This window comes from Xanthobacter sp. ZOL 2024, assembly GCF_052932325.1.
Map to the genome: position 1 here is coordinate 3,797,401 of NZ_CM128808.1, position 53,396 is coordinate 3,850,796.

The 53,396-nt window shown below is 67.5% G+C and carries 58 protein-coding genes (1 of these 58 running past the window's edge); 29 read left to right on the forward strand and 29 right to left on the reverse strand.

The genetic code is table 11. The annotated features are described in order from the left end of the window. From ACU4E7_RS17345 to ACU4E7_RS17355, 3 genes are all read right to left on the reverse strand, one after another. Positions 1-319, reverse strand: the 5' portion of a protein-coding gene (locus tag ACU4E7_RS17345; protein WP_447019620.1) for an ethanolamine utilization protein. Its footprint begins 32 nt before the window's first position; 319 of the gene's 351 nt are visible here — the first part of the coding sequence; the start codon lies at positions 317-319; the stop codon falls past the left edge of the window. 135 nt (positions 320-454) lie between these two features. Beyond that, positions 455-1,390 carry a pirin family protein gene (locus tag ACU4E7_RS17350; protein ID WP_447019621.1) on the reverse strand — a complete coding sequence of 312 codons (936 nt, stop codon included), beginning with the start codon at positions 1,388-1,390 and terminating at the stop codon, positions 455-457. Positions 1,391-1,588: 198 nt separating this feature from the next. Continuing rightward, positions 1,589-2,482, reverse strand: coding sequence for a LysR family transcriptional regulator (locus ACU4E7_RS17355; protein WP_447019622.1), 894 nt, complete (start codon positions 2,480-2,482; stop codon positions 1,589-1,591). Positions 2,483-2,588: 106 nt separating this feature from the next. On the opposite strand from ACU4E7_RS17355, the gene ACU4E7_RS17360 reads away from it, so the two are divergent. Beyond that, the gene (locus ACU4E7_RS17360; protein WP_447019623.1) at positions 2,589-3,425 is read left to right on the forward strand and encodes an alpha/beta fold hydrolase; all 837 of its coding nucleotides are present in this window, start codon (positions 2,589-2,591) and stop codon (positions 3,423-3,425) included. 329 nt (positions 3,426-3,754) lie between these two features. Here ACU4E7_RS17360 and guaA read toward each other — a convergent pair whose 3' ends face one another. The 5 genes from guaA to ACU4E7_RS17385 form a co-directional block, all read right to left on the reverse strand. Further along, entirely contained in the window at positions 3,755-5,314 is a 1,560-nt protein-coding gene (gene guaA, locus ACU4E7_RS17365) for a glutamine-hydrolyzing GMP synthase (protein WP_447019624.1), read from the reverse strand. 99 nt (positions 5,315-5,413) lie between these two features. Then, complete coding sequence (locus tag ACU4E7_RS17370) at positions 5,414-6,055, reverse strand: hypothetical protein (RefSeq protein WP_447019625.1); 642 nt, start codon at positions 6,053-6,055, stop codon at positions 5,414-5,416. A gap of 74 nt (positions 6,056-6,129) precedes the next feature. Then, positions 6,130-7,428, reverse strand: coding sequence for an RsmB/NOP family class I SAM-dependent RNA methyltransferase (locus ACU4E7_RS17375; protein WP_447019626.1), 1,299 nt, complete (start codon positions 7,426-7,428; stop codon positions 6,130-6,132). Beyond that, complete coding sequence (locus ACU4E7_RS17380; RefSeq protein WP_447019627.1) at positions 7,425-8,090, reverse strand: 5'-methylthioadenosine/S-adenosylhomocysteine nucleosidase; 666 nt, start codon at positions 8,088-8,090, stop codon at positions 7,425-7,427. Before ACU4E7_RS17380 ends, ACU4E7_RS17375 begins: the two co-directional genes overlap by 4 nt. A 67-nt stretch (positions 8,091-8,157) precedes the next feature. Continuing rightward, complete coding sequence (locus tag ACU4E7_RS17385) at positions 8,158-8,508, reverse strand: hypothetical protein (protein WP_447019628.1); 351 nt, start codon at positions 8,506-8,508, stop codon at positions 8,158-8,160. A 151-nt stretch (positions 8,509-8,659) separates the two neighbouring features. On the opposite strand from ACU4E7_RS17385, the gene ACU4E7_RS17390 reads away from it, so the two are divergent. Further along, positions 8,660-9,190, forward strand: a complete 531-nt coding sequence (locus tag ACU4E7_RS17390; RefSeq protein WP_238122728.1) for a gamma carbonic anhydrase family protein — start codon at positions 8,660-8,662, stop codon at positions 9,188-9,190. Positions 9,191-9,219: 29 nt separating this feature from the next. Here the strand turns inward: ACU4E7_RS17390 and ACU4E7_RS17395 are convergent, their stop codons facing one another. Continuing rightward, positions 9,220-9,873: a transglutaminase-like cysteine peptidase gene (locus tag ACU4E7_RS17395; RefSeq protein WP_238122727.1), complete on the reverse strand. Its 654-nt coding sequence runs from the start codon at positions 9,871-9,873 to the stop codon at positions 9,220-9,222. Between the two features lie 255 nt (positions 9,874-10,128). Here ACU4E7_RS17395 and ACU4E7_RS17400 point away from each other — a divergent pair, with 255 nt between their 5' ends. Together ACU4E7_RS17400 and ACU4E7_RS17405 are read left to right on the forward strand one after the other, a co-directional pair. Then, complete coding sequence (locus tag ACU4E7_RS17400) at positions 10,129-10,821, forward strand: rhomboid family intramembrane serine protease (protein ID WP_447019629.1); 693 nt, start codon at positions 10,129-10,131, stop codon at positions 10,819-10,821. A 230-nt stretch (positions 10,822-11,051) separates the two neighbouring features. Further along, a complete protein-coding gene (locus ACU4E7_RS17405) occupies positions 11,052-11,483 on the forward strand; it encodes a CBS domain-containing protein (protein ID WP_238122725.1) in 432 nt (143 codons plus the stop codon). A gap of 90 nt (positions 11,484-11,573) precedes the next feature. Here the strand turns inward: ACU4E7_RS17405 and ACU4E7_RS17410 are convergent, their stop codons facing one another. Then, positions 11,574-12,209: a peroxiredoxin gene (locus ACU4E7_RS17410; RefSeq protein ID WP_447019630.1), complete on the reverse strand. Its 636-nt coding sequence runs from the start codon at positions 12,207-12,209 to the stop codon at positions 11,574-11,576. Positions 12,210-12,434: 225 nt separating this feature from the next. Here ACU4E7_RS17410 and ACU4E7_RS17415 point away from each other — a divergent pair, with 225 nt between their 5' ends. Next, a complete protein-coding gene (locus tag ACU4E7_RS17415; protein ID WP_447019631.1) occupies positions 12,435-13,865 on the forward strand; it encodes a diguanylate cyclase in 1,431 nt (476 codons plus the stop codon). Positions 13,866-13,966: 101 nt separating this feature from the next. On the opposite strand, the gene ACU4E7_RS17420 is transcribed toward ACU4E7_RS17415, so the two are convergent. Together ACU4E7_RS17420 and ACU4E7_RS17425 are read right to left on the reverse strand one after the other, a co-directional pair. Continuing rightward, positions 13,967-15,640, reverse strand: coding sequence for a lysine--tRNA ligase (locus ACU4E7_RS17420; protein ID WP_447019632.1), 1,674 nt, complete (start codon positions 15,638-15,640; stop codon positions 13,967-13,969). Between the two features lie 50 nt (positions 15,641-15,690). Continuing rightward, positions 15,691-15,909, reverse strand: coding sequence for a hypothetical protein (locus ACU4E7_RS17425; protein WP_238122721.1), 219 nt, complete (start codon positions 15,907-15,909; stop codon positions 15,691-15,693). A 104-nt stretch (positions 15,910-16,013) separates the two neighbouring features. Between ACU4E7_RS17425 and ACU4E7_RS17430 the strand changes: the two genes are divergently transcribed. Beyond that, positions 16,014-16,613 carry a TetR/AcrR family transcriptional regulator gene (locus ACU4E7_RS17430; RefSeq protein WP_238122720.1) on the forward strand — a complete coding sequence of 200 codons (600 nt, stop codon included), beginning with the start codon at positions 16,014-16,016 and terminating at the stop codon, positions 16,611-16,613. Here the strand turns inward: ACU4E7_RS17430 and ACU4E7_RS17435 are convergent. After that, on the reverse strand, positions 16,607-17,515 hold the full coding sequence (locus tag ACU4E7_RS17435; RefSeq protein ID WP_238122719.1) for a transporter substrate-binding domain-containing protein: 909 nt from the start codon (positions 17,513-17,515) through the stop codon (positions 16,607-16,609). The two genes, ACU4E7_RS17430 and ACU4E7_RS17435, sit on opposite strands and share 7 nt — an antisense overlap. Positions 17,516-17,621: 106 nt before the next feature. Between ACU4E7_RS17435 and ACU4E7_RS17440 the strand changes: the two genes are divergently transcribed. Further along, positions 17,622-19,649: a glycosyltransferase gene (locus ACU4E7_RS17440; RefSeq protein ID WP_447019633.1), complete on the forward strand. Its 2,028-nt coding sequence runs from the start codon at positions 17,622-17,624 to the stop codon at positions 19,647-19,649. Here ACU4E7_RS17440 and ACU4E7_RS17445 read toward each other — a convergent pair. Both ACU4E7_RS17445 and ACU4E7_RS17450 read right to left on the reverse strand, forming a co-directional pair. Further along, positions 19,594-20,190: an SCO family protein gene (locus ACU4E7_RS17445; RefSeq protein WP_447019634.1), complete on the reverse strand. Its 597-nt coding sequence runs from the start codon at positions 20,188-20,190 to the stop codon at positions 19,594-19,596. The genes ACU4E7_RS17440 and ACU4E7_RS17445 overlap by 56 nt on opposite strands. Positions 20,191-20,236: 46 nt before the next feature. After that, on the reverse strand, positions 20,237-20,362 hold the full coding sequence (locus ACU4E7_RS17450) for a hypothetical protein (RefSeq protein WP_273546339.1): 126 nt from the start codon (positions 20,360-20,362) through the stop codon (positions 20,237-20,239). Between the two features lie 464 nt (positions 20,363-20,826). On the opposite strand from ACU4E7_RS17450, the gene ACU4E7_RS17455 reads away from it, so the two are divergent. Together ACU4E7_RS17455 and ACU4E7_RS17460 are read left to right on the forward strand one after the other, a co-directional pair. Further along, positions 20,827-21,114, forward strand: coding sequence for a hypothetical protein (locus tag ACU4E7_RS17455; protein WP_447019635.1), 288 nt, complete (start codon positions 20,827-20,829; stop codon positions 21,112-21,114). 14 nt (positions 21,115-21,128) lie between these two features. Further along, on the forward strand, positions 21,129-22,067 hold the full coding sequence (locus tag ACU4E7_RS17460) for an AEC family transporter (RefSeq protein ID WP_238122715.1): 939 nt from the start codon (positions 21,129-21,131) through the stop codon (positions 22,065-22,067). Positions 22,068-22,073: 6 nt separating this feature from the next. On the opposite strand, the gene gluQRS is transcribed toward ACU4E7_RS17460, so the two are convergent. Beyond that, on the reverse strand, positions 22,074-22,970 hold the full coding sequence (gluQRS, locus tag ACU4E7_RS17465; RefSeq protein ID WP_447019636.1) for a tRNA glutamyl-Q(34) synthetase GluQRS: 897 nt from the start codon (positions 22,968-22,970) through the stop codon (positions 22,074-22,076). Between the two features lie 78 nt (positions 22,971-23,048). On the opposite strand from gluQRS, the gene ACU4E7_RS17470 reads away from it, so the two are divergent. The 3 genes from ACU4E7_RS17470 to ACU4E7_RS17480 all read left to right on the forward strand — a co-directional run bounded on the left by ACU4E7_RS17470 (position 23,049) and on the right by ACU4E7_RS17480 (position 25,108). Further along, positions 23,049-23,705: a DNA-3-methyladenine glycosylase family protein gene (locus tag ACU4E7_RS17470; RefSeq protein WP_447019637.1), complete on the forward strand. Its 657-nt coding sequence runs from the start codon at positions 23,049-23,051 to the stop codon at positions 23,703-23,705. Positions 23,706-23,745: 40 nt separating this feature from the next. After that, positions 23,746-24,444: an alpha/beta hydrolase gene (locus tag ACU4E7_RS17475; protein ID WP_238122712.1), complete on the forward strand. Its 699-nt coding sequence runs from the start codon at positions 23,746-23,748 to the stop codon at positions 24,442-24,444. A gap of 106 nt (positions 24,445-24,550) precedes the next feature. Then, on the forward strand, positions 24,551-25,108 hold the full coding sequence (locus tag ACU4E7_RS17480) for an HNH endonuclease (protein ID WP_238122711.1): 558 nt from the start codon (positions 24,551-24,553) through the stop codon (positions 25,106-25,108). Between the two features lie 20 nt (positions 25,109-25,128). On the opposite strand, the gene ACU4E7_RS17485 is transcribed toward ACU4E7_RS17480, so the two are convergent. Beyond that, entirely contained in the window at positions 25,129-25,665 is a 537-nt protein-coding gene (locus ACU4E7_RS17485; protein ID WP_447019638.1) for a disulfide bond formation protein B, read from the reverse strand. A 342-nt stretch (positions 25,666-26,007) separates the two neighbouring features. On the opposite strand from ACU4E7_RS17485, the gene irrA reads away from it, so the two are divergent. Then, positions 26,008-26,478, forward strand: coding sequence for an iron response transcriptional regulator IrrA (gene irrA / locus ACU4E7_RS17490; RefSeq protein ID WP_273546327.1), 471 nt, complete (start codon positions 26,008-26,010; stop codon positions 26,476-26,478). 239 nt (positions 26,479-26,717) lie between these two features. Here the strand turns inward: irrA and ACU4E7_RS17495 are convergent, their stop codons facing one another. The 3 genes from ACU4E7_RS17495 to acnA all read right to left on the reverse strand — a co-directional run bounded on the left by ACU4E7_RS17495 (position 26,718) and on the right by acnA (position 31,138). After that, on the reverse strand, positions 26,718-27,056 hold the full coding sequence (locus tag ACU4E7_RS17495) for a DUF2794 domain-containing protein (protein ID WP_447019639.1): 339 nt from the start codon (positions 27,054-27,056) through the stop codon (positions 26,718-26,720). A gap of 494 nt (positions 27,057-27,550) precedes the next feature. Continuing rightward, complete coding sequence (locus ACU4E7_RS17500; RefSeq protein ID WP_238122708.1) at positions 27,551-28,285, reverse strand: DUF1223 domain-containing protein; 735 nt, start codon at positions 28,283-28,285, stop codon at positions 27,551-27,553. A gap of 156 nt (positions 28,286-28,441) precedes the next feature. Next, a complete protein-coding gene (acnA, locus tag ACU4E7_RS17505) occupies positions 28,442-31,138 on the reverse strand; it encodes an aconitate hydratase AcnA (RefSeq protein ID WP_447019640.1) in 2,697 nt (898 codons plus the stop codon). Positions 31,139-31,300: 162 nt separating this feature from the next. On the opposite strand from acnA, the gene ccmA reads away from it, so the two are divergent. Together ccmA and ccmB are read left to right on the forward strand one after the other, a co-directional pair. Beyond that, the gene (gene ccmA / locus ACU4E7_RS17510; RefSeq protein ID WP_447019641.1) at positions 31,301-31,963 is read left to right on the forward strand and encodes a heme ABC exporter ATP-binding protein CcmA; all 663 of its coding nucleotides are present in this window, start codon (positions 31,301-31,303) and stop codon (positions 31,961-31,963) included. Next, positions 31,963-32,631: a heme exporter protein CcmB gene (ccmB, locus tag ACU4E7_RS17515; protein ID WP_447021660.1), complete on the forward strand. Its 669-nt coding sequence runs from the start codon at positions 31,963-31,965 to the stop codon at positions 32,629-32,631. Before ccmA ends, ccmB begins: the two co-directional genes overlap by 1 nt. 1 nt (position 32,632) lies before the next feature. Here ccmB and ACU4E7_RS17520 read toward each other — a convergent pair whose 3' ends face one another. Further along, positions 32,633-32,998, reverse strand: coding sequence for a winged helix-turn-helix domain-containing protein (locus ACU4E7_RS17520; RefSeq protein ID WP_238122705.1), 366 nt, complete (start codon positions 32,996-32,998; stop codon positions 32,633-32,635). 179 nt (positions 32,999-33,177) lie between these two features. On the opposite strand from ACU4E7_RS17520, the gene ACU4E7_RS17525 reads away from it, so the two are divergent. The 5 genes from ACU4E7_RS17525 (at position 33,178) to moeB (ending at position 36,817) form a co-directional block, all read left to right on the forward strand. Next, positions 33,178-34,107: a LysR family transcriptional regulator gene (locus tag ACU4E7_RS17525; RefSeq protein ID WP_447019642.1), complete on the forward strand. Its 930-nt coding sequence runs from the start codon at positions 33,178-33,180 to the stop codon at positions 34,105-34,107. A 319-nt stretch (positions 34,108-34,426) separates the two neighbouring features. Next, positions 34,427-35,158 carry a heme ABC transporter permease gene (locus ACU4E7_RS17530; RefSeq protein ID WP_447019643.1) on the forward strand — a complete coding sequence of 244 codons (732 nt, stop codon included), beginning with the start codon at positions 34,427-34,429 and terminating at the stop codon, positions 35,156-35,158. Positions 35,159-35,165: 7 nt separating this feature from the next. After that, positions 35,166-35,345, forward strand: coding sequence for a heme exporter protein CcmD (gene ccmD, locus ACU4E7_RS17535; protein WP_447019644.1), 180 nt, complete (start codon positions 35,166-35,168; stop codon positions 35,343-35,345). Then, entirely contained in the window at positions 35,342-35,962 is a 621-nt protein-coding gene (locus ACU4E7_RS17540; RefSeq protein ID WP_447019645.1) for a DsbE family thiol:disulfide interchange protein, read from the forward strand. Before ccmD ends, ACU4E7_RS17540 begins: the two co-directional genes overlap by 4 nt. A gap of 48 nt (positions 35,963-36,010) precedes the next feature. Then, positions 36,011-36,817: a molybdopterin-synthase adenylyltransferase MoeB gene (gene moeB / locus ACU4E7_RS17545; RefSeq protein ID WP_447019646.1), complete on the forward strand. Its 807-nt coding sequence runs from the start codon at positions 36,011-36,013 to the stop codon at positions 36,815-36,817. A 93-nt stretch (positions 36,818-36,910) separates the two neighbouring features. Here the strand turns inward: moeB and ACU4E7_RS17550 are convergent, their stop codons facing one another. Continuing rightward, a complete protein-coding gene (locus tag ACU4E7_RS17550) occupies positions 36,911-37,912 on the reverse strand; it encodes a 2-hydroxyacid dehydrogenase (protein WP_238122699.1) in 1,002 nt (333 codons plus the stop codon). A gap of 153 nt (positions 37,913-38,065) precedes the next feature. Between ACU4E7_RS17550 and ACU4E7_RS17555 the strand changes: the two genes are divergently transcribed. From ACU4E7_RS17555 to kdsA, 5 genes are all read left to right on the forward strand, one after another. Continuing rightward, complete coding sequence (locus ACU4E7_RS17555; protein WP_447019647.1) at positions 38,066-38,611, forward strand: SH3 domain-containing protein; 546 nt, start codon at positions 38,066-38,068, stop codon at positions 38,609-38,611. Positions 38,612-38,729: 118 nt separating this feature from the next. Further along, a complete protein-coding gene (secG, locus tag ACU4E7_RS17560) occupies positions 38,730-39,143 on the forward strand; it encodes a preprotein translocase subunit SecG (protein ID WP_238122697.1) in 414 nt (137 codons plus the stop codon). A 152-nt stretch (positions 39,144-39,295) separates the two neighbouring features. Continuing rightward, on the forward strand, positions 39,296-40,924 hold the full coding sequence (locus ACU4E7_RS17565) for a CTP synthase (RefSeq protein WP_238122696.1): 1,629 nt from the start codon (positions 39,296-39,298) through the stop codon (positions 40,922-40,924). A 316-nt stretch (positions 40,925-41,240) separates the two neighbouring features. Continuing rightward, positions 41,241-42,113 (forward strand): VOC family protein, encoded by an 873-nt coding sequence (locus ACU4E7_RS17570; protein WP_447019648.1) that lies wholly within the window; start codon positions 41,241-41,243, stop codon positions 42,111-42,113. A gap of 87 nt (positions 42,114-42,200) precedes the next feature. Then, positions 42,201-43,103 (forward strand): 3-deoxy-8-phosphooctulonate synthase, encoded by a 903-nt coding sequence (kdsA, locus tag ACU4E7_RS17575; protein ID WP_238122694.1) that lies wholly within the window; start codon positions 42,201-42,203, stop codon positions 43,101-43,103. A 45-nt stretch (positions 43,104-43,148) separates the two neighbouring features. Here the strand turns inward: kdsA and ACU4E7_RS17580 are convergent, their stop codons facing one another. Both ACU4E7_RS17580 and queF read right to left on the reverse strand, forming a co-directional pair. Continuing rightward, on the reverse strand, positions 43,149-44,159 hold the full coding sequence (locus ACU4E7_RS17580) for a hypothetical protein (RefSeq protein WP_238122693.1): 1,011 nt from the start codon (positions 44,157-44,159) through the stop codon (positions 43,149-43,151). A gap of 29 nt (positions 44,160-44,188) precedes the next feature. Next, positions 44,189-44,641 carry a preQ(1) synthase gene (gene queF, locus ACU4E7_RS17585; RefSeq protein ID WP_238122692.1) on the reverse strand — a complete coding sequence of 151 codons (453 nt, stop codon included), beginning with the start codon at positions 44,639-44,641 and terminating at the stop codon, positions 44,189-44,191. A 277-nt stretch (positions 44,642-44,918) separates the two neighbouring features. Between queF and eno the strand changes: the two genes are divergently transcribed. Beyond that, positions 44,919-46,202 carry a phosphopyruvate hydratase gene (gene eno / locus ACU4E7_RS17590; protein WP_447019649.1) on the forward strand — a complete coding sequence of 428 codons (1,284 nt, stop codon included), beginning with the start codon at positions 44,919-44,921 and terminating at the stop codon, positions 46,200-46,202. Between the two features lie 110 nt (positions 46,203-46,312). On the opposite strand, the gene ACU4E7_RS17595 is transcribed toward eno, so the two are convergent. The 5 genes from ACU4E7_RS17595 to hemB form a co-directional block, all read right to left on the reverse strand. Beyond that, the gene (locus ACU4E7_RS17595) at positions 46,313-46,987 is read right to left on the reverse strand and encodes a MarC family protein (protein WP_238122690.1); all 675 of its coding nucleotides are present in this window, start codon (positions 46,985-46,987) and stop codon (positions 46,313-46,315) included. Between the two features lie 18 nt (positions 46,988-47,005). After that, positions 47,006-47,755, reverse strand: a complete 750-nt coding sequence (locus ACU4E7_RS17600) for an arginyltransferase (protein ID WP_447019650.1) — start codon at positions 47,753-47,755, stop codon at positions 47,006-47,008. 79 nt (positions 47,756-47,834) lie between these two features. Then, the gene (locus tag ACU4E7_RS17605) at positions 47,835-48,398 is read right to left on the reverse strand and encodes an RDD family protein (RefSeq protein ID WP_447019651.1); all 564 of its coding nucleotides are present in this window, start codon (positions 48,396-48,398) and stop codon (positions 47,835-47,837) included. 121 nt (positions 48,399-48,519) lie between these two features. Next, on the reverse strand, positions 48,520-49,806 hold the full coding sequence (locus ACU4E7_RS17610; protein WP_447019652.1) for a threonine ammonia-lyase: 1,287 nt from the start codon (positions 49,804-49,806) through the stop codon (positions 48,520-48,522). 126 nt (positions 49,807-49,932) lie between these two features. After that, a complete protein-coding gene (gene hemB / locus ACU4E7_RS17615) occupies positions 49,933-50,973 on the reverse strand; it encodes a porphobilinogen synthase (RefSeq protein WP_238122687.1) in 1,041 nt (346 codons plus the stop codon). Between the two features lie 206 nt (positions 50,974-51,179). Here hemB and ACU4E7_RS17620 point away from each other — a divergent pair, with 206 nt between their 5' ends. Genes ACU4E7_RS17620 through ACU4E7_RS17630 form a run of 3 tightly spaced genes read left to right on the forward strand, consistent with a single transcriptional unit; the run spans position 51,180 to position 53,369 of the window. Next, positions 51,180-52,244 carry an enoyl-CoA hydratase/isomerase family protein gene (locus tag ACU4E7_RS17620; RefSeq protein WP_238122686.1) on the forward strand — a complete coding sequence of 355 codons (1,065 nt, stop codon included), beginning with the start codon at positions 51,180-51,182 and terminating at the stop codon, positions 52,242-52,244. Then, positions 52,241-52,672 carry a DUF6163 family protein gene (locus tag ACU4E7_RS17625; RefSeq protein WP_238122685.1) on the forward strand — a complete coding sequence of 144 codons (432 nt, stop codon included), beginning with the start codon at positions 52,241-52,243 and terminating at the stop codon, positions 52,670-52,672. Before ACU4E7_RS17620 ends, ACU4E7_RS17625 begins: the two co-directional genes overlap by 4 nt. A 16-nt stretch (positions 52,673-52,688) precedes the next feature. Then, positions 52,689-53,369, forward strand: a complete 681-nt coding sequence (locus tag ACU4E7_RS17630; RefSeq protein ID WP_447019653.1) for an O-methyltransferase — start codon at positions 52,689-52,691, stop codon at positions 53,367-53,369. Positions 53,370-53,396: the final 27 nt, after the last annotated feature.

Genomic DNA, 53,396 nt, shown 5'->3' on the forward strand with positions numbered 1-53,396 from the left:
TGACGTAGGCGGTGAGCGCGCCCTCTTCGTGTGAGCGGATCGTGACCGTCTCGCCCCTGGGCATATGGACGATCTCGCCGGGACCTGCGGTGACGATGCCGGATCGGCCCGACACCGAGAGCCGTCCCTCGAGGACGACCATCACATCATCGACGGCCATCGTCTCCGCGAGCGTCTGGTCCGGCCCATAGCGCCCATAGCCGATGGTGACCGGGGAGCCGTGGCGCTGGTCGAGCAGATTGCCGACAAACACCTCCCCGTCCTGTCCCGGGCTGCGCTCCAGCGCCGCGTCGGTGACGGTGAACTTGCGGACTTCCATGGGGCATTCCCCCTTTTTGCGGTTTGGTCGAGCCTCGGCCTGAATTCCGCCGAGCGCCGGCGCGACGCGCCCACCCGGCCTTCTTCGTGGCTTTGCCGGCCGGGTCGCGTCCGGCGATCGCGCCGTCTGTGCCGGTCAGTCCGGAAGGGGAATGTGCTCGGCCCGGTCGTCGGCCGGCAGGTCGAAGCGGCCATGGCCCCAGTCCTGCGCGCGCCATTCGGCCTTGGCCTGTTCGATGCGCTCCTGTGACGACGCGACGAAATTCCACCAGATGTAGCGGGGGCCCGGCAGCGTGGCGCCGCCGAGGATCATCAGGCGCGCACCCCGGTCGCCGGCCCTGACCGCGATGCCGTCCCCGGGACGGAAGACCATCATCCGGCCGGCCTCGAAATCCTGGCCGGCGATCGAGATCGAGCCCTCGACGATGTAGAGGCCGCGGTCCTCGTGATCCTGCGGCATCGGCAGCCGGCTTCCGGCGGCGAGCGTCACGTCGGCGTAGAAGGTCTCCGAATACAGGGTCGCGGGGGCCGTCTGACCATAGGCGGTCCCGAGGATGAGGCGGACCGAGACACCGCCGTCCTCGATCACCGGCAGGGCCGGCGCACCATGATGCTCGAAGAGCGGCGCCATATCCTCGTTGCGCTCGGGCAGCGCCAGCCAGGTCTGGATGCCGAACAGGCCGTTCGGCCCGCTTCGGGCGGCGGCGGACGTGCGCTCGGAATGGGTCACCCCGCGCCCGGCGACCATCCAGTTCAATTCGCCCGGACGGATGATCTGGTCGGCCCCGGTGCTGTCCCGGTGATGGAAGTCGCCGCGAAACAGGTAGGTGACGGTGGCGAGGCCGATATGAGGGTGCGGCCGGACGTCGACGCCCTGTCCGGTCAGAAGTTCGGCCGGCCCGGCCTGGTCGAAGAAGATGAACGGTCCGACCATCTGCCGCTGCGGCGCGGGCAGGGCGCGCCGGACCTCGAAGCCGCCGAGGTCGCGTGTTCGCGGAACGATGAGGGTCTCGATCGCGTCGAGGCCTGCTCCATCGGAGGAGCCGGGTTCGATCGCTGGGTTCCAGCTCATGCGTCTTGTCCTCTCCGGGGCTGCAGGCGGCATCGCCTATTGCAGATACCAGCACGAAGAGTGGCGAGCGGCTGCGTTCCGGACTAGGTCCTCAATGCGCCACGCTGTGTTGCGGCAAGTGGAACGCACCGGTCGCCTTCGTCCGGCTGGATCAACGCCGCCGCGCCGTTCTCGACAGGGTCTCGCCCGGTCGTGGACTTAGGCGTCCAGCCCCCAGACGTCCGGATTGCGCGCGAAGTAGTCGATCAGCATCTCCGTGAGCACGCGCACCTTCAGCGTCGGATGCGGGCTCGGCGGGCGGACGACATAGGCGGCTCCCGGAGGCGCCGGATAGCGCGTCATGATCGGGACCAGCGCGCCCGAGGCCGTATAGTCGTGGATGATGCAGATGGGTAGCCAGGCAATGCCGAGGCCGGCCGCCGCCGCGGAGGCGAGCGCCGTGGCGCTGTCGGCCTTGAACCTGCCCTGCGGCTGGACCGTGACGATCCTGTCGCCGTCCATGAACTGCCAGGGTTCCGTTCCCTGCATGAGCGCCTCGTGCCCGGCGATCTCGTCCGGCATCTCGGGCGATCCGTGCGCCTCGATATAGTCCGGGCTCGCGACCAGCTTGCCATGGATCGGCCCGACCCGCCGGGCGATCAGGTTGGAGTCCTGCAGGTAGGCGCCCCGGATCGCGCAGTCGAAGCCCTCGGCGACGAGATCGACGTAGCGATCGCTGTAGGAGGCATGGATGTGGAGCTGCGGGTGCAGGCGGGCCATGTCCGCGAGCACCGAGGCGAAGTGGGTCGGCCCGAAGGTCAGCGGCATGGCGACCCGCAGCCGGCCGCGGAGGTCTCCGGTCGGCAGGATCGTTTCCCGGGCGGCGTCGATCTCGGCGCTGGCTCTGGCGGCATGGTCGCGGAACATCACGCCCGCTTCCGTGAGCGCGGCGCCGCGCGTCGTGCGTGCCAGAAGCTGCACCCCGAGTTCTGCCTCGATGCGCAGAAGCCGCCGGCTGACGATCGACTTGGAGACGCCGAGCCGGCGCGCCGCGGCCGATACGCCACCCGCATCCGCGACCGCGACGAATGTCTGCAGCGCCTCGATGTCCATTTCGGCGTTCCTCGTTCGGCGACACAGCTAGCCGGACTATGGCACTAGCCCGGCGCCGAGGGGAATGCCGAAATGCGTCGACGATGTTCAATCAGGAAGGCACCCCATGGGCTTTGTCACGACCGACGACGACGTGCAGATCTTCTACAAGGACTGGGGCCCGAGTGACGCCCGGCCGATCGTCTTCCACCATGGCTGGCCGCTCAGTTCCGACGACTGGGACGCGCAGATGCTCTTCTTCCTGTCGAAGGGCTATCGCGTGGTGGCGCATGACCGGCGTGGCCATGGTCGCTCCGCCCAGGTCTCCGAGGGTCACGACATCGATCATTACGCGGCCGACGCCTTTGCCGTCGTCAGGGCGCTGGACCTGAAGGGCGCGGTTCACATCGGCCATTCCACCGGCGGCGGCGAGGTGGCGCGCTATGTGGCCAGGTTCGGCGAGCCGGCGGGCCGGGTGGCCAAGGCCGTCCTCGTCGCCGCCATTCCGCCGCTCATGCTGAAGACCGGCGACAACCCCGAAGGAACGCCGAAGGCGGTCTTCGACGGCTTTCGGAGCGCGCTGGCCGGCAACCGCGCGCAGTTCTTCCGCGATGTCCCTGCGGGGCCGTTCTACGGCTTCAATCGGGATGGCGCGACGGTGCACGAGGGCGTGATCCAGAACTGGTGGCGCCAGGGCATGATGGGGAGTGCCAAGGCGCATTACGACGGCATCAAGGCCTTCTCGGAGACCGACCAGACCGAGGACCTCAAGGCGATCACCGTTCCGACCTTGGTGCTGCATGGCGAGGACGACCAGGTCGTCCCGATCGCCGCCTCGGCCCTGAAAGCGGTCAAGCTGCTTACGAACGGCTCGCTGAAGACGTATCCCGGTCTCTCGCACGGAATGCTGACGGTGAACGCTGATGTGCTGAACGCCGACATCCTGGCGTTCGTCGGGAGCTGAAGTGGCTGTCGGCGCCGTCCCTTCAAGCGAAGGACGGCACCGTAAAGAAGCATAAGCGACCTTCAACGAAAGACCCTCAGCGCGCGCTCAGCTATTGGACATCGCTCAACGCCTTAAACACGGGAGCAAGAGCTTGAAACGCCGAGTGTGGGCCTGATACGATCAGCTTTTGAAGGACTTTACATAATCCTGAAAGGAAGGGCAGACTGCTCCCGCGAGGTAGAAATTGAGTAGGCCAGCACAATGGGAGTGAAAGACGAACGAGAGCAACAATTAAGCAACGGCGAAAACCGCCGCCAAAACTACGCTATCGCCGCCGTGTATAGCCGTCATTCCCACTCGATTGTTCCCGGGGGCTTCGAGGTCACGTCGTAGACGACGCGGTTCACGCCGCGGACCTCGTTGATGATGCGGGTGGCGGTGCGGCCCAGGAAGGCCATGTCGAAGGGGTAGAAGTCGGCCGTCATGCCGTCCACCGAGGTCACCGCGCGCAGGGCCAGCACGTGGTCGTAGGTGCGGCCGTCGCCCATCACGCCAACGGTGCGCACCGGCAGGATCACCGCGAAGGCCTGCCAGATCACGTCATAGAGGCCGGCGAAGCGGATTTCTTCCAGATAGATGGCGTCGGCCTGGCGCAGGATGTCGAGCTTCTCACGGGTGATGCCGCCCGGGCAGCGGATGGCAAGGCCGGGGCCGGGGAAGGGGTGGCGACCCACGAACGTCTCCGGCAGGCCGAGCTCGCGGCCCAGCAGGCGCACCTCATCCTTGAACAGCTCGCGCAGGGGCTCCACCAGCTTCATGTTCATGCGCGCCGGCAGGCCGCCCACATTGTGGTGGCTCTTGATGGTAACCGAGGGGCCACCGGTGAAGGACACGCTCTCGATCACGTCGGGATAAAGCGTGCCCTGGGCGAGGAAATCAGCGCCGCCCACCTTCTTGGCCTCGGCTTCGAATACGTCGATGAACAGCTTGCCGATGATCTTGCGCTTCTGTTCGGGATCTTCGACGCCATCGAGCTCCTTCAGGAACAGGTCGGATGCATCCACGTGCACGAGGGGAATGTTATAGTGGCCTCGGAACAGGGAGACCACTTCGTCGGCCTCGCCCTTGCGCATCAGGCCGTGGTCGACGAACACGCAGGTCAGCTGGTCGCCGATGGCCTCGTGAATGAGCACGGCAGCGACCGAGGAATCCACGCCGCCGGACAGACCGCAGATGACGCGGCCGGCGCCCACCTGCGCGCGGATCTGGGCGATGGCCCGCTCGCGGAACGCGCCCATGGTCCAGGTGCCTTCCAGCCCCGCCACCTTGCGCACGAAATTGGAGAGCAGGCGGGCGCCATCGGGGGTATGCACCACCTCGGGATGGAACTGCACGCCGTAATACTTGCGGGCCACGTCGGCGATGGCGGCGAAGGGGGCGTTCTCCGAGGTGGCGACCACCTCGAAGCCGGCCGGCAGGGCGGTCACGCGGTCGCCGTGGCTCATCCACACGGTGTGGCGCTCGCCCGGCTGCCAGACGCCGTCGAACAGGGGCACCTGCGTCTTCACGGTGAGCTCGGCGCGGCCGAATTCGCGATGGTGGCCGGCCTCCACGGTGCCGCCGAGCTGGGCCGCCATGCACTGTTCGCCATAGCAGATGCCGAGCACCGGCACGCCGGCCGTGAAGGCTTCCTGCGGCGCCTTGGGGCTTTCGCCCTCTATGACCGAGGCCGGGCCGCCGGAGAGGATGATGGCCTTGGGCCGCAGCCGGGCGATGGCCTCCGCGCCCTTCTGGAATGGAACCACCTCCGAATAGACGCCTTCCTCACGCACCCGGCGGGCGATGAGCTGCGTCACCTGGCTGCCGAAATCGATGATGAGGACGGTGTCTTGAGCGGGAACGGTCATGGGGCGGCGGCTTTCCGACTGCAGGGAGTTGGCGCCTCCTTTAGCCGGAAAGAGCGGTTTGCAAAAGCGAGGCGAAGGCGGGGCTGGGTTGTGCCGCCGCTATTTCTGCGCCGGGCAGGGCACCGGCACGCCGCGCGCCCAGGTCTGCTGGCGGCTGCCCGCCGCCAGCTCGCGGGTGGCCTGCACCTGGAAGCACTGGCCAAGCTCAAGCACGCGCAGCACCTGGCTCCAATCCGCCGGGCCGGGCCGAACATTGACCTGCCATTTCGTGCGCAGCACGGTGCCCGCTGGTGGCGCCGCGCTAAGAGCCGCCCCGCCTGCGCCCACGAAATTCACATCGACGTTCGTGGCATCAGGGCCGAGGAAGCCCAGCGCCACCCACATGGCGCTGTCGGCGGTTGACGGACGATCCGTGGGGGTGGCGGCGCTGGAGGTGTCGTTGGCCTGGACCACGGCCACGGCCCGGATCGCGTCGAGAATAGCCCGTCGCCGGCTTTGGCATTCCATCGGCAGCAGGTTTACCCGAACGTCAATGTCCTGGATCTGGACCGTTTGGCCCGCATAGCGGTCCACAAGGCGCTCCGTCATGGTGAGGCAGGAGGCCGCCAGATTGAACTGCTGCTGCGTCTCCTCGCGTTGCGCGGCCCAGAGGGCGACGAGGGCGCCCACAATTGCGCCGATCAGCACTTGAAGCACGGGAACGAAGCGAATCAGAAAGTCCATGAGCGCCACCGCCAGCATCACCCTCCGCCGGGAGGGTCCCTCACGGACGGTGATGCTATGCGAGTGTCGATCAGATTTACAACTAAAACGTGCTACACGCGCTTCAGCACGCTGACGAAGAAGCCGTCGGTGCCGGTTCGGCGCGGCGTCATCAGCAGGCCCTCGCGGCTGGTGAGCGCGGCGTCGCGCAGGGCAAGGCCCCGTTCGCCGAGGGCCAACACGTTCTCGGTGGGCAGAATGACCGAGAAGTCTGGCCGCTTGGTGAGAAACGCGCGGATCTGGGCGCCGTTCTCCTCATCCAGAAGCGAGCAGGTGACATAAGCGAGCCGCCCGCCCGGCCGCACATATTGGGCGGCATCCTCCAGAATACGGGCCTGGTCGGCGGTGCGCTGGGCCAGGGCGCCGGGGCGCACGCGCCACTTGGCATCGGGGTTGCGTCGCCAGGTGCCGGTGCCGGTGCAGGGGGCGTCCACCAGCACCAGATCCATGCGGGCCTCGAGATCAGCCAGAACCTTCTCCGCGCCGCGCGGCGCGCGGACCTGCACATTGCGCACGCCGGCGCGGGTCAGCCGCTCATGCATGGGCTTCAGCCGGCGAATATCGGCATCGTGGGCATAGAGCTGGCCGCTGTTGTCCATGAGCGCGGCGAACTCCAGCGTCTTGCCGCCGGCCCCCGCGCACAGATCGAGCACCTGGCTGCCGGGCAGGGGCTGGGCCAGGATGGCGGCAAGCTGCGAGCCTTCGTCCTGAACCTCCACCTCGCCCTTGAGGAAGGCGGGTTCCGCCGTCACCGGCGGCGCCTTGCCGTCGGCGCCGAGGGCGATGCGCAAGGCAAGGGGTGAAAAGCGCCCCGGCTGGGGGTTGAGATGGGCCAGCGCCGCGGCGGCCGCCTCGGGTGTCCCCTTGAGGGTGTTGATGCGCAGGTCGAGGGGGGCGCGGGTGGCCAGGGCCTGGCCCTCGTCCACCACCTCGTCGCCGAACACGTGTCGCAGGGAGGCGTGGAGCCATTGAGGATAATCGCCGCGCACGAACGGCGGGGCGCCGGCCAGGCTGGGCTCGGTGAGCTGCTCGCGCTCCCGGTCGGTCAAGGCCGCCGGCGCATAGCGGGACCCGTCCGCCAGGGCGGCGATGGCCGTCACGTCGAGACCGCGCATCACGCTCAACATGCCCAGTACCAGGGCGCGGGGCGCCTCGGAGCCCATGACGGCGGCGGATGAGGCGCGCCGGCGCAGGGTGTCATAGACCAGTCCGGCAATGGCGGCGCGGTCACCCGAGCCGGCGAAGCGGTGCGAGAGGCCCCAGTCCTTGAGGGCATCGGGCGCGGGCCGTCGGCGCGCGGAGATGTCGGCCATGACCTCGATGGCGGCGGCGATGCGGGCGGCTGGGGTCACGGCTGGCGCTCCCCGGCCGCAACCAGGCCGCGGGCGGCGGTTTGCGCCATGAACAGGTCGAGGGCGTGGGCCAGCTTCTCGTCGATGATGTGCAAGTATTCGGTCCAGTCTTCATAGCGGGAGAGCGTGCTCTTCCCGTCGCTGATGCCTCGCAGGCCAATGATGGGCAGATGGAAGCGGCGCGCCGCGCGCAGCACGGCGAAGCTCTCCATGTCCACCATGTCCTCGGCGATCGCATCGTAAGCGGCGCCTGAGATGATGGCGCCGCCGGTGGAAAGGGACGCGGCAGGAATGCCTTCGATATGGTGTTCAAGGGTGATCACCGCCGGCTCGTCGAGAAACGGGGTGCGCCCCTTCTCGACGCCGAGGGGCGAGGCATCCATGTCGCGATAGGCGAGGTGGGAGACCTGGTAGACCTCCGCATGGGCGAGCCGCCGCGATCCGGCCGAGCCCAGGGTGAACACCACATCCGGCAGCTGACCCGCGTGATCAAGGCGGGCCAGGGCGCGGGCGGTCTCCACCGCAGCCTCCACCGGCCCGACGCCGGTGATGAGCGGGGCGATGCGGGCCTGAAGATGTGGTCCATACTCCTGGCTCGTGGCCATCACGAACAGCACGCGATGGCCGCCAATGCTCAGGAGATGGCGGGTGGGGTCGTCCATCGGCTCACCTGAAGGGGCAAAGTGCGACTCCTCCGCCGCGCGGCGGCGTCTGTCAATCGGCACAGCTTCAGATGTTGAGGAGAATGGAAAGCGCGAACGCCGCCCAGGCGAGGGCGAGCACCACCAGCGCCACCAGCTCGGGGCCGCGGTGACCGCGCCCCGCCGGCGCCAGCCCGCGCACCGCATCGGCCAGCACGAACAGCCAGGCCAGGACCAGAAAGATGATGTCCGCCTTGTGGGTGACGAGGGTCAGCACCGTGAGGGTGGCGAACAGCAGAGACGACAGGGTGCGCCCCTGCGGATGCCCCGGCGGGTCCATGGCCGGCTGCTGGCGCTGGCCCACCAGGGCGGCCAAGAGCAGCCCCAGCAACAGGGCCACATGAACGAACAGCGGCAGCAGGATCATGGCGACGGACATGGACGCTCCCATGGGGTTGGCCTTGGAGATGCAACCCCGCACGGTGCCGCTTCGTTCCCTGCCCGGGCCGAGCGAAGGCCTAGCGGGGGCGCGCCAATGGCGGTAGGGGAGGCAAGTGCGCCCATCGCGCCACATTCGGAGGAACACGCCCATGCCGCTCTATGCCCTCGATGGTATCGCTCCCGAGCTTCCGGCTTCCGGCAATTTCTGGATCGCGCCGACGGCGGTGCTGATCGGCAAGGTGATCGTCAAGGAGGGTGCCAGCATCTGGTTCGGCTCCGTGCTGCGCGGCGACAATGAGCCGATCGTGGTGGGGGAGGGGAGCAACATTCAGGAAAACTCCGTGCTCCACACCGATATGGGGTGCCCGCTGACCATCGGCCGCAATGTGACCGTCGGGCACAATGTGATCCTGCATGGCTGCATCATCGGCGACAACAGCCTGATCGGCATGGGGGCCACCGTGCTCAACCGCGCCACCATTCCTGCCAACAGCCTGGTGGGCGCCGGCGCCCTGGTGACCGAGGGCAAGACCTTCCCTGAGCGCTCGCTGATCGTCGGTTCGCCGGCGAAGGCCGTGCGCAGCCTTGATGATGCCGCCGTGGCGGGGCTGGAGAAGAGCGCTCTCAGCTATCAGAACAACGGCCGGCGCTATACCGCCGGCCTCGTCCGCATCGATTGATGTCTGGCGACTGAGGGGAGGGGGCCGCCTCAGCGGCGGCTGCCCACCGCGATCGGCACCTGGGTTTCGCCGAGCGACACCCAACGGGTGGGATCGAACTGGGACTGCCGCTTCACATAGCGGTATCCCGTGTCCTTCCAGGAGAGAATGTCGTCCTCCTGGTTGTCGAGGATCAGGTCGCCGCGGTCGGTCACCACGGTGAGCACGGCGTGGCCGTTGCCCTCGCGGTCGCGCACCACGGTGATGAGCATGGCCGAGCTCGGCCAGCCGAGGTTGAGCAGCGTGCGGCGCTTCTCAAGAACATAGTCCTCGCAATCGCCTTTGCCGTCGTCCGGATAGTCCCAGCGCTCGGTCTCGCCGAAATGGTCGAGGTCGGTGACCGGCTCGATACGCGCGTTGACGCCGCGATTGACCCGATCGAGCTCGGCCGCGCGCTCGTCGTCGAGGCGGATGATGGAGGTCTGGCTGCCGCTGCTGCCGCAATCGCCGCGATGCTGCGCACAGAACCGCACATAGCCGCTCGGCGCGCTGGTCGCGCCGCGGTCGGCGAGGTGGCGGGGGGCGAACCCGGGCGCCAGGTTGGCGAACTGGATATCCTGTGCCTGGGCCATGGCGATGCCCGCCGTCATCACGGCGACAGCCGGCAAAATCCGCAGGAAAAGGTCGAGCAGGCGCTGGGGCATCGCGGGCATCCGCAAGGGGTTAACAAAATCATAATGCCCCATGTCGGCCGCAATTGCGGCGTCAACCTTCTATTAACCTTAACCGGTCGGCGTTCGCGGGCCATAGCCTCGCCCCTCGGGCCCGGCACCTCGGGCCCACCAGTGCGCCGGGGCCGGCGAGCGGGGATTTCCCTTGCCGGCGGCCACGGGCCTGCCTATGTCGAAGGGGTGTCGCACCTGCCTCCCTTCCGGCCTCGCCCGCCCGCCCGACAGCCCATGTTCAACGTCCCCGGCAGCATTGCCGGCGTGGCGCTGGTGCTGGTGGCTATTCACGCCATCCGCACGCTGCTTCTGAGCGAGGCGGCGGACGTGGAGGTGCTGACCTATTTCGCCTTCATCCCCGCCCGCTACACCCTGCCGGATACCATGTTCTATCTGCCGGGGGGCTGGGGGCCGAAGGTATGGACCGTGGTCACCTACGCCATGCTGCATGCCAATTGGATGCATCTGGGCGTGAACCTCGTCTGGTTCTTCGCATTCGGCACGCCCGTGGCGCGGCGGTTCGGGGCGCTGCGTTTCATCGTGTTCTGCACCGTCACCGCGGCGGCCGGCGCGGCGGCGCACTACCTGACCCATCCTGATGCGCTGGTGCCCCTGGTGGGGGCGTCCGCCACCGTTTCCGGCGTCATGGCGGCGGCCATCCGTTTCGCCTTCTCCCCCGGCGGGGTGCTCAGCGGTGGCGCCGGCGGCGATCACCACCCGGCGGATTCGCTGCTGAGCAGCTTCCGCAACGGCCAGATGCTCATCTTCATCGCCATCTGGTTCGGCCTGAACCTATTGTTCGGGATCGGCGTTTCCATGCCCGGGAGTGATGGCGCGGAAGTGGCCTGGCAGGCGCACGTGGGCGGCTTCGCGGCAGGCCTGGTGCTGTTCGGCCTGTTCGACCCCATCCCGCGACGGCGGGCGTGACCGCGGGCCGCGCCCGCTGCCGGTGCCTCGGTATGGTGGAACCCGAGCGGCTCCTCATCGCTTGATGTTCGCGGGAGACCCGCCGCTCGGCCGCGCCATGCGGCAGCTGCGCAATGCACTTGCGTTGCGGCAGATTGCGATGGATCATTTTCCCCTTCGGAAGGCGACGGCCGAGAAAAAGAGCATGAAGCTCGTCCGGTTGGGCGCTGTGTTGATGGGAGCAGACGCCAATGACCGTGAACACGATCTTGAAGCAGAAGAGTGGGGACATCGTCACCATCGGGCCCCAGGCCACGCTGGGCGATGCGGTGGCCCGGCTGGCCCAGCACCACATCGGCGCGATCGTGGTGGTGGACGATCACATGGTGGTGGAAGGCATCATCTCGGAACGCGACGTGGTGCGCCTGATGGGCGAACGGGGCACACAGGCCCTCTCGGCGCCGCTGGAAAAGGTGATGACCCGCGCCGTGGTGACCTGCACCGCCGAGGAGACCATTCCGGTGATCATGGAGCGCATGACGCGCGGTCGTTTCCGCCACGTGCCGGTGGTGGATGGTGACCGGCTGGTGGGCATCATCTCCATCGGCGACGTGGTGAAGTTCCGCGTCCAGGAGATGGAGCGCGAGCACGCCGCGCTGCGCGATTACATCATGTCGGCCTGACATGGGCTCCGGTCGGCCTGGGGGCCGACCGGAGAAGGGACGCGGGGCATCGCCGGCGCTGCGACAGCGACGCGCTTTCGCCCCGACCGCTCACTGGCCCGGCTGCGGCACCACGCGCAGATAGGGCTTCACTGTCTTCCAGCCGTTCGGGAACCGTTCCTTCGCCGCCTCGTCGTTCAGCGAGGGAACGATGATCACGTCATCGCCGCTCTTCCAGTCCACCGGGGTGGCCACCGCGTGCTTGGCGGTGAGCTGGAGCGAATCCACCACCCGCAGGATTTCCTGGAAATTGCGGCCGGTGGAGGCGGGATAGGTGATGGAGAGCTTGAGCTTCTTGTCGGGCCCGATGACGAACACGGAGCGGACCGTCGCCGTGTCGCTGACGTTGGGATGGATCAGATCATAGAGCGCCGACACCTTCTTGTTGGCATCGGCGATGAGCGGGAAATTCAGGGTCGAGCCGGTGGCATCCTTGATGTCCTGGACCCAGGCCGGGTGGTTCTCGATGGTGTCCACCGAAAGGCCGATGACCTTCACGCCGCGCTTGTCGAACTCGCTCTTGAGATGGGCCACCTGGCCCAGTTCGGTGGTGCAGACCGGCGTGAAATTCTTCGGGTGGGAAAACAGGATGCCCCAGCTGTCGCCCAGCCAGTCATGGAAGCTGATCGGCCCTTGTGTGGTCTGGGCGGTGAAATCGGGAACAATATCGCCGAGATGCAAGCTCATGATGAAACTCCAACCGCTGACGGGTTCTGCGTCGATGGGTTCGTTATAACCATTAAATCGGTCGATTAAAAGAATTAAGTCGTTTCGCCGCTCCTGTGCGCCTGTTCTGGCGCGGAGCCGGGCGCCCGTCCGCCTCTGTGTGGGCTCCGCACGGCGCGCGGTTTCGCATAGACTTCAGCGGGATTCGTGCCCGCTTTTGGGCAACGGGTTTCGGACACGGATGTCATGGCAGCCGCACCGCCTTCCTCTCACTCGCCTGGCGCCCACTGCGTGGATGTGGCCGATGGGGATGCCGTGCCACCCGCGGCAGCTGGGGCAGACGGGACCGCGCCCGGTGCCGCAGCCGCGGAGCTGACGCGTGGCCTGGAGGCCCTGTGCCGACTGGCGGTGCTGACCTTTAAGGTGACGCACGCGGTGGTGTGGCAGGCCGGCGCAGTGCTGGCGGGCGCGGTGTTGGCGGGGACCGCCCCGTCGGAGGATGCGCTGGCCCGCGCCGCAGACTGGGCGCTCGCCCACCGGGATACGGCCAGGGGAGGCGGCGGGGCCGAGGGATGCGTCGCGGCGCTGCCGCTGCCGGGCGACGGTCCGCAGCCGCGCCTGCTGATGCTGATGGACCCGGCGCCGCGCGTCCTCACGGCTGAGGAGCGCGCCCAGCTGGCGGATCTGGCAGCCGGCGCGGCCAGCCTGCTGGCGCTGGGCGCCGCCGCGCAGGAGGCCATGGCGCACATGGCCCTGTTCCGGCTGCTGGCGGAGAATTCCACCGACACCATCGTGCGCGGCGATCTCAACGGTGTGCGGCTCTACGTGTCGCCGGCCTGTCGGGAGCTGCTGGGCTATGAGCCCGAAGAGCTGGTGGGCCGGCGGGCGGCGGAAATCGTCCATCCGGACGACATGCCGGCGTTCGCCAGGATGATGAACGAATTGCGTGAGGGGCGGGTGAACGCGGCCCGCAGCGAGCAGCGCCAGCGTCACAAGGACGGGCACTGGGTGTGGATCGAGGCCTTCATCCGCCGCACACGGGATCCGCAGACCGGTTTGCCCGATGGTTATGTGGTGTCGGTCCGCAACATCTCACGGCGCAAGGCGGCGGAGCAGCGCCTGGCGCATCTGGCCGCCCATGATGCGCTCACGGGCCTTGCCAATCGCACCCTGCTGCAGGATCGCCTGGAGGCGGAGATGGCCCGGGCGCGGCGCACCGGCGCGGGACTGGCGGTGTTGTGCCTCGATCTCGACCGCTTCAAGCGGGTGAACGACAGCCTCGGCCACGAGGCCGGCGATGCCGTGCTGCGCACTGTCGCGGAACGCCTGAAGCAGGCGACCCGGGGGGAGGATCTGGTGGCCCGGGTGGGGGGCGACGAGTTTGTCGTGGTGCAGGCCGCGGAGGTCGATCCCCAGGCTGGTGCCGATGCCCTCGCGGCGCGGCTCATCAGCCTCGTCAGCACACCCATGGACTTTCGCGGCGAGACCGTTTCCGTGGGGCTCAGCGTCGGTGTGGCCGCCGCGAGCGCTGCGGAGGTGGCGCGGGGCCTCTCGCTCGGCGGGCTGTTGCGGGCAGGGGATCTCGCCCTTTATGCGGCCAAGGCTGCGGGCCGCGGCCGTGCCATGCTGGCGGACCTGTCACAGATTGAGGTCGACGCGGCGGCCGGTGGGCGGTGAGGATCCTATGGCGCCGCGCCGGCCGCACGAAAGGCGCAGATCCCGGGACCACCTCTCCGCCCGGGGCGGTGGGGGATCCCGAGGTCGCAGGGCCGGTGCCTTCAGGCGGCTCCGGCCAGCTCGCCGGCGAGCGCCTTGGCGATCAGCGCGCGGGTCTCCGCGATGCCGTAGATCTCCACGAAAGAGCCGAAGCGCGGGCCGCGTTCCAGGCCCAGCAACACCTGATAGAGGGTGTTGAACCATTCGATGGAGACACCCGGCCGCTCCGGCGTGGCGCCCTTGGCTTTGAGGTCCTGATAGCGCGGAATAGGCCGCGCCACGTCGTAAAGCGCGGTCTGAATGTCCTCGCCACTGGCCTGCGCGGGCAGGGCGGCGAGCGCCGCATCCAACGTCTGCAGCGCCTCCCGCTCGACCGCGTCGGGCACGCGGAACACCTTGTTGGGCTTCACGAAATCGTGGAAGTACTTGACCGCGTAGCCGACCAGCTCGGCGAGCTTGGGATGGGTGGCCGCTGACACGCCGGGCACGTGGCGGTTGAGGAAGCCCCACAGCACCCCTTCATCCTCGGTGTTGGAGGCGGAGGCGAGGTTGAGCAGCATGGTGAAGGAGACCGGCATGTCCACCACCGGGGGATGACCGGCATGGATGTGCCACACTGGATTGCCCAGGCGCTGCTTCCAGTCCTGATCCGGATACTTGGCAAGGAAATTGAAATAGTCATCCACGTTGCGCGGGATGACGTCAAAGTACAGCCGCTTACCCGAGCGGGGCGACTGATACATGAACAGCGCCAGGCTTTCGGGAGAGGCATAGGTGAGCCACTCCTCGATAGACAGGCCGTTGCCCTTTGACTTGGAGATCTTCTGCCCCTTCTCGTCCAGGAACAGCTCGTAATTGAAGCCCTCCGGCGGATCGCCGCCGAGCGCGGTGGCGATCTTGGCGGAGAGCTTGACCGAATCGATCAGGTCTTTGCCGGCCATCTCATAATCGACACCCATAGCGACCCAGCGCATCGCCCAATCGGGCTTCCACTGCAGCTTGCAATGGCCGCCGGTGACGGGAAGCGTCACGCGCTCAGCGGTTTCCGGGTCATCATAGGAGATGGTGCCGGCGGCGGCGTCGTGCGCCACGATCGGCACCTGCAGCACGCGGCCGGTGCGCGGGCATATGGGCAAGAACGGCGAATAGGAGGCCGCACGCTCTTCCCGCAGCGAGGGCAGCATGATTTCCATGATGCGCTCATAGTTCGCCAGCACCTTGAGCAGGGTCGCATCGAAGGCGCCAGACAGGTAGCACTGGGTCGCCGACATGAACTCATACTGGAAGCCGAAGGCGTCCAGGAAGGCGCGCAGGCGCGCATTGTTGTGCTCGCCGAAGCTCGGATAGGTCCCGAAGGGGTCCGGCACCTTGGTGAGCGGCAGGCCGAGGGCGGCCTGCAGCATCTCCTTGTTGGGCACGTTGTCCGGCACCTTGCGCAGGCCGTCCATGTCGTCGGAGAAGGCGACGAGGCGGGTGCGGATCTTGTCCTCCGTGAGGATGCGGAAGGCGTGGCGCACCATGGTGGTGCGCGCCACCTCGCCGAAGGTGCCGATGTGGGGCAGGCCGGAAGGGCCATAGCCGGTCTCGAACAGCACCTCGTCCTTGGGTTTGCGCTTCAGCCGCTCCACCAGCTTCCGCGCTTCTTCGAACGGCCAGGCATTGGCCGTCTCGGCGACGCGCTTCAGCTCGCCGGCGAGTTCGGCCGGAACGGCAAAGGCGGACGTGGCTTCAGTCATGATCGGCTCCAGGAAAGGAGCGCGATACTTAGGAAGGGGAAACCGTGGCGTCAACGCGCAGACGGCGTGCGCGGGCGACGGGCCAGCGGCAGCACCACATGCACCATGCCGATCACCATGGGCGGCACGGCGCACAGGGTGGTCGCCCAGAAGGGCCAGCCGGTGACCAGCGGCGAAAGCACCAGCAGAATGCCGTTGATGAGGATATAGGCCCCCACCATCATCACCCCGAGAAAGCGCAGGTGGGACCAGAAGGGAAAAGTGATCATGATCGATTTCCAGAAATGGAACGAAACGGCTCGTTCAATTTGTGGGCGTTGATATATACGATCCGTTTCGTTTATCAAGGGGCAGGATTGAGGAGGAGGTCGCTTTGAACGCCCGCACGCCGGAGGCCCACCGCCGTTCATCCATCGGCGCGCGCCGCAATCCCGAGGCGGAGGCGGCCATTCTGGCCGCGGCGCGGGCGCTGTTGGCGGAACGCGGTTACGCCGGATTCTCCATCGAGGAAGTGGCGCGCCGCGCGGGCGCGGGCAAACCGACCATCTACCGCTGGTGGCCCACGAAGACCGACCTGTTCATTGATGTCTACGGTGCGGAAAAGACCGCCGCCCTCAGCCCGCCGGACACGGGCAGCCTGCGGGGAGATCTTGTGACCTACACCCGGGGCCTGTGGTCGTTCTGGCGCGACACCCCCTCCGGCCGCACCTTCCGGGCTTTGATCGCCGACTCGCAGACCAGCGAGAGTGCCCAGCAGAGCCTGCGCGATAAGTTCCTGCCCCAACGGCTGCACGACGTGCGCGAACTGTTCGCGCGGGCGGCGGGCCGCGGCGAGGTCCGTGCGGAGGCGGTGGAGCCGCTGCTGTCCCTTTACATCGGCTTCAATTGGTACCGGCTGCTCACCGACCGCATCGCCGATGATCCCGAAGGCATTGATGCCATTGCCGCCATTCTGGCGGGGGCCGCTCAGTAGAAGCCGATGGGGAACCAGCGCAGGTAGAGGTCGGTATAAGTGCCCTTTTCCCAGATCCGCTGCAGCGCGTAGTCGATCGCTTCACGCAGTTTGTCGTTGCCGGCTTTGACCGCCACCGCAAAGCCATCGCCAAAAAAGCGGCTCTCGGTGAAGGGGCCGCCCACGAAGACGCAGCAGGCGGCGGAATCGGACCCGTTGAGCCAGAGCGACAGGCCGATGCCGTCGGCGAACAGCAGGTCCACGTCCCCCTTCCTGAGGGCCGCCTGCGCCGTCTTCAGGTCCGGATAGGGGCGAATGGCAGCCTCGTTGAAGAACGAGCGCAGATAGGCCTCGTGAGCGGTACGCGACACCACCGCGACCTTCTTCGCCGCCACCGTCTCCGGGGTCGTCGTCGCCAGGGACGCGCCCTTGCGGGCGACGAAGCGGGCAGGGGTGCCGAGATAGCGCTCCGAGAAATCCAGCACGGCGCGATTGGCCGGGGTTGCGGCGATGCCGGCGATGGCGGCGTCGGCGCGGCCTTGTTCAAGGGTCTCGAGAAGCCCGTCGAACGCCACCGCCTGAATGTGGCAGGTCACCGACAGCTCGGCGCAGATGGCGCGCGCCAGGTCGACATTGAAGCCATTCAGCGCCCCTTCCGCGCCGATGAAATTGAACGGGGGATAGTCGTCGGAGGTGACGATCCGCAGCTCTTTCGGCAATTCGGCGGCATCGGGGCGCTCCAGCCGCCGCTCGACATTCCAGAAGCTCGGCACCACCACGCCGCCCAGGTCCGCTGCCGCGGCGCCGGTGCCCTCTGGCGCCGCCAGGGCGGGCACCGGCGCGCCCGCCAGGATCGCGCCGGCCAGCAGCGCGCCGGCCAGCAGCGCGCCCAGCGCCAGGCCCGCGACGAAGCCCCGCTTCAAGAGGGGGCGCCGCCGGGCGGATGAAGCCTGCGGCTGTATGGACGCTGGTCGAGCAATCCTGCCCACGGTACCCTCTAGTTGTGTCGTGCGGGTTGGGGGGACCGGCATGGTGATGGAACGTGGCCTTGGGGGCAAGGGCGACGGGGCGGGGGCCGGGCATGCCGCTGTGCATGGGGTGCCCCCCGGCGCCGGGGCTTCCGTGGTGGCCGGTTTTCCGTCTGATCTTCCCCTCGATCTGCCGGCCGAGCTGGCGCCGTTTCGCGGTCATCTGGCCGAAGACATGCTGCACTGGGCCGAGTCTCGCGCCCGGCAAATCGGCATGGGGGGTGACGAGGTGCTGGTGGCGCAGGGCGCTGTCTCCCGTGCCGAAGTCGCCCGCTTCACCGCCGCCCATCTCGGGCTGCCGTTGAACGACCCGCTCGAACCTCTGCCGCGGTGGCCGGTGGACCCGAGCGCGCTGACACGGGCGGACCTGGCAAGCGCCGCGGCGCGCACCGCAACGGTGGTGGATCTGGGCGGCAGCGCGCCGGTGTTCATCGTGGCGCCGCAGGGGCGCCTCGTGCGGCGACTGGCACGGGCGCTGCGGCTGGCGCCGGAACTGCGCCACCGGCTGCGGCTGATGGCGCCCGATGCCCTGCGCCGTCAGATCGTCGCCCGCGATGGCGCCGCCCTGGCGACGGCGGCCGCGTTTCGCCTGCGGGATACGGAGCCCGCCCGTTCCGCCGGCACGCTCCATCCACTGTGGTCACTGACCCTCCTCGCCCTGCTGATGGGTGGCCTGCTGCTGGCCATCGCCGCGTTCGAGCCGGCACTGGCGGTGCTGGTGGTGCAGCTGCTGCTGTCCCTGGTCTTTCTGTCGTGGCTGGCGCTGCGCCTGGCCGGCTGCTGCTTCGATGCAACCGAGCATGAGCGCCCGCTCGATCTGCAGGATCGGGATTTGCCGATCTACTCCATCCTGGTGCCGCTCTATCACGAGGCCGCCAGCGTTCCCGGTCTGGTGGCGGCGCTGGCGCGGCTCAACTACCCGCCTGAGAAGCTGGACATCAAGCTGGTGGTGGAGGCGGACGATGTGCAGACCCGCGCGGTCATCGCCGCCCTGGGACTGCCGAGCCAGATGGAAGAAGTGGCTGTTCCGGACATCGGCCCGCGAACCAAGCCCAAAGCTCTCAACACCGCGCTGGCATTGGCCCGTGGCCGCTATGTGGCAATCTTCGATGCGGAGGACCTGCCGGAGCCCGACCAGTTGCGGCGCGCCCTCGCCGCCTTCCGCTCGGGCGGGCCGCAGGTGGCGTGCGTGCAGGCCCGCCTCACCATCGACAATGGCCCCGTCTCCTGGATCAGCGGGCATTTCGCTGCGGAATACGCGGCCCAGTTCGATGTGCTGCTGCCGGTGCTCAGCGCCCTCGAACTGCCCATCCTCCTGGGTGGCACGTCCAACCACTTCCGTCGCGATGTCCTGGAGCGGGTCGGCGCGTGGGATCCCTTCAATGTCACCGAGGATGCCGATCTCGGCATCCGTCTGGCGCGCGCGGGGTGGCGCACCCGGGTCATCGGCTCCAGCACGTTCGAGGAGGCGCCTGTCTCCCGCAAGGCGTGGCTGGGCCAGCGCGGGCGGTGGCTGAAGGGCTGGGCGCAGACCCTGCTGGTTCATGGTCGCCACCCGCTGGAGCTGATGCGGGATCTGGGCTGGCGCCAGACGCTGGCGGTGTTCGTGCTCACCGCCGGGCCCTATGCCTCGGCGCTGGTGCACCCGTTCTGCCTGGCGATCCTGTTCTGGTATCTGGCTCAGGGGCTGCTCGGCGAACCGTGCCGATCGGGCACCGAGGTGCTCGTGTGCGCGCTCACCTACACCACATTCGCGGTGGGCTATCTCGGCACGGCGTTGACGATGATCATCGGCACTTCACGGCGCCAGCAGAGCTTGCCGCTGAAGCTGCTGGCGACCATTCCCATCTATTGGCTGCTGCTGTCCTGGGCCGCGTGGCGGGCGCTTCTGGAACTGGTCCAGCGGCCCCACCATTGGGAAAAGACGCAACACGCCGTCTCCGCCCGGGGTCTGCGGGCGGGAGGGGCCGCGCTCAGAAATACTTGCGAAGCTCGGCGGCGGCCGTGGCCGGCGGTTGCTTGGAGTTGAAGGGGGCCACGAAGGTGCCGGTCTTATCCATGAGATAGACCACGGCGGTGTGGTCCATGGTGTAGTCGTCCCCGGTCAGCGGCACCTTGCGGGAATAGACCCGATATTCCTTCTTGATGGTCTCGATGGCCTCCGGCGCTCCCGTCAGCGCCTTCAGCTGGGGCGCGAAGCTGCTGAGATAGGACTTCATCACCTCCGGCGTGTCGCGCTCGGGATCGACCGAGACGAAAATGGCCTGCGCCTTGTCCGCATCCGGCCCCAGGGCGCCAAAGATTTCGGACATCTCGAACAAGGCGGTCGGGCACACGTCCGGGCAATGGGTGAAGCCGAAGAAGATCAGCGTGGGCTTGCCCTTCAAGATGGCTTCGGTGGCAGGCTTGCCGTCCTGATCCACCAGCGAGAACGGTCCGCCCACCGCGGCGGTGCCGCTGGCCACCGGCTGGGCGGATTTCGGCATCAGGGCCGTGACGCCGACCACCAGCACCAGGGCGCCCGCCGCGAACGCGCCGAACAGGGTCAGGATCTTGAGGCGAGGCGACATGATCGGGATTATCTCCATGGCGGGCAGGACGGGGGCCCGCTGTCGGCTACATGCAGGCGCCGATGCCGGCGCTCAGCGCATCGAAGAACACCGTCGCCCCATGGCGCCACCACAGCAGCAGCGCACCACAGAACGCGGCACCCGCCACGGCGCTCGCGAGCCAAAGGCTCACCCGGCCCAGCCGCGCCTCCGGCCCTGGCTCGGCGACCGATCCGGGCGACGGCGTGCGCGCACCCGCCTGCGGGGCGCCTGCCGACGGTGATGTGGGGCCTGGAGCGGCCATGACTGCGATCCCACGAGAGGTCTGAGGGAGGCCTAAACTAGTGCGCCTGTGCCCCCGCGCCAAGGCGAGGGGACGCACCACGCGCCGAGATGACGCAGCCGTGACGCCGCGCTCCGCCGCGCACGGCGAGCGGTTGACGCGGGCGCGACGCCCATCCTACAAGGAGGTATGTGGCACTGCGAACACATGGTGCGGGTTCTGTTCCCGGCAGCGCGGCGAATTCGTCGCCCGGTCGACGGTGTCGGCCGGGTAAACTGACGCGCCTGCCTTTTCTGCGGCTTGTCTCCACGCGCGATCTGCCTGCGCGAGCCGCATGCACCGACGCTCCGGCGTCCCTGTTCGGATTTTTCCAGATGCCCCACACCCTGTGTGCCCCCGAGAGCCACGACGAATATCGCCTGGTCGTAACCGCCGATGCCGATGCCAACGTGCTGCTGCGCCTGCTGGAGCCCTTCGTGATTCATGATGTGCTGCCGCAGAGCCTCGGGGCCGAGCGGGTGGGCGGCGTGCTCGAACTGACCGTTCTGTTCTGCGCACCCGCCGATCTCGCCACACGGTTGAAGATGCGGCTGGCGGTGATGCCCATGGTCCACGCGACCCGGCTCGACGCGCTCGAGACTCCCACCAGCGCTGCGGCCTGAGGGCACCGGCGATCATGCTCTCCACCTTCGCCGACATTGCCGTCATTGTCCTGCCGGTCTTCGGCATGGTGGCCATTGGTTACGGGGCTGCCAAGGTTGGGCTGGTCACGGACAAAGCCTCCGATGGCCTCGCGGAATATGTGTTCAGCCTGGCCCTGCCGGTGCTCATCTTCAAGACGCTGAGCGAGGCGAAGCTGCCGCACGCCCAGCCATGGGGCTACTGGATCTCCTATTTCGCCGGCGCCTTCCTGGTGTTTGCCCTCGCCATGCTGGCGGCGCGCAAGCTGTTCGGGCGCGGGCACCAGGAATCCGTCATCCACGGCTTCGCCGCCGGGCAGGCCAATACGGTGTTCGTGGGCGTGCCGCTGATCCTGCGCGCCTATGGAGAAGAGGGCGCGGTGCCCCTGTTCCTGCTGATCGCCATCCACCTGCCGGTGATGATGATCGCCGCCACCTTGCTGCTGGAAGGCAGCGCCGGCTTTTCCCGCGCCATGTTGCTGCGGCTGGTGAAGGCGCTGGCGCTGAACCCCATTCTCATCGGCATCTATGCCGGGGCGCTGGGGCGCGTGGTGGGCATCCAGGTGGGTGGAGTGCCCAAGCAGATCATGGACATGCTGAGCGCCTCGGCCACCCCCTGCGCCCTCATCGCCCTCGGGCTTTCGCTGAAGCACTACGGCATCCGTGGCGACGTGCGTCCGGCGGCGCTCATCAGCTTTCTCAAGCTCCTGGGCCATCCGTTCGCGGTGCTGCTGCTGACCCTGATCTTCCCCATGCCACCGGTCTGGGCGGGGGTGGCGGTGCTGTTCGCGGCCATGCCCTCGGGCATCAATGGCTACCTGCTGGCCCAGCGCTACGGCGTGGCAGTGGGCACGGCCACCAGCGCCGTTTCCCTGTCCACCGGCCTGGCCGTGATCACCATCGCCTTCTGGCTTTACGTGCTCGGCGTCGGCTAGCCGCACTCAGGCGGCAAGGCCCACCTGGCGCCGGACATCTTCTGCGCTGACACCCGCGGCGCGAAGGCTGGCGATGCTGGTGGCCGCGTGGCTTTTCGAAAGCTTGCGCCCCTGCGCATCGCGGATTAGCGGATGATGGTGGTAAAGCGGCACGGGAAGCCGCAGCAGGTGCTGCAGCAGCCGATGGATTGCGGTGGCCTGGAACAGGTCCTGGCCGCGGATGACGTGGGTGATGCCCTGCAGGGCGTCGTCGACCACCACCGAAAGGTGGTAGGAGGTGGGCGCGTCGCGGCGGGCGAGGATCACGTCGCCCCAGGCCTCCGGATGGGCGGGGATGGCGCGCGGCGGGCCCTCGGGCGTGCCCTGCGCCTCGTGCCAGACCAGGGGCGTTTCCACCAGGGCGCAGGCACGGGCCATGTCCAGCCGCAGCACGAACGGTTCGCCCGCCTGCCGGCGCGCCGCCCGCTCGGCGTCGCTGAGGTCGACGCGGGCGAAGGGGAAGAGCGGAGCGCCATCCGGGTCGCGCGGGTGCGGCGCACCCGTCTGTGCCTCACGGCCCTGTACGGCGCGGGCGATGTCGCCACGGCTCTCGAAGGCGGGATAAACGAGCCCCATGCTCTCCAGCCGGGCCAGGGCGGCGGCATAGTCGGAAAAATGCTCGGACTGCCGCCGTGGCGCCGCCGCCGGCCGGATGGACAGCCACGCCAGGTCTTCCAGAATGGCGCTCTCGAATTCGGGTCGACAACGGGTGGTGTCGATGTCCTCGATGCGCAGCAGAAAGGTGCCGCGGGCGCGGCGGGCCGCTTCGGCGTTCACGAGGGCGGAATAGGCGTGGCCGAGGTGGAGCAGCCCGTTCGGGCTGGGCGCGAAGCGGCAGACCATGGGGCCGAGGAGCAGACTCATGATGCGTTGGCTTACCACGTCGCGCCGGGCCTGTGGGCGCGACAGCCGCAAGGGTGGGGCGCGGTGAGCGCGCCGGCGATGCCCGCCCTTCCGCTCCTGTTGCAGGACCAGGCCGGTTTCGAGGCCGCCTTTGCCGCGCTCCTGCGGCTTGATCCGCGACTGGTGCCCCTCGCCGCCCGCACGGGTTGCCCGGCCCTGCGGCGCCGGCCACCGGGGTTCGAGGGGTTGGTGGCAATCGTGGTGGCGCAGCAGCTTTCGGTGGCGGCCGCGCGGGCCATCGCCGCGCGGCTGGAGCAGGCGCTGGGCGGGCCGGCCAGCCGCGACCGTCTGCGCGCGGCGGCGCCGGAGCAGTTGCGCGCAGCCGGCCTGTCGACCCCGAAAATCCGGACCCTGAAGGGCATTGTCCAGATGCTGGATGCCGGTGCGGTGGACCTCTGCGGGCTCCATGCACTGCCCATGGAGGCCGCGACCCATCAGCTGATGCGGTTGCCGGGCATCGGCCGTTGGTCCGCCGATCTCTATCTTTTGTTCTGCCTTGGCCGCGCCGATGCCTTTCCCGCCGGCGATCTGGCGCTGCAGGTGGCCTTGGGGGACGGCTTCGCTCTGGGTGGGCGTTGCACGCAGGAGGGGCTCCTGGCGATCGCCGAGGATTGGCGTCCGCTGCGCGGCGTGGCGGCGCATCTGCTGTGGGCCTATTATGCCGTGCGGCGTTCACGCCTTGGGGCGCCGGCCTGAGTTCTTTGATTCAATTGCAAGCGTGATGGAGCGCGAGATCATGTCGTTTCCTCTCGATGGCGTCTCCCTCGACGCGCCCATTCTCGACGGGCCCCGGCTGCGGCCGCAGGCAGGGGGCGCGCCCGACAGCCTGGTGGTGCTGCTGCACGGTTACGGTGCCGATGGGCGAGATCTCATCGATCTCGGCAATGCCTGGGCACCACTGTTGCCTCATGCCGCCTTCATCTCCCCGCATGCGCCGGAGCCCTGTGGCCAGGCACCGGTGGGACGCCAGTGGTTCCCGTTGACCTTTCAGGATCCTCACGAGCTGACTCGTGGCGCTGCCGCGGCGGCGCCGACGCTGGCGGCATTTCTGGAGGCTGAACTGGCGAAGCACGATCTGCCGCCGGAACGCCTGGTGCTCTTCGGCTTCAGCCAGGGGGCGATGATGGCGCTCAAGGTGGGGCTGGAGATGACCCCGCACCCCGCCGCCATCGTCAGTTGTTCCGGCATGTGGGTGGGGGCCGCGACGCCGCGGAGCGAGCCCTTTGCCGCGCCCCCACCGGTGCTGCTGATGCACGGGGAGGATGACGAATTGATCCCCGCCCAGGCCCTGTTCGGCTCGGCCCAGGCATTGGCCGCCGCGGGGGTTCCGGTGCAATGGCATCTCAGCCCGGGCCTCGGCCATGGAATCGACGCTGGCGAGGTGGCGGCAGCCGGGGCGTTCATTGCCCAGAGCCTCGCCGCCCGCACCCCGTGAGCCGTGGGGTTCGGCTTCACAAGACTGACACCGAGCATATAGAGTATCGCCGCGCATCGAGATCCAACGGGTTCGATTCGATGCTGAGGGACGAGGAGGTCGGTCGTTGACCACAGCTTTGTCACCAGGGGCCTGGCCAGCACTCGTACTCAACGCGGACTATCGCCCGTTGAGCTACTATCCTCTTTCTGTCTGGTCCTGGCAGGACGCCATCAAGGCGGTGTTTCTCGACCGCGTGAATATCGTTGAATACTATGACAAGGCGGTCCGAAGTCCCGGGTTCGAACTGAGACTTCCCAGTGTGGTGTCGCTGAGAACCTTCGTCAAACCCACGCGGCAGCCGGCCTTCACCCGCTTCAACGTCTTCCTCCGCGATCGCTTCTCCTGCCAATACTGTGGCACGCGCGAGGACCTCACCTTCGATCACCTCATCCCACGCTCCCGGGGCGGGCAGACCACCTGGGAAAACGTGGTCACCGCCTGCTCCCCCTGCAATCTGCGCAAGGGCGGCCATATGCCGGCGGATCTCGACATGTGGCCGGCGCAAATGCCCTTTCAGCCCTCGGTGCAGGACCTGCACCAGAACGGCCGCCACTTCCCACCCAACTATCTGCATGAAAGCTGGGTGGATTATCTTTACTGGGATACCGAACTCGATCCCTGATCGGTGGCGCCGAGCCGCCTTCAGCCCGCCTTGGGGGTGCGACCTGTCGCTGCCGCCACCAGGGCGACGAGCCCCAGCGCCGCCGCAATCAGCGCATTCCAGCCGGCCATGGAGAGGCCGAACAGCCGCCATGCGGCTTCATCGCAGCGCGGCACATGCGCATCTTTCAACGCCGACAGAATGTCGCCCTGCGTCATCACCGGCGCCCCCGTGCATGATGTCGGGCCGGGCCAGAACTGCCATTCCACACCCGCATGGAAGATGGCCAGCGCCATGTTGCCGAACATCAGCACCGCCAGCAGCGCCAGGAACACCCGCGCGGTGCGGGGGTAGCCGGCCAGCGCCACCAGGGTGGTCATGAGCGCGAAGGGCAGGCCCACATAATAAGGAATGCGCTGCTCCAGGCAGAGCGGGCAGGGCGCAAGACCCATGAACAACTCGAAAAACCACGCCGCCGCCAGGGCGCCGGCGCAGCCGACCGTGATGATCAACGCGGCGCGCGAGGGCGTGCGCACGATCGACAAGAGAGAAGCTGCCGATAAGAAAGAAGCTGCCACCTGGGCCTCATCCGCTGCATATGCGGCCAGCCGGGCCGCGTGGCGTGCGGGATAGACCCGCGCCGGGTGGCTGTCCACGCCCGAGAGCTCCGGTGTCGCGCTCGTGAATGGCACATCGCTACCTTAGACTTATTCCTACTCACGCGCCTCCTATGGCTCCGCAACGCAACATGCGGTATAAGTTGCTAGTCGTCTTCGGAGGCATTCGCATTGCGTTTCCCCTCCGCCGGCATATTTTGGTGTTAGCTACAAAGATTGCAGACCGAAATGAACGAGATGCCCCGATCCCGATCCGCCTTCGGTGTTTCCATTGCCCAGAGCACCGAGCTGAACGACGAGCCCATGCTTCCGGTCGCGCAGCTGCGCGACATCACGGTGGCGCGTCGCACCGGCTGTCCCTTCCACGACGTGCGCGAGATGCTGCGTGAAGTTGGCCTGCGCCCGACCCGCCAGCGGCTGGCGCTCGGCTGGCTGCTATTCGCCAAGGGCGATCGCCATGTCACCGCGGAAATCCTCCATGAGGAGGCCATCAAGGCGCGGTTCCCGGTCTCTCTGGCCACGGTCTACAACACCCTGCACCAGTTCACCGAGGTGCACCTCCTGCGCGAGGTCGCGGTGGACGGGTCCAAGACCTATTTCGACACCAACTCCTCCGACCACCACCATTTCTACCTCGAGGGGCAGAACGACCTGGTGGACATTCCCGCTAGCGACGTGGCGGTGAACCTGCTGCCCGAGCCCCCGGAAGGCTATGAGGTTGAGCGGGTCGACGTGGTGGTGCGCCTGCGGCGCAAGAGCAGCCGCGCGGCCTGAGGAGCGCAGCCGAGCCTCGTCATCCCAGCCCGCCGTCCGGCGTGGGCGACGATGAGTCTCGACCGCTGCAGGGCCTGTCGGGCTGACCTGTCAGCCCAGCGGGCGTTCCAAGCCCTGTCCATCTTGCAGCTTCAGTGACGTTCGCTCCGCAGCTTTCAGGCGACGATGAGTCTGTGCTGCCTCGGTGCCGCGCCTCCTGCGGGGAAACGGGAGCGCGGCGCGCGGCCATGCGATAGGTATCAGACCGTGCGCAGGGGCTTTTCCAGCACCGCCAGCACCCGCGGCAGCTCATGGCCGCGCTTCAGGATCAGCCCGGTCTGCGAGACCACCGCATAGGCACCTTGCCGGCGGGCAAGACGTGGATCCTTTTCGATTCGATAGAGTGGCACATCCATGCTGCGGCGGAAGATGGAGAACACGGCCTTGTCGCGGGTGAAATCGATGGCGTAGTCGCGCCATTCGCCAAGGGCCACCATGCGTCCATAGAGATGAAGGATCCGGTCCAGCTCCCGCCGATCGAAGGTCACCCGGACCACCGGGGCCGGCTGGGGCTGGCGTATGGGCTCCACGTCTCCCATCGTCTCTCCGCTTGGCTGTCTCGTGTGGGTGAGCCTGTTCGTATGGGTGGGCTGTCTTGCAGGGCGGCCTGTCTTGCAGAGCGGTCTGGACCTGAGGTCGCTGCCCGCCACTGACACCCGACCGACATGATTGCCGCAGCCGGCCTGCCTTTCAATGCTTTTCCGTCGCCGGCCCGTCCCGTCTGTGGTCGCGGCGGGGGATCACGGCTTCGTTAATGGAATCACACTGTCGCCGGATTTCGGCCCATCGCGCGCCGCGGCGGCGGGAGATAGTCCTTCTCGTAGCAGGGCCGGTTCGTGAGGCGCTCCGGTCTATCCCAGCCCCCCCAGCCCCCCGGGGTGCATCCGAGCCGGCCACTGCTATACATCGACTTCAGACCCCCAAAGTTGCCGCCCCTCCGGGCGGCTTTTTTTTGGCCCGGGCGCATGGCGGCGACCGCGGGCACGGGCCGGGTGACGCGGCGCGTCGGCCGCAGGCCTGGCGGCCGAGGGGGTTATTTCAAGGGGAAGGTGGCGGCCCCGAGGATCGGGCCGGGAGCGGCGGGGCTGCCGGCTTGCAGCAGGATCACCACCGCATCTGCGTCCTCGCGCTCCAGGGATGCGAGCTTGATGTGCAGCCGGCTGCTGCTGCCATCCCAGCGCCCGATCTTCACCCAGCCGCGCACTACATTGGAATAGGTGACGCTGCGGCCGCCATTTTCGCCGCGGCCGATGGCGACCGTCTTCGAGCGGGCCACGGGGCAGGCCCAGAATTCCGCCCCCTCCGGGGGCACGGCTGCCGGGCTCGCTTCGATCTCGAGGTTTTCACCGGCGCGTTCGAGCTTCAGGGCCACCGGCAGGCCCCGCGGCGCGGCACCCCGCTCAAGCAGGGCGCGCTGCAGCGCCGGCTTGTCGCTGCCTTTGACGGCAACCACACCATCGACGATGGCCTGCGGGGTGAAGACCTTATGGTCCGCCCGGCGATCGGCATACGCCTTCTGGCGCATGGAGTGGCCGTGCAGGGCCAAGGTGTCCTTCCAGCCGATGTAGTCCCAATAGTCCACCGGCATGGTGAGGGCGATGATGTCGGGATCCTTGGCCAGCTCGCTCAGCAGTGCATCCGCCGGCGGGCACGAGGAGCAGCCCTGGCTCGTGAACAGCTCCACCACCGCTCGCGGCTGGCTCTGTGCCGCGGCCGGGGTGGCCGCAAGAGCAAAGGCGAGGAGGAACGCGGAGCGGAATGGAATCATCGCGGCAAGGTCGACACCGAAAGAGGGGCTGCTGGTGGGATAGCGGAGCGGAGGCGGGGGCACCAGTCACAAAGGGGTGTCATGCCGCACCGCAGCGGCCAAAAAGAAGCCGGCCCGGGTTTCCCCGGGCCGGCTGTGTTCAATCCCCTGGCGGGATCAGGCCGCGAGCGAGCGCAGCACGTAGGGCAGGATGCCGCCGTTGCGGAAATAATCGAGCTCATCCAGCGTATCGATGCGGCAGATGAGGTCGACGTTCTTCACGGAACCGTCGGCGAACTTGATTTCCGCGGTCATGGTCTGGCGCGGCTTCAGATCGCCCTCGATGCCCTTCAGAGTGACGACTTCGTCGCCCTTGATGCCGAGGGTCTGCCAGCTCTCGCCGTCCTTGAACACCAGCGGCACGATGCCCATGCCGACCAGGTTCGAGCGATGGATGCGCTCGAACGACTGGGCGATCACGGCGCGCACGCCGAGCAGCTTGGTGCCCTTGGCGGCCCAGTCACGGGACGAGCCGGTGCCGTACTCCTTGCCGGCGAACACCACCAGCGGCACGCCCTCGGACTTGTACTTCATGGCGGCGTCATAGATCGGCAGCTGCTCGCCATCCGGATAGTGGATGGTCACGCCGCCTTCCACGCCGGGCACCATCTGGTTCTTGATGCGGATGTTGGCGAAGGTGCCGCGCATCATGACTTCGTGGTTGCCGCGGCGGGTGCCGTACTGGTTGAAGTCCACCGGGCGCACCTGATGGTCGATCAGGTACTTGCCCGCCGGGGACGACTGCTTGATGGAGCCGGCCGGCGAGATGTGGTCGGTGGTGATGCTATCGAGGAACAGGCCCATGATGCGGGCGTCGATGATGTCCTTCACCGGCTCGGGCTTGAGCTCCATGCCGACGAAATAGGGCGGGTTCTGCACATAGGTCGAAGAATCCTGCCAGGCATAGGTCTGGCCGGTGGGCACTTCGATCTTCTGCCAGTTCTCGTCGCCCTTGAAGACGTCGGAATACTTTTCCTTGAACATCTTCTTAGTGACGTTCTCACGGATGTATTCGGCGATCTCCTTGTTGGAGGGCCAGATGTCCTTGAGGTAGACCGGCTTTCCGTCCTTGTCCTCGCCCAGGGGCTCGGTGGTCAAGTCGATCTGCAGGGAGCCGGCCAGCGCGTAGGCCACCACTAGGGGCGGGGAGGCGAGGTAGTTCGCCTTCACGTCCGGGTTCACGCGGCCTTCGAAGTTGCGGTTGCCGGAGATCACGGCGCCGGCCACCAGGTCGTTCTTGTTGATGGCTTCGGAGATGGCCTCCGGCAGCGGGCCGGAATTGCCGATGCAGGTGGTGCAGCCGAAGCCCACCAGGTTGAAGCCGAGCTTGTCGAGATCATCCTGCAGGCCGGAGGACTTCAAGTAGCCTTCCACCACCTGGGACCCCGGCGCCAGCGAGGTCTTCACCCACGGCTTGGTCTTCAGGCCCTTCTTCACGGCCGCCTTGGCGAGCAGTCCGGCAGCGATCAGCACCGAGGGGTTGGAGGTGTTGGTGCAGGAGGTGATGGCGGCGATCACCACGTCACCATGACCGAGGGTGTAGTCGGTGCCGGAGACGGGCACCTGCTTGGCCACTTCACCGGCCTTCTTGAACTCGCCTTCCAGGGCGGCGGTGAAGCCGGCCTTGGTGTCGGAGAGCAGTACCCGGTCCTGCGGGCGCTTGGGGCCGGCGAGGGAGGGCAGCACGCTGGAAATGTCGAGCTCGAGCGTGTCGGTGAAGACCGGATCGGGCGTGTCCTTCTTGCGCCACATGCCCTGGGCCTTGGAGTACTTCTCCACCAGCTTGACGCGACGGTCCTTGCGGCCGGTCTCGTCGAGATAGTCGATGGTCTCCTTGTCCACCGGGAAGAAGCCGCAGGTGGCGCCGTATTCGGGAGCCATGTTGGCGATGGTGGCGCGGTCGGCGAGGGACAGGCTGTCGAGGCCCGGGCCGTAGAATTCCACGAACTTGCCCACCACGCCCTTCTTGCGGAGCATCTGGGTGACGGTCAGCACCAGGTCGGTGGCGGTAATGCCTTCCTTCATCTCACCGGTGAGCTTGAAGCCGATCACCTCGGGGATGAGCATGGAGATGGGCTGGCCGAGCATGGCCGCTTCCGCCTCGATGCCGCCCACGCCCCAGCCCAGCACACCCAGGCCGTTGACCATGGTGGTGTGCGAGTCGGTGCCCACCAGTGTATCTGGGTATGCAACCTCCACCTTCTTACCGTCGATCGTCTCGTCACGCAGCCACACGGTCTGGGCGAGATACTCAAGGTTCACCTGGTGGCAGATGCCGGTATCCGGCGGCACCACGCGGAAGTTGTCAAAGGCGCTCTGGCCCCACTTCAGGAAGCGGTAGCGCTCCTGGTTCTGCTTATATTCCTCGTCGACATTCTTCTTGAAGGCCGAATCGGAGCCGAAGAAGTTGACGATCACCGAGTGGTCGATGACGAGATCGACGGGCACCAGCGGGTTGATCTTGGCCGGGTCGCCGCCCAGGGCCACCATGGCGTCGCGCATGGCGGCGAGATCCACCACGGCCGGAACGCCGGTGAAGTCCTGCATCAGCACGCGGGCGGGGCGATAGGCGATTTCCTTCTCGGCCTTGCCCTTGTTGTTCAGCCAGTCGGCGACCGAGAGGATGTCGTCCTTGGTGACGGAGCGGCCGTCTTCAAAGCGCAGCAGGTTCTCCAGCAGGACCTTCATGGTGAAGGGCAGGCGGGACACGCCCTCGAGGCCGTTCTTCTCGGCGGCTTCAAGGCTGTAATAGACGTATTCGTGGTCATCCACCTTCAGGGTGGAGCGGCACTTGAAGCTGTCGAGGGATGTCACGGCGCGTTCTCTCCGTTTCAATGACGACCAACGCCAAATCGCCGGTGGTGGAGAGGCACCCCACCACCTTGGACGGCGTGGTTTGGCGGCTTTATAGAGCCATTTCAAAGCGCGGTCATGCGATAAGAACAGGCAATCCGCAATGCATCCAAAGCAGGGGTCATGACGGTTCCTCCCATCACCGCCCTCCGGGGCGAGGGCTTGAGTTGCCGTCGCGGCTTCAAGACCCTGTTCCAAAATCTCGATCTTCAGGCGGAGGCGGGCCGCGCGCTGGTGGTCACCGGACCCAATGGGGTCGGCAAATCATCGCTGCTGCGGATTCTCGCCGGATTGCTGGAGCAGAGCGCCGGCGTCGTGCGGCTCGTGGGTGGCGCCGCAGAGGCCGGCCTGCGGGAGCAGGTCCACTATCTCGGCCATGATGACGCCCTGAAGGGGGCCCTGACGGTGCGCGCCAACCTTGAATTCTGGCGGGCAGTGCTGGGTCCCACGGGCCTGTCTGTGGACGAGGCGCTGGAGGAGGTGGGGCTGGGCGGACTTGGGCGGCTGCGCGCCTCGGTGCTGTCGGCGGGGCAGAAGCGACGGCTCGCCATTGCGCGCCTCCTGGTTTCGCGCCGGGCCGTCTGGATTCTCGATGAGCCCACCACTGCCCTCGATGTGCGGGCGCAGGCCCGCTTTGCGGCGTTCGGCCGGGCGCATCTGGCCGAAGGCGGCATTGTGATCGCCGCCACCCACGCCCCCCTCGATCTGGGCGAGAGCGCGGGTCTGGATCTTACCGCGCAGGGCAGCAATGCGGCGGGCGCAGACCTTGGGGAACTGGAGCCATGATGGGTGCATTCTTCGCCGTGGTGCGGCGCGATATGGCCCTCTCCCTGGGGGCGGGCGGCGGGGCCGGGCTCGGCCTGGTGTTCTTCCTGTCGGTGATCACCGTAGTGCCGTTCGCCGTGGGGCCGGATCTCGTCCTGCTGGCGCGGATCGGTCCGGCGATTCTCTGGGTGGGCGCGCTGCTGGCGAGTCTCATCGGGCTGGAGCGCCTGTTCGCCGCCGATGTGGAGGATGGCTCGCTGGATGCCCTGAGTCTCTCGTCCATGCCGCTGGAGCTCACCGCCGCCGCCAAGGGCCTCGCCCATTGGCTGGCCACCGGCCTGCCGCTGGTGGTGGCAGCCCCGGCCTTGGCGTTGATGCTCAATCTGGAGCCGGCGGCGATCGGCGCCGTGGTGCTCACCCTGTTGGTGGGCACGCCCGCCGTCACCTTTCTGGGCCTGGTGGGGGCGGCGTTTGCCGGGGCCTTCCGCCGGGGTGGGCTGCTGATCGCCGTTCTGGTGATTCCCCTGGCCATTCCGGTGCTGATCTTCGCCGTTTCCGCCACCTCGGCGGCGGTGAGCGGTCCGGTGCCCTTCGGCACGCCGTTCCGTGTGCTGCTCGGCCTCGCCCTGTTCGCCATTGTGCTGGGGCCGGTGGCCGCCGCCGCGGCCCTGCGGGCGGCGCGGGGCTAGCTCAGCGGGCCTCGTCACCGGCGGCGGGCGCGGCCGACAGTTCCGCCTGCAGGGCCGACAGATGCAGCTTGGCGGCTTCGGTGGCGGCTTCCTCGATGGCCCGATAGCGGGTCACCACGGCCAGGCCGAGCGGGGTGAGGGCCGTGCCGCCGCCGTGCTTGCCGCCGGTGCGGGCGGAGACCAGCGGGCTCTGGAACAGGCCGTTCAGCTCCTCCACCAGTTCCCAGGCCCGGCGATAGGACATGTTCATGGCCCGGCCGGCGGCCGAAATGGAGCCGAACGCCGCGATCTTTTCCAACAGCTCGATCTTGCCCGGGCCGAGCCGGCTGCCGGGTTTCAGATCAATTCTCACGCTCAGCGACGCCATCACGGATTCCTGCGCACATCATCGCCCAAACGGCCGCCCGTGGCGGCGGCCGCGCACATCTGCGCGAGTGCGCGGGTGGGTGCCGGGCCGGTTCCGCACTCTAGCAAATGCGTCCCTCGCTTGTCGCTATTCCCATCTCGATATAACGTGAGCCTGTGTATCGAAAGAGGATGATGGCCATGTTCGTGCGCCAACTGCAATATCTTGTCGCGGTCGCGCGCGAGGGTCATTTCGGGCGGGCGGCGAGCATGTGCCAGGTCTCCCAGCCCACCTTGTCGGCTGGCATCCGGCGCCTGGAGGAGGAGCTGGGGCTGCCTCTGGTGATCCGCTCCCATCGCTTCCTGGGCCTGACGGCGGAAGGCGAGCGAGTGCTCGCCTGGGCGCGGCGCATGGTGGCCGATTACGACGGCCTGCGCCGGGAGCTGTCCGGCACCGTCTCAGGCTTGTCCGGACAGGTGCGAGTGGGGGCGGTGGCGGCCACGGTGCCCACGGTGTCGGCGCTGCTCCACGATTTCTGCGCCAGCCATCCGGCCGTGCGGGTGCAACTGCTCGCTTTGACCGCCGACGGTGTTCAGCGCAGCCTGGACGGGCGGGAAGTGGACGTGGCGGTGACGCTGGCGGAACTCGTGCCATTGCAACGGGTCCGCGGCATCGCCCTGCGACGCGAGAGCTATGTGGCGGTTTCGCAGGTGGCGGCCGAGGCGCGCGACAGCATCACCTGGGCCGAGGTTGCGGCGCAGCCGCTGTGCCTGCCCACCGGCGATACAGTGACCCGGCAGGTGATCGACTCGGTCTTCTCGGCGCTCGGGCTGGCGCCGGAGCCGCGCTTGGAGGTGTCCGATCTGGTGGGGCTTTGGGCGCAGCTGCGCGCCGGTGGCTGGACCGGCATCGCGCCCGAAAGCTGCCTTGAAACCCTCGGTCTGCCCGCCGGATTGGCGGCGGTGCCTCTGGTCTCTCCCGAACGGCACAGCACCGTGGGTCTTCTCATGTCCGATCGTGAGCCGGCGGCACCGCTGGCGGCCGCGCTGCTGGCCCACGCGGAGGCGGCAATTGTGCGGCCCGCCGCTGCTTCCACACCACTCCGGGAGCCTGAGCTGGAGCGGGTGTGAACGACGGGGACCGCGGGCACCGGGCGCAGTCGCCTGCGTCCGGTGCCTCCTTCGGAACACTCCCACCACGGAGTTCCTGCGCCCCTTCGCCGTGTCACCGACATCTGGCGGAGAGCCAATCCTCTGTCTTGCGCGCCGTCCGGGCGCCGCTCAGCAGGGCGCCGCGTTCGCGCGATTACGTTATATTCTTTTAAATATAGCGATGGTCAAGCCTCTCCATCGCCGGATGCCAGTGGGCCGGGCGCGGGCGAGGCCTGCGACGGTGAGGCCTGTGGCTGCCCGCTTCCCTCCGTCGCCGGGGCGCTCTAGAAGGCTTCTCATGCCGGTGCTCGACCTTGCCAACCCTGTTCGCTTCATGAAGCTCTCCGACCGCGTGCTGCCATGGCTCGCGGCGGCGGCGGTGGCGGTGCTGTGCGTGGGCTTCGTGCTCGCCTTCCGCGCCCCGGCGGACTACCAGCAGGGCGAGACGGTGCGCATCATGTACATCCATGTGCCGTTCGCCTGGCTCGGCATGTTCGGCTACACCATGATGGCGCTCTCTTCGATCGGCATTCTGGTCTGGCGCCACCCCCTGGCCGACGTGGCCCACAAGGCGGCGGCGCCCATCGGCGCCACGTTCACCGCGCTGTGTCTCATCACCGGCTCCCTGTGGGGCCGGCCCATGTGGGGCACCTATTGGGTCTGGGATGCGCGATTGACCTCCATGCTGGTGCTGCTGCTGCTCTACCTCGGGGTGATGGCTCTGCGCGCGGCGATCGAGGATCCGAACCGGGCCGGCCGGGCGGCGGCGGTTCTCACCCTGGTGGGCTTCGTCAATGTGCCCATCGTGAAGTTCTCGGTGGATTGGTGGAATACGCTCCACCAGCCGGCTTCGGTGTTCCGCATGGGCGGCTCGACCATCGACGGCAGCCTGTTGTGGCCGCTGATGACCTGCGCCGTCGGCTTCACCTTGGTGTTTTTGGCCCTGCACATGCTGGGCATGCGCACCGAGATCCTGCGGCGGAGGGTGCAGGCGCTGGAAGCGCGCGCCGCGGCCGAGGCCATGGCGTGAGCGGATCATGACCCATTTCATCTTCATCGCCGCATCCTACGGTGTGTCCCTGCTGGGCCTCGCGCTGCTGACCGGGTGGATGGTCGTCGCCTATAGGGGCCAGCGCCGGGCGCTGGCGGACCTGGAGGCGCGCGGCATCCGCCGGCGGGCCCGCATGGCGGGCACCGAGCCCGTGAGGTCCTCATGACATCCGCACCCGAGCATCCCCCCGCGCAAGACACCACGGTGGCAAGGCCCCGTCGGCGCCTGTGGGTCGTGGCGCTGCCCCTGGTGCTGTTCCTTGCTCTGGCGGCCCTGTTCCTTTCGCGGCTGGAGAGCGGCGGCGATCCCTCGCGCGTGCCGTCGGCCCTGGTGGGCCGCGCGGCGCCGCTCACGGTGCTGCCGGCGCTGGAAGGGCTGACGCGGGAGGGCGCTACGGTGCCGGGCCTCGATGTGGCAGCGTTGAAGGGCAAGCCGGCCCTGGTCAACGTCTGGGCCTCCTGGTGCGCCCCCTGTCGCGCGGAACATCCGCTGCTGATGGAACTGGCGAAGGACCCGCGCATTGCCGTGGTGGGCCTGAACTATAAGGACAAGCCCGACAACGCCCGCCGATTCCTCGGCCAATATGGCCTGCCTTACAGCGCCGTCGGGGTGGATCCGGCCGGGCGCCTCGCCATCGACTGGGGGGTCTATGGGGTTCCGGAAACCTTCGTGCTCGATCGCAACGGCGTCATCGTGCACAAGTTCGTTGGGCCGCTGACCTCTGAGAGCGTGCGCGGCACCCTGCTGCCCCTGCTCGACAAGCTGAGTGCGCCGGGCAGCTGATGTCGCGCCCCTGCGAGGTGAGCCCGAGGCAGGCCTGAGGTGAAGCCCATGGCTTTTTCCGCTGAAGAGATCGAACGTTATGCCCGCCATATCGTCCTGCGCGATGTCGGCGGGCCCGGCCAGCAGAAGCTGAAGGCCGGCCGGGTGCTGGTGGTGGGGGCCGGCGGACTCGGCGCCCCGGCGCTGCTGTATCTCGCCGCCGCCGGTGTCGGACGCCTCGACATCGTCGACGATGACACCGTGTCCCTGTCGAATCTCCAGCGTCAGGTGATTCACCGTACGGCCGATATCGGCCGGGCCAAGACCGACAGCGCGCGCGATGCGCTCCACGCGCTCAACCCCCATGTGGAACTGGTTACCCACGGGCAGCGGCTTGATGCCGACAACGCCATGGCCCTGATCGCTGCCGCCGACGTGGTGGTGGACGGCTCTGACAATTTCGCCACCCGCTATCTCGTCTCCGATGCCTGCGCGCTGGCCGCGACGCCCCTGGTGACGGCGGCCCTTGGCACCTTCGATGCGACCGTGACCACGCTGCGCCCCCATGAGCGCGGACCCGACGGGGTGCCCAATCCCACCTACCGCTGCCTGTTTCCCGAGCCGCCTCCGCCAGGCACCGTGGCGCCCTGCGCCGAGGCCGGGGTTCTCGGCGCCCTCGCCGGCATGGCCGGTTCCATCGCGGCGTTGGAGGCTATCCGTGTCCTGGTGGGCTTCGGCGAGGGGCTGGTGGGGCGCCTTCTGATGATCGACGCGCTCTCCATGCGGTTTGAAACCCTGAGCTATGGCTGGGATCCGGAAAATCCGCTCACCGGCCACCATCCCACCATTACCGACCTGAGCGCCCACGCGCGCTGAGGCCTGTTCGGCCCGATTGCGCCACCGGCAAAGAAAAACCGCGCCATCCGGGGATGGCGCGGCGTCAGATGGGGTGTGCGGTGAACCCGAGGGTCACAGCATGGCGGGCAGCACGCGATCCGGCGGGCGGTGGCCGTCCATGAAGGTCTTGATGTTGACGATGACCTTCTCGCCCATGTCGATGCGGCCCTCGAGGGTGGCGGAACCCAGGTGCGGCAGCAGCACCACCTTGCCCTGGCGGGCGAGGCGCACCAGCTTGGGATTGACCGCCGGCTCCTGCTCGAACACGTCGAGGCCGGCACCGGCAATCTCGCCGGCTTCCAGCAGACGGGTGAGGGCGTTCTCGTCGATCACTTCGCCGCGGGCGGTGTTCACCACGTAAGCGTCGTTCTTGAGCAGCTTGAGCCGCCGGGCGGAGAGCAGGTGGAAGGTGGCCGGCGTGTGCGGGCAGTTCACCGAGATGATGTCCATGCGGGCCAGCATCTGGTCGAGGCTGTCCCAATAGGTGGCATCCAGCATCTCTTCCACACCGGTGGGGAGGCGATGGCGGTTGTGGTAGTGGATCTGCAGGCCGAACGCCTTGGCGCGCCGCGCCACCGCCTGGCCGATGCGGCCCATGCCGATGATGCCGAGGCGCTTGCCCCAGATCCGCCGGCCCAGCATCCAGGTGGGGGACCAGCCGGGCCACTCGTCCTTCTCGGAGATCATCACCTGCGCGCCCTCGGCGAGCCGCCGCGGCACGGCGAGGATGAGCGCCATGGTCATGTCGGCGGTGTCCTCGGTGAGGACGCCGGGCGTGTTGGTGACGGTGATGCCGCGATTGAGGGCGCTCGCCACGTCGATGTGATCGACGCCGTTGGAGAAGGAGGCGATCAGCCGCAGGTTCTCACCGGCCTGGGAGAGGACGGCGGAATCGATACGATCGGTCACCGTCGGCACCAGCACATCCGCCGTCTTCACCGCTTCGACCAGCGCGGCCTGATCCATGGGCGTATCGTCCACGTTCAGGTGGGCGTCGAAGAGCTCACGCATGCGTGTCTCGACGGATTCGGGCAACTTGCGCGTGACGACGACCAGCGGTTTGCGGCGCACCATGGGCACTTCCCATTCCCCATTTCTTAACACTTCTCGTTCCGTCTATCAGACAGGCGGGGAAACACAAGGCATCCGGCGCCGCACGCCCTTGACGGGGTGGCTGTGCCGGCGCACTCCCTGCTGCCCGAAACCGTGGTGCGAAAGGATCTCCTGATGCTGTCGATGGCGCGAGCCCTTCCCCTCACCGGCCTCATGCGGAGCCTGCCGGCATTGGCGGTGGCGCTGGGTGTGACGCTGGCGGCAGGAGCGACCCGCGCCGCCGAGGACGGAACCTCGGGCCTGCCGGTGCCGCGCTTTGTCTCGCTCAAGGCGGACAAGGTGAATGTGCGCAACGGGCCGAGCCGCGATCAGGATGTGTCGTGGGTGTTTTCCCGTTCAGGTCTGCCGGTGGAGGTGACCGCGGAGTTCGAGACCTGGCGGCGGATTCGCGATGCGGACGGCGCCGAGGGCTGGGTCTATCACTCCATGCTGTCGCTGCGGCGGACCGCGCTGGTGGCCCCGTGGCTGAAGGGCAAGACCGTGCCGCTCCGCGCCGAGGCGAATCCCGAGGCCCGGCTGGTGGCCAATCTGGAGCCGGGGGTCCTGGGCACGGTGAAGTCTTGCGACGGCAAGTTCTGCCGGCTGGTGGGCGACGGCTTCGACGGCTATGTGCTGCAATCCCAGCTGTTCGGCGTCTATCCCAACGAGAAGATCGACTGAGGGTGACCCACCCGCACACGCGTGACCGGCAGGCCTTCCCTCCCGCCGTTTGATCGTGTAGATGACCCCCGACTGACGCGCCGGGCTGAGCGGCTGTGGCGCGAACAAGATGGATTCCATGCAAACGGTTCTGATCGTCATTCACCTCTTGGTGGTGCTCGCGCTTATTGGCGTGGTGCTGATCCAGCGCTCCGAAGGCGGCGGTCTCGGCATCGGCGGTGGCGGTGGCGGCGCTGGTGGCGGCTTCTTCACGGCCCGCGGCACGGCCAATGTGCTCACCCGCGTCACGGCGATTCTCGCGGTGCTGTTCTTCATCACCTCGCTGTCGCTGACCATCGTTGCGGGCTGGGGCCGCGCCCCGCGCTCGATCCTGGCGCCGCAGGGCCAGTCGCAGGGCGCCCCCGGCGTTCCTCAAAGCGGCGGCACGATTCTCGATCAGATCCGGCCCCAGGGCGCGCCTGCTCAGGGTGCGCCGGGCGAGGCCGCGCCCGCGGCTGCTCCGTCGGGGCCGCAGGTTCCGCAGTCCCAGTGATGCAGTCCAAGTAACGCATTCCGTTCAGCGGTCGTCATTCGATTGTCGCGGCGGATGAGCCGCAGCGACATGTCATCCCCCAAGGCGAAGGTGAGGCCGATGTCGGCTTCGCCCTCGCCGAATCGCGTTTGCACGAGGTAAGGTCAAGGCCCATGGCGCGCTATATCTTCATCACCGGCGGCGTCGTGTCCTCCCTGGGCAAGGGTCTCGCCTCCGCCGCTCTCGGCGCGCTGCTTCAGGCGCGCGGCTACACGGTTCGTCTGCGCAAGCTCGATCCGTATCTGAACGTCGATCCGGGCACCATGAGCCCGTATCAGCACGGCGAAGTGTTCGTCACCGACGATGGCGCCGAGACGGATCTGGATCTCGGCCATTACGAGCGGTTCACCGGGCACCCGGCCACCAAGCAGGACAACATCACCACCGGCCGCATCTACCAGGACATCCTGGCCAAGGAGCGCCGCGGCGACTATCTGGGCGCCACCATCCAGGTGATTCCGCATGTCACCAACGCGATCAAGGACTTCGTGCTGGAAGGCAACGAGGGCTTCGATTTCGTGCTGGTGGAGATCGGCGGCACGGTAGGCGACATCGAGGGCCTGCCCTTCTTCGAGGCGACCCGCCAGCTGAAGAACGAGCTGCCGCGTGGCCACGCCATCTTCATCCACCTGACCCTGCTGCCCTTCATCCCCTCGGCTGGCGAGGTGAAGACCAAGCCCACGCAGCATTCGGTGAAGGAGCTGCGCTCCATCGGCATCCAGCCCGACATTCTCCTGTGCCGCACGGACCGCGAGATCCCGCGCGAGGAGCGCCGCAAGCTGTCGCTGTTCTGCAATGTGCGGGAGAGCGCGGTGATCGAGGCGCGCGATGTGGACAACATCTACGCCGTGCCCTCCGCCTATCATGCGGAAGGCCTCGACAAGGAAGTGCTGGCCGCCTTCAACATCGAGCCGGCCCCGGCGCCGAATCTCAAGCGCTGGACCGATATCGAGAAGCGCGTGCGCAATCCCGAGGGCGAGGTCACCATCGCCATCGTGGGCAAGTACACGGGACTGAAGGACGCCTACAAGTCGCTGATCGAGGCCTTGGCCCACGGCGGCATCGCCAACCAGGTGAAGGTCAATCTCGACTGGATCGAGAGCGAGACCTTCGAGCGGGAAGACCCGGCCCCGTTCCTGGAGCACGTGCATGGCATTCTGGTGCCGGGCGGTTTCGGCCAGCGCGGCGCCGAGGGCAAGATTCGCGCGGCCCGCTTCGCCCGCGAACGGCAGGTGCCCTATCTCGGCATCTGCTTCGGCATGCAGATGGCGGTGATCGAGGCGGCGCGGAACCTCGCCGGCATCGAGAATGCCAATTCGACCGAGTTCGGCCCCACCTCCGAGCCGGTGGTGGGCCTGCTCACCGAATGGCTGCAGGGCAATGAACTGCAGCGCCGCAACGCCGCCGGCGATCTCGGCGGCACCATGCGGCTGGGCGCCTTCCCGGCACACCTGGAAGCCGGCAGCAAGGTCGAAGGCATTTATGGCAAGCGCGACATCTTCGAGCGGCATCGTCATCGCTATGAGGTGAACACCGCCTATCGCGAGCGGCTGGAACAGCAGGGCCTCATCTTCTCCGGCATGTCTCCCGATGGACTGCTGCCGGAGATCGTGGAGCACCGGAATCACCCCTGGTTCGTGGGTGTGCAGTTCCATCCTGAGTTGAAGTCGCGGCCCTTTGATCCGCATCCATTGTTCGCGTCCTTCGTCGGGGCGGCCATGGAGCAGAGCCGACTGGTGTGAGGCCCAAAGGGCCTCTAACATTCTGAAAATGTTGCCATGAGCGAGGCGGCGGTAGCATATTCCGACCCTCGCTCATGGCTTTTTTGTGCCGCTGCCGCGGCGGAAGCGTCACATTTCCTTTTCACAAATCCGGCCTTGTGCCGTTAAGGTCGGGCGCGCCTGCCCGGGACTGCCGGCTGGCCCATGTTTGACGTGCGGGCGACAGCTCCCCGCAAGAATAGTGGAGCATATGCTCCAACCCATTGGCTTTATGCTGTTTTGTCCGCGCTTGCAGGGTTGCCCGTGGCCGGACGTCCTCCAGAAAAAAGGAGATGCCATGCGACGCGGCCTCGACCACGTGGTCCATCTGGTCCGGGACATCGACGCGGCAGGTGAGATCTATGACCTGCTCGGCTTCACCGTCGGATCGCGGAATGTCCATCCCTGGGGCACCGAGAACCGGATCGTCCAGACGCCTGGCTTTTATATCGAACTCCTGCAGATTTCAGATGCTGCGAAGATCCCGCCTGCGGCGGAGGGGCAGTTCTCATTCGGCGGGTTCAACGCCAATTTTTTGGCCACCGCCGGCGAGGGCCTGTCTATGCTGGCCGTGGAGGGCAGTGACGCCACCACCGAAAAGACGGTGTTCGATGATGCTGGATACGGCGGCTTCGATGTGCTGAGCTTTTCCCGCAAGGCGCGCCGGCCGGATGGGCAGGAAGTGGACGTCGGCTTTTCCCTGGCGTTCCTTCAGGATCCGGCTTCGCCGGACTTCGCCGCCTTCGCCTGCTCCCAGCACCAGCCTGAGAACTTCTGGTCCAACGATCTTCAGCGTCATTCCAACATGGTGCACGCGGTGGCCGGCGTCGTGCTCGTCGCCGACACGCCGGTGGATCACGTGCGCGCTCTGAACACTCTGGTGGATGTGCCCGTGCTGCGTGCGCGGGACGACTGGTATGTGGCGCAGACCCCGCGCGGCGAGATCGACATCATGAGCCGGGCCCTGTTTACCGAGCGCTATGCCGTGCCGGCGCCCGGCGGCGAAGGCCTGCGGATTGCCGCGGTGCGGTTCAAGACCGATGGTGCCGCCGAGCTGCGGCGCGCCCTGGCGGCGCGCCGCATGGTGGAGGAACGGATCGCGGGCATCGTGGTTGTTCCTCCGCGGGCGGCGGTCGGCGCGGTTCTTGTGTTCGAGCGCGAGGAAGCCTAACGGAAGGGCGCCGGCACACCTCGCCGCCCGCCCGACCGGCGCGGTGGCGGGGCCGCTGCCCCGGCGCCCCGCCGCGAGGAGATGCCCATGAATGCCCCCGTTCCGACCTCTGGCGCGCCGCTGGGCGCTCCTCTTGGTGCTCCTCTTGGCGCACAGGCCACGGTGGCTGTCGGTGGCGTGGAGATCGGCAACGACCGGCCCCTGGCGTTGATCGCCGGGCCCTGCCAGATGGAGAGTCGCGACCACGCCCTGGAGGTGGCCTCCGCGCTCAGGGAGATCACCCAGCGGCTGGGCATTGGCCTGATCTTCAAGACCTCCTTCGACAAGGCCAACCGCACCTCTCTGTCGGCGGCGCGGGGGCTTGGGTTGGAGGCGGCGCTGCCGGTGTTTGCGGAGATCAAGTCCAAGCTCGGCCTGCCGGTGCTCACGGATGTGCATGAGAACGACCAGTGCGCCATCGCCGCCGAGGTGGTGGACGTGCTGCAGATTCCCGCCTTCCTGTGCCGCCAGACCGACCTGCTGCTGGCGGCTGCCGGCACTGGCCGGGTGGTGAATGTGAAGAAGGGGCAGTTCCTGGCGCCCTGGGACATGGCCAATGTGGTGAAGAAGCTGGTGGGTGCCGGCAACAGCCAGGTGCTCGTCACCGAGCGCGGCGTGTCCTTCGGCTACAACACCCTGGTGTCGGACATGCGGGGCCTGCCCATCATGGCCAAGACCACCGGGGCCCCGGTGGTGTTCGACGCCACCCATTCGGTGCAGCAGCCCGGCGGGCAGGGGACTTCGTCCGGTGGCCAGCGGGAGTTCGTGCCGGTGCTGGCGCGGGCCGCCATTGCGGTGGGCGTGGCCGCGGTGTTCATCGAGACCCATCCGGATCCCGACAAGGCCCCCTCCGACGGCCCCAACATGGTGCCCCTCAGCCAGCTGGAGGAACTTTTAGCCACCCTGCAGGCGTTCGATCGGCTGGCCAAGGCCCATCCCGTCTCCATCTGAGCCGGGGCCGGTGCGGCGCAAGGCGCCCGTCAGCGGGCCGCCGCGTCAGTTCGGTGCCATGAGCTGATGGCGGTTCCGGTCGTAGCGCCACATGGCGCCCGGCCGCACCTGAAACCCGCCGATCGCCCGTTCGATGGTGTTTTCGCAGGCGTGGTCGAACTGCTGCCGCAGGGCCGCCTCGCCGGCCCGGGTGAGGTAGATTTCCGCCGCCGCATAGGCGCGGTAGGAATGCTCGGCGGCGCTGTCATCGCCTGGGGCGAAGGCCAATCCCGCGCAATCCTCTGTGCGGAAGGGCAGGCCGGCGATCAGCGGCTCGTGTGCGAATGCCAGGCCATCGAGCCGCAGAAAGAATGGCAGGTCGGCCAGGAACTGCGCCTCGTCCATGGAGTGCACGGCGGCAAACACCTGCGCCACCTTGCGCGGGCCGTCCTGCAATTGCTCCAGAATGCGCTGCTCGGTGAGGGACAGGCCGCTGTGCGGCGCCGGCAGTTCCGACAGCAGCCGGCGCAGGGCCGGAACCAGATAGGGTAGGGCCGGCTGGCGGGTGGAGACGAACGCGGCGAGTGCCGTTGGAGTCGGCGCGGTAAAGGCGGCCCACGCCTCCAGCGCTGTTTCCAGCTGAGCGCTCGACACCGGGGCGCGATGCCGCTCCTGGGCCCGCACCTCATCGGGCCCCATCACCCCGATGTAATGGTCGCACTGCACCAGATGCAGACCCATGCGCTCCGGCTCGTGGGAAAAATAGTGCAGCAGCTGGATGAGCTGAAGCTGATCATACAGGTCATGCTCGAACCACAGCTCCACCTCGCCATAGGCGGAATGGACGTCCAGCTGTGCGTCCCGGTGGGCGAAATCCGCGCGCACGGCGTCCAGCGGCAGGCCCAGCGCCTGCGAGAGGAAGCTCGCCCGGGCGTCGGAGACATCATCCAAAAGATCGCCGGCCGGCACCGGGCCGTCGTGCAGCATGTCCTGCCAGGGCAGCAGATGACCGGAGATCTGCGCGGCCCGCATGCGGTCTACCGCGCCGTCACCGTTGGTGACGATCAGCTTTGGCATCGATGCATCCTCTCCTTGCCCGGTTCCGCTCAGCCGCGGCCGCGATAGGGCGCAACCCCCGTGTCAGGTAACCACGCTGCGGCCGGCAAGGTTCCCGTCTGCCAGAAGACATCGATGGGAATTCCGCCGCGCGGATACCAATAGCCGGCGATGCGCAGGTATCGCGGGGCCAGCAGCCCGGCCAGCCGCTTGCCGATGGCGACGGTGCAATCCTCGTGGAACGCCCCATGGTTGCGGAACGAGGCGAGGTAGAGCTTCAGCGACTTGGATTCCACAAGATACTGATCGGGCACGTAATCGATCACCAGATGGGCAAAATCCGGCTGTCCGGTCACCGGGCACAGGGAGGTGAATTCGGGGCAGGTGAAGCGCGCGACATAATCGGTGTCGGCATGGGGGTTGGGCACGCGGTCGAGCTGTGCGGTCTCCGGCGAGGCGGGAAGCTCGGTCTGGGCGCCGAGCTGCAGCGGGCGTTCCGTCATTCGGTTTGTCCCTTGGGTTGGCGGCGCGGGGCATAGCCGCCTCTCGGCCGACGTTCAACCATAATGCAGGCCCGGATGCGGCGCCCCCTTCGCAGGAAGGCCCGATCGCGCTAGAAGCTGCGCGCTCACCACCGCGTCTGACCAAGGGGCAGCGCGGGCCGAAAGGCGGGTCGCAGCGACCTTGGCTGAGCAACAGCTGCGACGGGTTCTGCCGAGGAAAGCGGATCGGCCGCTTTTCCGCATCCGGCGCAGGGACGAGATGAGGGAAGGACCGTTCATGACCGCCATCGTCGATATCATTGGCCGGGAAATTCTGGACAGCCGCGGCAATCCGACGGTCGAAGTGGACGTCGTGCTCGAAGACGGCTCCATCGGGCGGGCGGCGGTGCCGTCGGGCGCCTCCACCGGCGCCCATGAGGCGGTGGAGCTGCGCGATGGGGACAAGGATCGCTATCTCGGCAAGGGCGTGCTGGCCGCGGTCGATGCCGTCAATGGCGAGATCTATGACGCCCTGGGCGGGCTGGAGGCGGAGGATCAGGCGCATCTCGATGCCACCCTGCTCGCCCTCGACGGCACGCCGAACAAGGCGCGGCTGGGCGCCAACGCCATCCTCGGTGTCTCCCTGGCGGTCGCCAAAGCCAGCGCGATTGCCAACAACCTGCCGCTCTACCGTTATGTGGGCGGCGTGAACGCGCGCACCCTGCCGGTGCCGATGATGAACATCGTCAACGGCGGCGCCCACGCCGACAACCCGATCGACTTCCAGGAATTCATGATTCTGCCCGCCGGCGCGGAGAGCTTCTCCGAGGGCCTGCGCTGGGGCGCGGAGATCTTCCACACCCTGAAGAAGGGCCTGAAGGACGCTGGCCACAACACCAACGTGGGCGACGAGGGCGGCTTTGCCCCTAACCTGGCGTCCGCCGAGGCCGCGCTCGATTTCGTGCTCAAGGCCATTGAGACCGCTGGCTTCAAGCCCGGCGAGGATGTCTATCTCGGCCTCGACTGCGCCTCCACCGAATTCTTCAAGGATGGTGCCTACCATTATGAGGGCGAGGGCAAGGTCCGCGACGTGGAAGCCCAGGTGAAATATCTGGCCGATCTGGTGGCGGCCTATCCCATCGTCAGCATCGAGGACGGCATGGCCGAGGACGATTGGGCTGGCTGGAAGCTGCTCACCGACACCATCGGCACCAAGTGCCAGCTGGTGGGTGACGATCTGTTCGTTACCAACGTGGAGCGCCTGTCGCGGGGCATCAAGTCCGGCGTCGGCAATGCCATCCTGGTGAAGGTGAACCAGATCGGCTCGCTGACGGAGACGCTGGACGCCGTGGAGATGGCGCACAAGGCCGCTTATCGCGCCGTCATGTCCCACCGCTCCGGCGAGACCGAGGATTCCACCATCGCGGACCTGGCCGTGGCCACCAATTGCGGGCAGATCAAGACCGGCTCCCTCGCCCGCGCGGATCGCACCTCCAAGTATAACCAGCTGCTGCGCATCGAGCAGGAGCTGGGCGATACCGCGCGGTATGCCGGCAAGGCGGCCCTGAAGGCGCTGGCCTGAAACTCCGCCGGTGCGCCTGGGGTCCTGCGGCAGGGGTGCGCCGGCCGATCGCTGAAAAGATAAGGGGGCCTTGTGGCCCCCTTTTTCATGTGAGCTGGAAGGCCGAGGGCTCAGGCCGGCACGGCGCGGATGTCGTTGATCAGCTCGTGTACGCCGATCCAGACGATCTGCAGGCCGATGGCGAGCAGAATGAAGGCGAACAGCCGGATCAGTACGCTCGTTCCCGTGCGCCCCAGAACCCGTTCGATGGCGGGCGCCTCGCGGAAGCAGAAGTAGACGGTGAGCGAGATGGCGAACAACCCCGCCAGGGCGCCGAGGATCTCGCTCATCATGTTGGTGAGGTCGTGGGTCGCTACGGCGGCGGGTCCGGCCGAAAGGGCGATGGCGGTGGCAATGGCGCCCGGCCCCACGGTCAACGGAAGCGTGAGCGGATAGAAGGCCTGGTCGAGCGCCTCACTGTCATCCAGGGAATCCGTGGCGGTTTTGTCCGCGGGCTTGTCGTCCGAATGCAGCATATGCCAGCCGACGGAGGCGACCACCAGGCCGCCCGCCACCCTCAGCACGGGCAGTGTGACGCCAAAGAAGAGCAGAACCTTCGCGCCGACGACCATGGTCGCCACCAGCAGCAGGAAGCCGAATATGGCCACCTTGCGTGCCACCAGCTCGCGCGTGCGTGGGGAGCAGCGCTGAACCAGCGTGACAAAGATCGGAGCACTGCCGAGTGGATTGACGACGGGAAAGAGCGCGGCATAGACCGCGACGAATACGTGGAAGAATGAACTCATCCGGGCCCTCTTCTGCGCCTATTTGTCCACTCGCTCCCAGCCATGGGGCAGGAGGCGTTCCTGCGGAACGAACCGGCGCTTGTAGTCCATCTTGCCCGAGCCCTGAACCCAATATCCGAGATAGACATAAGGCAGCCCCAGATCCCGCGCGCGGGCCACGTGGTCCAGGATCAGGAAGGTGCCCAGGGAGCGCTGCGGCACGAACGGGTTGTAGAAGGAATAGACCATGGACAGCCCGTCGGAGAGGATGTCCGTGAGCGCCACGGCGATCAGGTCGCCGGTGCCGCGTCCGAGGCTCCGCGAATCCGCCCCGCGCTTGCGATATTCGATGAGGCGGGTTTCCACATGGGTGTCCTCGACCATCATGGCGTAGTCGAGCACGCTCATGTCGGCCATGCCGCCATCCCCGTGGCGGGCGCCCACATAAGCGTGGAACAGGCCATACTGCTCCGAGGTGGGGCTGGAGGGGCGCGGGGTCCCGATCAGATCGTTATTGGCGGCGAGGACCCGCCGGAAGCTGCGGCTCTCGCGGAAGTCGTCGACGCAGATTCGCACCGAGATGCACGCCCGGCAGCCTTCGCAGGCGGGGCGATAGGCGATGGACTGGCTGCGCCGGAATCCGCCCTGGGTGAGAATGTCATTGAGGCTCGCGGCCCGCTCGCCCACCAGGTGCGTGAACACCTTCCGCTCCTCCCGGTCGGGGAGGTAAGGGCAGGGGGCGGGCGCCGTCAGATAGAACTGCGGCGTATCGCGGGGGTGTTCGCTCACAGGCCTCGTTCCTCAGGAACGGACAGGATCGCCGCCCCCGAGCCATCCGTCAAAGGTGAACTGAGCCGTCTTGGTGATTTCATACCTTACGCCGCCGCAGCGCGGCGCGCTGAGGGCTGTTCACCACCACCGTTCCCGCCAGAAAGTCGTGCAGCAGCCGGCGCCGGTCATTGAACAGGGGGACCAGCAGCACCAGTGGTGTCAGGGCGCTCACCGACACCCAGAACAGCACCGCGTGCACGGCGCCGAGCAAGGAATAGCAAGGCGCGCCATACCAAGTGCGCATTTCGATATCCACCAGCCGCATGCCCAGCGTCGCCGAGGCGGGCGAGCCGAGGGTGAGCGCGTTATAGGCGATGGCCCAGATGACGAAGGCCGGGCCCAGCAGCGGAAACAGCATCCACCCCAAGCTGAGCGTGACCACGCCAAAGACGAAGATGAAAACCGCGAGACCGACGATGGGTCCGAGAATCATCACCACATCCACGCAGAAGGCGACGAGACGGCGCGACAGCACGCCCTCGAAATACTCCGGCTGGGTGACCGGATCATAAGCATGGGGCCGCGCCCCGCCGGCAAAACCGTAGCGGGGATCGCGGTCGGTGCCGCTGGTCTGGTCGCTGGTGTGGCTCACTGTCGCCATGCTCCCTGGTGGCGCGACGCATCGGCATCGCTCCACGTCACGTGGGGACGTTCCGCCGCGGGTGCAAGGGAGGATGAGTGCGAGGAAGGATGGGTGTAAGGGCGCGTGGAAACGGGATGTCCTACCAATCGGCCCCGCCGGCTCCCAGGCGCTGCACCGGCAGGCCCTCCGCCTCCAGGGCCTGGCGGATCTGCTCGGCATGGGCCTGGTCGCGGGTCTCTACCGTGAGGTCGAGCCGGGTGCCTTTTGCCGGAACATCGAGGAAGGTGCGGCGATGGTGCACCTCCAGGATGTTGGCGCCGAGCTTGCCGAGCAGGGTGGAGATCACCCCCAGCATGCCCGGGCGGTCGAGGATGGTGAGACGGAAGGAGACGATGCGGCTTTCCCGCTCCAGCTCGCGCAGGAGGATGCCGGCCACCATGCGCGGATCAATGTTGCCGCCGCACAGCACCAGTCCCACGGTCTTGCCGCGGAAGCGCTCGGGCTCGGTGAGCAGCGCCGCCAACCCGGCCGCGCCGGCGCCTTCCGCCAGGGTCTTCTGGTGCATCAGGAAGGCATTCACCGCCCGCTCCAGCGTGGCCTCTTCCACCAGCACGATGGATGGCACCAGCCGGCGGATGATCGTGCTGGTGAGCCGGCCCACATTTCGCACGGCGATACCCTCGGCGAGGGTGGGGCCGCCGCAGGGCCGCTCCTCGCCCGTGAGGGCCGACCACATGGCGGGATAGAGCTGCGTTTCGACGCCGATGATCTCGGTCTGCGGCGCGCGGCCGGCAAACGCCAGCGCCATGCCTGACATGAGGCCGCCGCCGCCGATGGGCACCACCACCGCGTCGAAGTCCGGCCCGTCCTCCATCATCTCCAAGGCAATGGAGCCCTGGCCGGCGATCACGTCGGGGTCGTCATAGGGGTGCACGAACACGCGCTGTTCCGCCGCGGCAATGCGCTCCGCCTCGGTCTGCGCATCCGCGACGGTTTCGCCATACAGCACCACCTTGGCGCCGAAGGCGGCGGTAGCGGCCACTTTCACCTGTGGCGTCGTCTCGGGCATGACGATGGTGGTGGCAATGCCCAGCCGGGCGCCGTGATAGGCCACCGCCTGCGCGTGGTTGCCGGCCGACATGGCGACGACCCCGCGCGCCCGCTCTTCCGGCGAGAGGCGCGTCAACTTCACCAGGGCACCGCGCTCCTTGAACGAGGCGGTGACCTGGAAATTCTCATACTTCACCCAGACGTCAGCGCCGGTCAGTGCCGACAGCCGCGGCGCCCGCAGGGTGGGCGTATGCAGCACCGCGCCGGCGAGCAGCACGCGGGCGGCCTCCACATCGGCCAGGGTGACGGGCAGCGGCCCCGTCTCGTGAGCCGACAGCGCCGGAAGGGGGCCGGTCGGGTGGGCAGGGGCGGACATGGACGTTCCTCATCAGGCGAGCCCGGCGCGTTGATCGCGCCGAAGCGAAGGGCCATGGAACCGTGTTGACGCCGTTCTGGAAAGGACCAGACGCCGCTGAGGTCTGCCGGCCACGGTTCCAGATGGTCAGCCGGCGGCGAGGCGCTCGGCGATACGCGGGGCGAAATAGGTGAGGATGCCGTCGGCGCCTGCGCGCTTGAAGGCGAGCAGGCTCTCGGGAACGATGCGGTCCCCATCCACCCAGCCGTTGCGGATGGCGCCCTCGATCATCGCGTATTCGCCGGACACCTGATAGGCGAAGGTGGGCAGGCCGAAGGCCTCCTTAAGCCGCCAGACGATGTCGAGATAGGGCAGGCCGGGCTTCACCATCAGCATGTCGGCGCCTTCCTCCACATCCAGCGCCGCCTCGCGCAGGGCCTCCAGGCCATTGCCCGGGTCCATCTGGTAGGTGCGCTTGTCGCCGGACAGGGTCTTGGCGGTGCCGATGGCGTCGCGGAACGGGCCATAGAAGGCCGAGGCGTATTTGGCCGCATAGGACATGATCTGCACGTCCTGGAAGCCGGCGGCGTCGAGCCCGGCGCGGATGGCGCCCACCCGGCCGTCCATCATGTCCGACGGCGCGATCACGTCGGCGCCGGCCTCGGCCTGCACCACCGACTGGCGGACCAGGATGTCCACGGTCTCGTCGTTGAGGATGCGGCCATCTTCCAGAAGGCCGTCGTGGCCATGGCTGGTGAAGGGGTCGAGGGCGACGTCGGTGATCAGGCCGATCTCGGGCACCTCGGCCTTGATGGCCCGCAGCGCCTGGCACACCAGATTGTTCTCGTTGAGCGCTTCGCTGCCTTCCGCATCGCGCAGGGCGGGGTCGATGTAGGGAAACAGAGCCAGCGCCGGGATCTTGAGCCTGGCGGCATATTCGGCGGCGCGGACGGCCTCGTCCACGGTCAGCCGCTCCACGCCCGGCATGGAGGCGATGGGGGTGCGGGTGGCCTGCCCTTTCATGACGAAGATGGGCCAGATCAGGTCGTCGACGGTGAGGCTCGCCTCGCGCACCAGCCGCCGGGTCCAATCGCTCTTGCGGTTGCGGCGTGGACGCTGGACGAGGTCGAGGCCGGACGCGGCGCGGGGCGTGGCGACCGGATGAATGCGGGGCGAGGAGAAGGCCATGGAACGACTCGGCTTTGCGCGGAACGGGGTAACGGGCCCCTTATAGACCGCGCATCCGCGTCCCGCGAGCGCCGCACGCGCTACCGGATGCTCACAAGCAGGTGTCGCTGCAGCGCGCGGGGCTGAGCGTTGACGCTGGCCCCGGGCGCGTCTAACCCTCCCTCAAGCTCCGACGGCAGTGGGCGGAAATGGAGGCGGCTAGGCGCATGGAACCCGAGGTCATCCTGGAGAAAAAGGGCGTCGCCGGCGTCATCACCCTCAACCGTCCCAAGGCGCTCAACGCCCTGAACCTGCCCATGGTCCGCGCCCTTCTGCCGCGGCTGCGGAGCTGGGCGCAAGACCCGGCGATCCACTGCGTCATCATCAAGGCGACCGGTGAGAAGGCGTTCTGCGCCGGTGGCGATGTCCGGGCGCTCTATGACCTGGGGCGCGCCGGCAACACGGCGGAGGCTCTCGCCTTCTGGCGAGAGGAATATGTCCTCAATTCCTATATCGGCAGCTTTCCCAAGCCCTATGTGGCGCTCATCGACGGCATTTGCATGGGCGGCGGCTTCGGGCTTTCGGCCCATGGGGCCCACCGGGTGGTGGGCGATCGCTACCTGTTCGCCATGCCGGAAGTGAATATCGGCCTGTTTCCCGATGTGGGTGGCACCCATGTCCTGCCCCGCCTGCCGGGCGCCTTCGGCGTGTTCCTTGCACTGACCGGCGCCCGGATCCGCGCGCCGGAAGCCTACGCCTGCGGTCTGGCGACGGCGGTGGTGCCCTCGTCGGCCTTCGCCGAGCTGGAGGGCACCTTGTGCGCTGGCGCTGATGTGGCGGGTGCCATCAATGCCCTGCGCGTTGAGCCTGCGGCCAGCGCCTTCGCGGACCGGGCGGGGGTGATTGCCGAAACGTTCTCGCTGGGCAGCGTGGAGGCGATTCTGGCGGCGCTGGACGCCCTGGCGGCCGCCGGTGGTCCCCATGCCGCATTTGCCGCCGAGACGGCGAAGGACATGCGTACCAAGTCGCCCACCAGCCTCTCCATTGCCATGGAGCAGATGCGCCGCGGCCCGAGCCTCGATCTCGACGGCTGCCTCAAGACCGAGCTGCGGATCGTCACGCGGGTTGCGGCCGGTCACGATTTTTATGAAGGTGTGCGCGCGGTTCTGGTGGATCGCGACAATCAGCCCCGGTGGCAGCCCGCCAGCCTGGCGCAGATCGACCCGGCGCAGATCGCCGCTCATTTCGATCCGATTGCCGACGAACTCGAGGTGCTGGCCCCCGGCTCATGACCCATTACGATCCCATCGACGCCAGCGCGCGCGCGCATCTGGAGAGCCTGTCGCCCTGGCGGCGACGGCTGTTCCTGTTCCTGCGCGGCGTGGCCATGTTCCTCCTGTTCGAGGGGGTGGTCCATTGGGCCGTCATCCTCGGCATCGGCGACGGCACGCCATCCCATTTCGAGACCTTGCCGACGGCGGCGCAGGGCGCGGTGATCTGGGCGGCCATCGTCGACCCCATCGCTGGCGTCGGGCTGTGGCTAAGGGCCGGCTGGGGCGTGGTGCTGTGGCTGATCGCCACCCTGATCCAAGCCGTTCTGGGCGCCTGGGCGCCGGCGGGCATGACCCCGCTGCTGCTGTTCACGTTGCTGGAGCTCGGTCTGGTGGTCGCCTATGCGGTGCTGTCGATTCGCGCGGCGCGGGAGAGCGACGAGACCTGACGGACGGGAGACGACCATGAGCGTAGGACGTGGACAGGAGCTGTGGAGCGAGGTCGACGCCTACATCTGCGAGCGTCTCGTTCCGGAAGACAAGGTGCTGCGCGATGTACTGGCGGCCTGCGTCGCCGCCGGCCTGCCGCCCATTGCCGTCTCCGCGGCGCAGGGGCAGATGCTTCATCTCTTCGCCCGCATGGTGGGCGCGCGGCGCATCCTCGAGATCGGCACGCTGGGGGGCTACAGCAGCATCTTCCTGGCCCGTGCCCTGCCGGACGACGGCCACCTGGTGACGCTGGAGGTCGACCCCCACCATGCGGATGTGGCCCGGGCCAATTTCGGTCGCGCCGGCCTCTCATCGCGCATCGATCTGCGCGAGGGTCCAGCCCTGGAGACCCTGCCGCGCCTGGCGGAGGAGGGGGCGGGACCGTTCGACCTGGTGTTCATCGACGCCGACAAGCCGAGCAACCCGGATTATCTGACGTGGGCCCTGCGCTTTACGCGCGTCGGCAGCGTGATCGTGTGTGACAACGTGGTGCGTGATGGCGCCGTCACCCAGGCGGGCAGCGCCGATCCGCGGATCCACGGCGTGCGGCAATTGTTCGATCTGGTGGCGGGCGATCCGCGCCTCAGCGCCACCGCCGTGCAGACGGTGGGCGCGAAAGGCTATGACGGCTTTGCGCTGATCCGCGTCGACCGCTAGCCGGCGCGGGGGCGCCCGTGATCAGGA

Excerpts from the sequence above, each read along its gene's own strand:
- kdsA (WP_238122694.1), top strand. The coding sequence starts at position 42,201 with ATGAATGCCCCCGTTCCGACCTCTGGCGCGCCGCTGGGCGCTCCTCTT.
- ACU4E7_RS17440 (WP_447019633.1), top strand. The coding sequence starts at position 17,622 with ATGGTGATGGAACGTGGCCTTGGGGGCAAGGGCGACGGGGCGGGGGCC.
- ACU4E7_RS17555 (WP_447019647.1), top strand. The coding sequence starts at position 38,066 with ATGCTGTCGATGGCGCGAGCCCTTCCCCTCACCGGCCTCATGCGGAGC.
- ACU4E7_RS17445 (WP_447019634.1), bottom strand. The coding sequence starts at position 20,190 with ATGTCGCCTCGCCTCAAGATCCTGACCCTGTTCGGCGCGTTCGCGGCG.
- irrA (WP_273546327.1), top strand. The coding sequence starts at position 26,008 with ATGCTTCCGGTCGCGCAGCTGCGCGACATCACGGTGGCGCGTCGCACC.
- ACU4E7_RS17540 (WP_447019645.1), top strand. The coding sequence starts at position 35,342 with ATGACATCCGCACCCGAGCATCCCCCCGCGCAAGACACCACGGTGGCA.
- ACU4E7_RS17350 (WP_447019621.1), bottom strand. The coding sequence starts at position 1,390 with ATGAGCTGGAACCCAGCGATCGAACCCGGCTCCTCCGATGGAGCAGGC.
- ACU4E7_RS17495 (WP_447019639.1), bottom strand. The coding sequence starts at position 27,056 with ATGGGAGACGTGGAGCCCATACGCCAGCCCCAGCCGGCCCCGGTGGTC.
- ACU4E7_RS17625 (WP_238122685.1), top strand. The coding sequence starts at position 52,241 with ATGACCCATTACGATCCCATCGACGCCAGCGCGCGCGCGCATCTGGAG.
- gluQRS (WP_447019636.1), bottom strand. The coding sequence starts at position 22,970 with ATGAGTCTGCTCCTCGGCCCCATGGTCTGCCGCTTCGCGCCCAGCCCG.
- ACU4E7_RS17530 (WP_447019643.1), top strand. The coding sequence starts at position 34,427 with ATGCCGGTGCTCGACCTTGCCAACCCTGTTCGCTTCATGAAGCTCTCC.
- queF (WP_238122692.1), bottom strand. The coding sequence starts at position 44,641 with ATGACGGAACGCCCGCTGCAGCTCGGCGCCCAGACCGAGCTTCCCGCC.
- ACU4E7_RS17420 (WP_447019632.1), bottom strand. The coding sequence starts at position 15,640 with ATGACTGAAGCCACGTCCGCCTTTGCCGTTCCGGCCGAACTCGCCGGC.
- ACU4E7_RS17475 (WP_238122712.1), top strand. The coding sequence starts at position 23,746 with ATGTCGTTTCCTCTCGATGGCGTCTCCCTCGACGCGCCCATTCTCGAC.
- ccmD (WP_447019644.1), top strand. The coding sequence starts at position 35,166 with ATGACCCATTTCATCTTCATCGCCGCATCCTACGGTGTGTCCCTGCTG.
- ccmA (WP_447019641.1), top strand. The coding sequence starts at position 31,301 with ATGACGGTTCCTCCCATCACCGCCCTCCGGGGCGAGGGCTTGAGTTGC.
- secG (WP_238122697.1), top strand. The coding sequence starts at position 38,730 with ATGCAAACGGTTCTGATCGTCATTCACCTCTTGGTGGTGCTCGCGCTT.
- ccmB (WP_447021660.1), top strand. The coding sequence starts at position 31,963 with ATGGGTGCATTCTTCGCCGTGGTGCGGCGCGATATGGCCCTCTCCCTG.
- ACU4E7_RS17550 (WP_238122699.1), bottom strand. The coding sequence starts at position 37,912 with ATGGTGCGCCGCAAACCGCTGGTCGTCGTCACGCGCAAGTTGCCCGAA.
- ACU4E7_RS17400 (WP_447019629.1), top strand. The coding sequence starts at position 10,129 with ATGTTCAACGTCCCCGGCAGCATTGCCGGCGTGGCGCTGGTGCTGGTG.
- ACU4E7_RS17385 (WP_447019628.1), bottom strand. The coding sequence starts at position 8,508 with ATGTCCGTCGCCATGATCCTGCTGCCGCTGTTCGTTCATGTGGCCCTG.
- ACU4E7_RS17425 (WP_238122721.1), bottom strand. The coding sequence starts at position 15,909 with ATGATCACTTTTCCCTTCTGGTCCCACCTGCGCTTTCTCGGGGTGATG.
- ACU4E7_RS17520 (WP_238122705.1), bottom strand. The coding sequence starts at position 32,998 with ATGGCGTCGCTGAGCGTGAGAATTGATCTGAAACCCGGCAGCCGGCTC.
- ACU4E7_RS17525 (WP_447019642.1), top strand. The coding sequence starts at position 33,178 with ATGTTCGTGCGCCAACTGCAATATCTTGTCGCGGTCGCGCGCGAGGGT.
- ACU4E7_RS17410 (WP_447019630.1), bottom strand. The coding sequence starts at position 12,209 with ATGAGCTTGCATCTCGGCGATATTGTTCCCGATTTCACCGCCCAGACC.
- ACU4E7_RS17405 (WP_238122725.1), top strand. The coding sequence starts at position 11,052 with ATGACCGTGAACACGATCTTGAAGCAGAAGAGTGGGGACATCGTCACC.
- ACU4E7_RS17610 (WP_447019652.1), bottom strand. The coding sequence starts at position 49,806 with ATGTCCGCCCCTGCCCACCCGACCGGCCCCCTTCCGGCGCTGTCGGCT.
- ACU4E7_RS17565 (WP_238122696.1), top strand. The coding sequence starts at position 39,296 with ATGGCGCGCTATATCTTCATCACCGGCGGCGTCGTGTCCTCCCTGGGC.
- ACU4E7_RS17595 (WP_238122690.1), bottom strand. The coding sequence starts at position 46,987 with ATGAGTTCATTCTTCCACGTATTCGTCGCGGTCTATGCCGCGCTCTTT.
- ACU4E7_RS17455 (WP_447019635.1), top strand. The coding sequence starts at position 20,827 with ATGCCCCACACCCTGTGTGCCCCCGAGAGCCACGACGAATATCGCCTG.
- ACU4E7_RS17360 (WP_447019623.1), top strand. The coding sequence starts at position 2,589 with ATGGGCTTTGTCACGACCGACGACGACGTGCAGATCTTCTACAAGGAC.
- ACU4E7_RS17395 (WP_238122727.1), bottom strand. The coding sequence starts at position 9,873 with ATGCCCCAGCGCCTGCTCGACCTTTTCCTGCGGATTTTGCCGGCTGTC.
- moeB (WP_447019646.1), top strand. The coding sequence starts at position 36,011 with ATGGCTTTTTCCGCTGAAGAGATCGAACGTTATGCCCGCCATATCGTC.
- ACU4E7_RS17630 (WP_447019653.1), top strand. The coding sequence starts at position 52,689 with ATGAGCGTAGGACGTGGACAGGAGCTGTGGAGCGAGGTCGACGCCTAC.
- ACU4E7_RS17355 (WP_447019622.1), bottom strand. The coding sequence starts at position 2,482 with ATGGACATCGAGGCGCTGCAGACATTCGTCGCGGTCGCGGATGCGGGT.
- ACU4E7_RS17370 (WP_447019625.1), bottom strand. The coding sequence starts at position 6,055 with ATGCTGGCGGTGGCGCTCATGGACTTTCTGATTCGCTTCGTTCCCGTG.
- ACU4E7_RS17580 (WP_238122693.1), bottom strand. The coding sequence starts at position 44,159 with ATGCCAAAGCTGATCGTCACCAACGGTGACGGCGCGGTAGACCGCATG.
- ACU4E7_RS17570 (WP_447019648.1), top strand. The coding sequence starts at position 41,241 with ATGCGACGCGGCCTCGACCACGTGGTCCATCTGGTCCGGGACATCGAC.
- ACU4E7_RS17500 (WP_238122708.1), bottom strand. The coding sequence starts at position 28,285 with ATGATTCCATTCCGCTCCGCGTTCCTCCTCGCCTTTGCTCTTGCGGCC.
- ACU4E7_RS17380 (WP_447019627.1), bottom strand. The coding sequence starts at position 8,090 with ATGGACGACCCCACCCGCCATCTCCTGAGCATTGGCGGCCATCGCGTG.
- ACU4E7_RS17470 (WP_447019637.1), top strand. The coding sequence starts at position 23,049 with ATGCCCGCCCTTCCGCTCCTGTTGCAGGACCAGGCCGGTTTCGAGGCC.
- hemB (WP_238122687.1), bottom strand. The coding sequence starts at position 50,973 with ATGGCCTTCTCCTCGCCCCGCATTCATCCGGTCGCCACGCCCCGCGCC.
- ACU4E7_RS17390 (WP_238122728.1), top strand. The coding sequence starts at position 8,660 with ATGCCGCTCTATGCCCTCGATGGTATCGCTCCCGAGCTTCCGGCTTCC.
- ACU4E7_RS17620 (WP_238122686.1), top strand. The coding sequence starts at position 51,180 with ATGGAACCCGAGGTCATCCTGGAGAAAAAGGGCGTCGCCGGCGTCATC.
- ACU4E7_RS17605 (WP_447019651.1), bottom strand. The coding sequence starts at position 48,398 with ATGGCGACAGTGAGCCACACCAGCGACCAGACCAGCGGCACCGACCGC.
- guaA (WP_447019624.1), bottom strand. The coding sequence starts at position 5,314 with ATGACCGTTCCCGCTCAAGACACCGTCCTCATCATCGATTTCGGCAGC.
- ACU4E7_RS17415 (WP_447019631.1), top strand. The coding sequence starts at position 12,435 with ATGGCAGCCGCACCGCCTTCCTCTCACTCGCCTGGCGCCCACTGCGTG.
- ACU4E7_RS17460 (WP_238122715.1), top strand. The coding sequence starts at position 21,129 with ATGCTCTCCACCTTCGCCGACATTGCCGTCATTGTCCTGCCGGTCTTC.
- eno (WP_447019649.1), top strand. The coding sequence starts at position 44,919 with ATGACCGCCATCGTCGATATCATTGGCCGGGAAATTCTGGACAGCCGC.